General features: G+C 55.8%; 51 protein-coding genes and 1 tRNA gene (2 of these 52 only partly in view). 31 read left to right on the top strand and 21 right to left on the bottom strand.

What is annotated here, in order from left to right:
* Positions 1-1,567, bottom strand: the 5' portion of a protein-coding gene (locus tag IEX74_RS23425; protein ID WP_188811601.1) for an OmpA family protein. Its footprint begins 107 nt before the window's first position; 1,567 of the gene's 1,674 nt are visible here — the first part of the coding sequence; it begins with the start codon at positions 1,565-1,567; the stop codon falls past the left edge of the window.
* Positions 1,568-2,004: 437 nt separating this feature from the next.
* On the opposite strand from IEX74_RS23425, the gene IEX74_RS04865 reads away from it, so the two are divergent.
* Both IEX74_RS04865 and IEX74_RS04860 read left to right on the top strand, forming a co-directional pair.
* The gene (locus tag IEX74_RS04865; protein WP_188811600.1) at positions 2,005-2,730 is read left to right on the top strand and encodes a tetratricopeptide repeat protein; all 726 of its coding nucleotides are present in this window, start codon (positions 2,005-2,007) and stop codon (positions 2,728-2,730) included.
* Between the two features lie 87 nt (positions 2,731-2,817).
* Complete coding sequence (locus tag IEX74_RS04860; protein WP_188811598.1) at positions 2,818-3,552, top strand: hypothetical protein; 735 nt, start codon at positions 2,818-2,820, stop codon at positions 3,550-3,552.
* 327 nt (positions 3,553-3,879) lie between these two features.
* Here the strand turns inward: IEX74_RS04860 and IEX74_RS04855 are convergent, their stop codons facing one another.
* On the bottom strand, positions 3,880-6,351 hold the full coding sequence (locus tag IEX74_RS04855; RefSeq protein ID WP_188811596.1) for a M4 family metallopeptidase: 2,472 nt from the start codon (positions 6,349-6,351) through the stop codon (positions 3,880-3,882).
* Positions 6,352-6,624: 273 nt separating this feature from the next.
* On the opposite strand from IEX74_RS04855, the gene IEX74_RS04850 reads away from it, so the two are divergent.
* Complete coding sequence (locus IEX74_RS04850) at positions 6,625-7,416, top strand: SDR family oxidoreductase (RefSeq protein ID WP_188811594.1); 792 nt, start codon at positions 6,625-6,627, stop codon at positions 7,414-7,416.
* A 74-nt stretch (positions 7,417-7,490) separates the two neighbouring features.
* Here IEX74_RS04850 and IEX74_RS04845 read toward each other — a convergent pair whose 3' ends face one another.
* Both IEX74_RS04845 and IEX74_RS04840 read right to left on the bottom strand, forming a co-directional pair.
* Positions 7,491-8,369, bottom strand: a complete 879-nt coding sequence (locus tag IEX74_RS04845; RefSeq protein ID WP_188811592.1) for an ATP-grasp domain-containing protein — start codon at positions 8,367-8,369, stop codon at positions 7,491-7,493.
* 146 nt (positions 8,370-8,515) lie between these two features.
* Positions 8,516-9,832, bottom strand: a complete 1,317-nt coding sequence (locus IEX74_RS04840; protein ID WP_188811590.1) for an amidohydrolase — start codon at positions 9,830-9,832, stop codon at positions 8,516-8,518.
* Between the two features lie 129 nt (positions 9,833-9,961).
* Between IEX74_RS04840 and IEX74_RS04835 the strand changes: the two genes are divergently transcribed.
* Positions 9,962-10,630 (top strand): phosphatase PAP2-related protein, encoded by a 669-nt coding sequence (locus tag IEX74_RS04835; RefSeq protein WP_188811588.1) that lies wholly within the window; start codon positions 9,962-9,964, stop codon positions 10,628-10,630.
* Positions 10,631-10,674: 44 nt separating this feature from the next.
* On the opposite strand, the gene IEX74_RS04830 is transcribed toward IEX74_RS04835, so the two are convergent.
* Positions 10,675-11,460, bottom strand: coding sequence for an SDR family NAD(P)-dependent oxidoreductase (locus IEX74_RS04830; RefSeq protein ID WP_188811586.1), 786 nt, complete (start codon positions 11,458-11,460; stop codon positions 10,675-10,677).
* Positions 11,461-11,617: 157 nt separating this feature from the next.
* Positions 11,618-12,433, bottom strand: a complete 816-nt coding sequence (locus tag IEX74_RS04825) for a phytanoyl-CoA dioxygenase family protein (protein ID WP_188811584.1) — start codon at positions 12,431-12,433, stop codon at positions 11,618-11,620.
* A gap of 225 nt (positions 12,434-12,658) precedes the next feature.
* Here IEX74_RS04825 and IEX74_RS04820 point away from each other — a divergent pair, with 225 nt between their 5' ends.
* The 3 genes from IEX74_RS04820 (at position 12,659) to IEX74_RS04810 (ending at position 14,698) form a co-directional block, all read left to right on the top strand.
* Positions 12,659-13,429: a WG repeat-containing protein gene (locus IEX74_RS04820; RefSeq protein WP_188811582.1), complete on the top strand. Its 771-nt coding sequence runs from the start codon at positions 12,659-12,661 to the stop codon at positions 13,427-13,429.
* Between the two features lie 81 nt (positions 13,430-13,510).
* Positions 13,511-13,828: a hypothetical protein gene (locus tag IEX74_RS04815; protein WP_188811580.1), complete on the top strand. Its 318-nt coding sequence runs from the start codon at positions 13,511-13,513 to the stop codon at positions 13,826-13,828.
* Between the two features lie 180 nt (positions 13,829-14,008).
* Positions 14,009-14,698, top strand: a complete 690-nt coding sequence (locus tag IEX74_RS04810) for an energy transducer TonB (protein WP_188811578.1) — start codon at positions 14,009-14,011, stop codon at positions 14,696-14,698.
* A gap of 3 nt (positions 14,699-14,701) precedes the next feature.
* Here the strand turns inward: IEX74_RS04810 and argH are convergent, their stop codons facing one another.
* From argH to argB, 3 genes are all read right to left on the bottom strand, one after another.
* Positions 14,702-16,006, bottom strand: coding sequence for an argininosuccinate lyase (argH, locus tag IEX74_RS04805; protein WP_188811576.1), 1,305 nt, complete (start codon positions 16,004-16,006; stop codon positions 14,702-14,704).
* Between the two features lie 215 nt (positions 16,007-16,221).
* Entirely contained in the window at positions 16,222-17,289 is a 1,068-nt protein-coding gene (locus IEX74_RS04800) for a M20 family metallo-hydrolase (RefSeq protein WP_188811574.1), read from the bottom strand.
* A complete protein-coding gene (gene argB, locus IEX74_RS04795) occupies positions 17,277-18,059 on the bottom strand; it encodes an acetylglutamate kinase (protein WP_188811572.1) in 783 nt (260 codons plus the stop codon). The genes IEX74_RS04800 and argB overlap by 13 nt, the downstream gene beginning before the upstream one ends.
* An 829-nt stretch (positions 18,060-18,888) precedes the next feature.
* On the opposite strand from argB, the gene IEX74_RS04790 reads away from it, so the two are divergent.
* The 11 genes from IEX74_RS04790 to IEX74_RS04740 all read left to right on the top strand — a co-directional run bounded on the left by IEX74_RS04790 (position 18,889) and on the right by IEX74_RS04740 (position 30,823).
* The gene (locus IEX74_RS04790; protein ID WP_188811570.1) at positions 18,889-19,473 is read left to right on the top strand and encodes a GNAT family N-acetyltransferase; all 585 of its coding nucleotides are present in this window, start codon (positions 18,889-18,891) and stop codon (positions 19,471-19,473) included.
* Positions 19,473-20,660 carry an argininosuccinate synthase gene (gene argG, locus IEX74_RS04785; RefSeq protein ID WP_086592223.1) on the top strand — a complete coding sequence of 396 codons (1,188 nt, stop codon included), beginning with the start codon at positions 19,473-19,475 and terminating at the stop codon, positions 20,658-20,660. The genes IEX74_RS04790 and argG overlap by 1 nt, the downstream gene beginning before the upstream one ends.
* Positions 20,647-21,630 (top strand): N-acetyl-gamma-glutamyl-phosphate reductase, encoded by a 984-nt coding sequence (gene argC / locus IEX74_RS04780; protein ID WP_188811568.1) that lies wholly within the window; start codon positions 20,647-20,649, stop codon positions 21,628-21,630. The genes argG and argC overlap by 14 nt, the downstream gene beginning before the upstream one ends.
* 54 nt (positions 21,631-21,684) lie before the next feature.
* Positions 21,685-22,089 (top strand): Imm50 family immunity protein, encoded by a 405-nt coding sequence (locus IEX74_RS04775; RefSeq protein ID WP_188811566.1) that lies wholly within the window; start codon positions 21,685-21,687, stop codon positions 22,087-22,089.
* A gap of 88 nt (positions 22,090-22,177) precedes the next feature.
* A complete protein-coding gene (locus tag IEX74_RS04770; protein WP_188811564.1) occupies positions 22,178-23,326 on the top strand; it encodes an aspartate aminotransferase family protein in 1,149 nt (382 codons plus the stop codon).
* Between the two features lie 116 nt (positions 23,327-23,442).
* On the top strand, positions 23,443-24,528 hold the full coding sequence (carA, locus tag IEX74_RS04765) for a glutamine-hydrolyzing carbamoyl-phosphate synthase small subunit (protein ID WP_229755123.1): 1,086 nt from the start codon (positions 23,443-23,445) through the stop codon (positions 24,526-24,528).
* A 447-nt stretch (positions 24,529-24,975) separates the two neighbouring features.
* Positions 24,976-25,344: a hypothetical protein gene (locus IEX74_RS04760; protein WP_188811562.1), complete on the top strand. Its 369-nt coding sequence runs from the start codon at positions 24,976-24,978 to the stop codon at positions 25,342-25,344.
* 97 nt (positions 25,345-25,441) lie between these two features.
* Positions 25,442-28,693, top strand: coding sequence for a carbamoyl-phosphate synthase (glutamine-hydrolyzing) large subunit (gene carB, locus IEX74_RS04755; RefSeq protein ID WP_188811560.1), 3,252 nt, complete (start codon positions 25,442-25,444; stop codon positions 28,691-28,693).
* Between the two features lie 89 nt (positions 28,694-28,782).
* On the top strand, positions 28,783-29,151 hold the full coding sequence (locus IEX74_RS04750) for a hypothetical protein (RefSeq protein WP_188811558.1): 369 nt from the start codon (positions 28,783-28,785) through the stop codon (positions 29,149-29,151).
* On the top strand, positions 29,148-29,492 hold the full coding sequence (locus tag IEX74_RS04745; protein ID WP_188811556.1) for a hypothetical protein: 345 nt from the start codon (positions 29,148-29,150) through the stop codon (positions 29,490-29,492). The genes IEX74_RS04750 and IEX74_RS04745 overlap by 4 nt, the downstream gene beginning before the upstream one ends.
* Before the next feature lie 371 nt (positions 29,493-29,863).
* Complete coding sequence (locus tag IEX74_RS04740) at positions 29,864-30,823, top strand: N-acetylornithine carbamoyltransferase (protein ID WP_188811554.1); 960 nt, start codon at positions 29,864-29,866, stop codon at positions 30,821-30,823.
* A gap of 93 nt (positions 30,824-30,916) precedes the next feature.
* Here IEX74_RS04740 and IEX74_RS04735 read toward each other — a convergent pair whose 3' ends face one another.
* Entirely contained in the window at positions 30,917-31,441 is a 525-nt protein-coding gene (locus IEX74_RS04735) for a hypothetical protein (protein WP_188811552.1), read from the bottom strand.
* A gap of 149 nt (positions 31,442-31,590) precedes the next feature.
* Positions 31,591-32,799 (bottom strand): homogentisate 1,2-dioxygenase, encoded by a 1,209-nt coding sequence (locus IEX74_RS04730; protein WP_188811551.1) that lies wholly within the window; start codon positions 32,797-32,799, stop codon positions 31,591-31,593.
* Positions 32,800-33,043: 244 nt separating this feature from the next.
* Here IEX74_RS04730 and IEX74_RS04725 point away from each other — a divergent pair, with 244 nt between their 5' ends.
* Complete coding sequence (locus tag IEX74_RS04725) at positions 33,044-34,108, top strand: transglutaminase-like domain-containing protein (RefSeq protein WP_188811549.1); 1,065 nt, start codon at positions 33,044-33,046, stop codon at positions 34,106-34,108.
* Positions 34,109-34,406: 298 nt separating this feature from the next.
* Here IEX74_RS04725 and IEX74_RS04720 read toward each other — a convergent pair whose 3' ends face one another.
* Positions 34,407-36,095 carry a S41 family peptidase gene (locus IEX74_RS04720; protein WP_188811547.1) on the bottom strand — a complete coding sequence of 563 codons (1,689 nt, stop codon included), beginning with the start codon at positions 36,093-36,095 and terminating at the stop codon, positions 34,407-34,409.
* Positions 36,096-36,512: 417 nt separating this feature from the next.
* Between IEX74_RS04720 and ruvX the strand changes: the two genes are divergently transcribed.
* From ruvX to IEX74_RS04705, 3 genes are all read left to right on the top strand, one after another.
* On the top strand, positions 36,513-36,923 hold the full coding sequence (gene ruvX, locus IEX74_RS04715; RefSeq protein WP_188811545.1) for a Holliday junction resolvase RuvX: 411 nt from the start codon (positions 36,513-36,515) through the stop codon (positions 36,921-36,923).
* Positions 36,920-37,528 carry a peptide deformylase gene (gene def, locus IEX74_RS04710; protein WP_188811543.1) on the top strand — a complete coding sequence of 203 codons (609 nt, stop codon included), beginning with the start codon at positions 36,920-36,922 and terminating at the stop codon, positions 37,526-37,528. The genes ruvX and def overlap by 4 nt, the downstream gene beginning before the upstream one ends.
* Before the next feature lie 201 nt (positions 37,529-37,729).
* On the top strand, positions 37,730-38,662 hold the full coding sequence (locus IEX74_RS04705) for a zinc dependent phospholipase C family protein (RefSeq protein ID WP_229755122.1): 933 nt from the start codon (positions 37,730-37,732) through the stop codon (positions 38,660-38,662).
* 134 nt (positions 38,663-38,796) lie between these two features.
* Here the strand turns inward: IEX74_RS04705 and IEX74_RS04700 are convergent, their stop codons facing one another.
* Positions 38,797-39,804, bottom strand: coding sequence for an NAD-dependent epimerase/dehydratase family protein (locus IEX74_RS04700; protein ID WP_188811539.1), 1,008 nt, complete (start codon positions 39,802-39,804; stop codon positions 38,797-38,799).
* 153 nt (positions 39,805-39,957) lie between these two features.
* Between IEX74_RS04700 and IEX74_RS04695 the strand changes: the two genes are divergently transcribed.
* Together IEX74_RS04695 and kbl are read left to right on the top strand one after the other, a co-directional pair.
* Positions 39,958-41,034 carry a patatin-like phospholipase family protein gene (locus IEX74_RS04695; RefSeq protein WP_188811537.1) on the top strand — a complete coding sequence of 359 codons (1,077 nt, stop codon included), beginning with the start codon at positions 39,958-39,960 and terminating at the stop codon, positions 41,032-41,034.
* Between the two features lie 46 nt (positions 41,035-41,080).
* Positions 41,081-42,328, top strand: a complete 1,248-nt coding sequence (gene kbl / locus IEX74_RS04690) for a glycine C-acetyltransferase (protein WP_188811535.1) — start codon at positions 41,081-41,083, stop codon at positions 42,326-42,328.
* A 150-nt stretch (positions 42,329-42,478) separates the two neighbouring features.
* On the opposite strand, the gene IEX74_RS04685 is transcribed toward kbl, so the two are convergent.
* From IEX74_RS04685 to folP, 3 genes are all read right to left on the bottom strand, one after another.
* Positions 42,479-43,945 carry a patatin-like phospholipase family protein gene (locus IEX74_RS04685; RefSeq protein ID WP_188811533.1) on the bottom strand — a complete coding sequence of 489 codons (1,467 nt, stop codon included), beginning with the start codon at positions 43,943-43,945 and terminating at the stop codon, positions 42,479-42,481.
* A gap of 529 nt (positions 43,946-44,474) precedes the next feature.
* Positions 44,475-45,317, bottom strand: a complete 843-nt coding sequence (gene cdaA, locus IEX74_RS04680) for a diadenylate cyclase CdaA (RefSeq protein WP_188811531.1) — start codon at positions 45,315-45,317, stop codon at positions 44,475-44,477.
* Complete coding sequence (gene folP, locus IEX74_RS04675; protein ID WP_188811529.1) at positions 45,314-46,207, bottom strand: dihydropteroate synthase; 894 nt, start codon at positions 46,205-46,207, stop codon at positions 45,314-45,316. The genes cdaA and folP overlap by 4 nt, the downstream gene beginning before the upstream one ends.
* Before the next feature lie 202 nt (positions 46,208-46,409).
* Here folP and IEX74_RS04670 point away from each other — a divergent pair, with 202 nt between their 5' ends.
* The 6 genes from IEX74_RS04670 (at position 46,410) to IEX74_RS04645 (ending at position 53,528) form a co-directional block, all read left to right on the top strand.
* Positions 46,410-46,964 carry a DUF1599 domain-containing protein gene (locus IEX74_RS04670; RefSeq protein WP_188811527.1) on the top strand — a complete coding sequence of 185 codons (555 nt, stop codon included), beginning with the start codon at positions 46,410-46,412 and terminating at the stop codon, positions 46,962-46,964.
* Between the two features lie 182 nt (positions 46,965-47,146).
* Positions 47,147-48,247: a BT_3928 family protein gene (locus IEX74_RS04665; protein ID WP_188811525.1), complete on the top strand. Its 1,101-nt coding sequence runs from the start codon at positions 47,147-47,149 to the stop codon at positions 48,245-48,247.
* A gap of 89 nt (positions 48,248-48,336) precedes the next feature.
* On the top strand, positions 48,337-49,392 hold the full coding sequence (locus IEX74_RS04660; protein WP_188811523.1) for an ABC transporter permease: 1,056 nt from the start codon (positions 48,337-48,339) through the stop codon (positions 49,390-49,392).
* Positions 49,393-49,511: 119 nt separating this feature from the next.
* Positions 49,512-50,033 (top strand): shikimate kinase, encoded by a 522-nt coding sequence (locus IEX74_RS04655; protein ID WP_188811520.1) that lies wholly within the window; start codon positions 49,512-49,514, stop codon positions 50,031-50,033.
* 82 nt (positions 50,034-50,115) lie between these two features.
* A complete protein-coding gene (locus tag IEX74_RS04650) occupies positions 50,116-50,790 on the top strand; it encodes a sterol desaturase family protein (RefSeq protein ID WP_188811518.1) in 675 nt (224 codons plus the stop codon).
* A gap of 467 nt (positions 50,791-51,257) precedes the next feature.
* Positions 51,258-53,528 (top strand): T9SS type A sorting domain-containing protein, encoded by a 2,271-nt coding sequence (locus IEX74_RS04645; protein WP_188811509.1) that lies wholly within the window; start codon positions 51,258-51,260, stop codon positions 53,526-53,528.
* Positions 53,529-53,601: 73 nt separating this feature from the next.
* Here the strand turns inward: IEX74_RS04645 and IEX74_RS04640 are convergent, their stop codons facing one another.
* Positions 53,602-53,772, bottom strand: coding sequence for a hypothetical protein (locus IEX74_RS04640; RefSeq protein ID WP_188811507.1), 171 nt, complete (start codon positions 53,770-53,772; stop codon positions 53,602-53,604).
* A 328-nt stretch (positions 53,773-54,100) separates the two neighbouring features.
* Here IEX74_RS04640 and IEX74_RS04635 point away from each other — a divergent pair, with 328 nt between their 5' ends.
* Positions 54,101-54,610: a hypothetical protein gene (locus tag IEX74_RS04635; RefSeq protein WP_188811505.1), complete on the top strand. Its 510-nt coding sequence runs from the start codon at positions 54,101-54,103 to the stop codon at positions 54,608-54,610.
* Positions 54,611-54,741: 131 nt separating this feature from the next.
* Here the strand turns inward: IEX74_RS04635 and IEX74_RS04630 are convergent, their stop codons facing one another.
* From IEX74_RS04630 to pheS, 4 genes are all read right to left on the bottom strand, one after another.
* On the bottom strand, positions 54,742-55,572 hold the full coding sequence (locus IEX74_RS04630; RefSeq protein WP_229755121.1) for an EamA family transporter: 831 nt from the start codon (positions 55,570-55,572) through the stop codon (positions 54,742-54,744).
* A gap of 296 nt (positions 55,573-55,868) precedes the next feature.
* A tRNA-Asn gene (locus IEX74_RS04625) sits at positions 55,869-55,945 on the bottom strand.
* Positions 55,946-56,041: 96 nt separating this feature from the next.
* Complete coding sequence (locus tag IEX74_RS04620; protein WP_229755120.1) at positions 56,042-56,482, bottom strand: Rieske (2Fe-2S) protein; 441 nt, start codon at positions 56,480-56,482, stop codon at positions 56,042-56,044.
* A gap of 99 nt (positions 56,483-56,581) precedes the next feature.
* Positions 56,582-56,848, bottom strand: partial view of a phenylalanine--tRNA ligase subunit alpha gene (gene pheS, locus IEX74_RS04615; protein WP_188811503.1) — the end only. Its footprint extends 846 nt past the window's final position; only the last 267 of its 1,113 coding nucleotides appear in the window; the start codon falls outside the window, past its right edge; it ends in the stop codon at positions 56,582-56,584.

The raw sequence follows: 56,848 nt of genomic DNA, 5'->3' as shown, positions 1-56,848 counted from the left end.
GCTTGGCCGGTAGGGGCTTCTTGGTAGTAGGAGTGGTTGGCTCAGCGCCGTACTTCACCTGAGCTGCGTTGGGGTCGCCGGTCAGGAACAGGTCGAACTCCACGCGGCGGTTGCGGGCGCGGCCAGCCTCGGTGTTGTTGGTAGCCAGCGGATGATTGATGCCGTAGCCGCGCCACTCCACGCGCGTGTCGGCGAGGCCTTTGGCGAGCAGATAGCGGCGGGCCGAGGCAGCCCGGTCGCGGGAGAGGCGTAGGTTATACGCGGCCGGTCCTTGGCTATCGGTATGCCCGGCAATGCTCAGCGAGTAGTCGGGGTACTGCTGAAGAATCTGGGCGATGGTATCCAGGGTGGCATAAGACGAGGGCAGCAGCGTGGCGTTGTTGCGCTCGAAGCCGATGAGCTTCGTCGCTTCCTTCAACCGCTGACGCACAGTGGCTTGGATTTCCGGGCAGCCGTGGTTTGAGGCCGGTCCGGCCCGCTCCGGGCAGCGGTCATCTGCGTTCAGGATGCCGTCCCCATCCGTATCGTCGGCGTTGACAGCAGCCTTGGTAGCAGGCTCCGTCGGAGCGGCCGACGGCAGAGGGCAGCCATTGGCGTCTACTTCGGTGCCGGCGGGCGTGTTCGGGCACTGGTCTTCGGTGTCGCTTACGCCATCCTGGTCGGTGTCGGGGCAGCCGTGCAGCTCCGGCGAGCCGGGCGTGTCGGGGCAGGCATCGTCTACGTCGTCTACGCCGTCGTTGTCGGCATCGGGGCAGCCGTGCAGCTCGGCTTTGCCCGGCTGCGAAGGACACTGGTCCTGGTAGTTAGGCACGCCGTCCTGATCGTCGTCGAGGGGGCAGCCGTGGTCGTCGACCTCGATATCGGCGGGCGTTTTGGGGCATTGATCCAGCCGATCCGGCACGCCATCCTCGTCGGCATCGGGTGCCTGACCTAGGTTGAACGTCAGCCCGACCGTGTGCTGAAGGAAGCGGTCGGCCCAGCGGGGCGTAGGTGCTTCCCGCATGCCGTCCAGGTTGGCGTGCATGGGCAAGTGCTGGCTGCTCTGCACAAAAAGGCTCACGCCGCCACCCAGGCGCAGGTTGATGCCGGCGCCGGCCATTACATCGATGTAGCCTTTTTCCTCATTGATGCGGCTGCTATCGGTCAGGCCCGCACGGCTGGCAAACGTCCAGCCCGAGGCGGCTACGAGGTACGGCTGAATCCGGGCGTTTTCCTTTAGCGCCCAGCCATTGTTGAGCTTGAGCTTGAAACCTAGGTTGCTGTTAACCAAGGTAGTGGTGAAGTACGAGGTGGCACTGTGTCGTCCGGTGAGCTGCCCGTAAAAAATTTGGGCGTTAAGGTCCAGGCCCTTCCCCAGGTACTGATTAATGGCCAGACCCGGCGCGTAGCGGCTATCGTCAAATTTCCAATAATCGGAACCGAAGTTCCCGCGATATTGCAGGACGCTGACATTCAAACCAATGCTGGTGCGGCGCTCAGCCGTCTGGGCGACGGCACCAAAAGGCCGGCTGGCCAGAAAGGCCAATGCGAAAACCAGGACCGGAAAGTTGAATAAAGAGTGCTTCATCAGGGAATATGGATCGAGCGGAGCCCTGCCGGCGGCGGCTGTCATCACCCGCTTCAACAGAACACAAAGCTTGACAAAACGCATTTCCTCCCGCTTCGCGCTCCGCGCCGACGTTCGGACAAACAGCTTGTCGCTTAGTTGGGCGGCTAGGGCAAAAGCTATGCCTTTCCGGGCGGCGCGTTCTACGAATCTTTGTAATCCGTACCCGTTTTTTACAACCGCAAAGAAATAAAATGGCCCTAACCAGCGTTGAAAGTCCTTTCGTGAGGAGTATGCCAAGGGCAAAATCCAATAGTACGACCGCCAGCCAGCCGGTACACCGTGTGCGGAGCGGTAGTACCTAGGTTGTGAGCAGGGCCAAGTGCTGTATCTTTGTTGACTGCTCGGCTGGTAGTATTTTGCCGGGAAATTATTATTGCTTTTCTACGCCAATCATCATGAAAAATTCTCTGTGGCTGCCTGCGCTGCTCTTGCTGCTGGCCGCTGCTCCTACGCAGGCCCAACGCAAGGTTAAAGTAAAAACCAAGCCCGGCAACGCGGTTGCCCCCGACAAAAGCAGCCGTTTGCTGCCGCTCTTTGGAGGGGCGTCGGTGGCCCAGGCCGAGCAGGTCGTGGGGCCGGCTTTCCTGGCCGATGTGGAGCGCAGCTTTGCCTCACGGACCGAAGCCAGCAAGTTCTTCTCCGATAAAGGGTATGAGTATCTGACAGAAAACCAGCCGGATACAGCCGTATATCGCTTCAACCTGGCCTGGCTGCTCAATCAGAAGAACGCGGAAGCTTACCGGGGGCTGGGCGTAATCGCCAGCCAGCGCTCCAACAACGATGAGGCCATCAGTCTGCTGGCGCAGGGCCTGGCCGTGGAGCCCAACAGCACCTTGCTGCTGAGCGACCTAGGTGCCAGCTACGTGATCCGCTACGAAAAAGACAAGAAGAAAAAAGACCTGACGCAAGGCATGGAGTACCTGCAAAAAGCCGTAGCCGCCGATCCGCAGAACGCGGAAGCCTGGCAGCAGCTCGCGCGGGGCTATTACTTCCAGGAAAACTACGCGAAAGCCTGGGAAGCCGTGCACACGGGGCAGAAGCTGAGCGTAGCCGCCCTTGATTTTCAGTTCATTGGCGATCTGGTGAGCAAGATGCCCGATCCGCAGGGTACGTTCAAATAAATTATTTCCGCACGCGTTGTTTTAATCCGCGAGCCGGGCGGCCTCGTATGTCCGGCTCATTCCGTTCCACACCTAGCTAGCTTTTTCGTGAACTACCGCCCGTTGCTGCTCAGCGCGCTTTTGCTTACTTCTTTGCTGCCGCGCACCGGCGCCGCGCAAGATGGCCCCGAACGGCGTCGTCGCTACTACAACAGCCAGGGGCGGCCGTATCACCGCGGGCCGGTGCGCCTCACGGCAGGCCTAGGGGCCGGCTTCTACAATGGCGACCTGACGAGTAGCCTGGGGAATAATTTTCCGGGGCTGAGCGGTAGTTTGGGGGTGTTGTATCTGCTACGGCCGCACCTGCTGGTTGGCACCGAGCTTTCTGCCTTTCAGATCGGCGCCAAAGATGACCTTCCCGACCGCAACCTGGCTTTTCGGGCCCGCAATGGTTCCGGCGAAGTGTTCTTCCGCTACGAGCCGTTCCGCGATGAAGCCGAGTTTGCCGCGCCGCGTGGTCCGGTTGCGTTCGTAAAGCCTTACCTGAAAGCGGGTGTCGGTTTGCTACTCTACAACCCCAAGAGCTACAATGGCACTGCGCGCCCCGAGGAATTTACGTCCTTTCTGCCGCCCGAGCGCAACGACTACCCGGCTATGGCCATCGTGGCGCCGGTGGGGCTAGGCCTCACGTTTCGCCTGAGCCGCACCCTGAATGCTACCGCCGAAGCGGCGTACTACTTCACCACCACCGACTACCTCGACGACGTGAGCAAGCGGGCCAACTCCGGCGCCAAAGATGGCTACGGCCGCGCCGAGCTGAAGGTGGAATATGCGTTTTGGTAGGATGTAGCGCGAAGCGGGAGCTTCGCGCATCGTTGAACGACTCGCACCTAGGTTGTGCTAAGAGGCTGTTTGAGTTAGCTATAAACGCCGTAGAGACGCAATATTTTGCGTCTCGTCGTTGAACGACTTGGCAGTATCAGCAACGATTAGACGCAAAATGTTGCGTCTCTACACACCGTTCCGCCGTCGCAAAAAAATCAAACGCCTTCTGACACAATCGTTCAACGATACACGAAGCGGGAGCTTCGCGCTACATGCATGCTTAAAACAAGAAAGGCTCGTCACACGACGAGCCTTTCTTGTTGGTTGTGGCAGGAGCGGAGCAGCTTATTGTTTCACGAAGCGCTGGTGGAACTCCTTCTGTCCGTCGCTGACGGTGAGCGTGTAGAGGCCACTGGCTAAGCCCGCTACGTTCAGCTGACCGTTGCCGTCGTAGGTGGCGCCTTTCACGGCCGCACCACGCACGTCGAAGAGCTTCACTGATTTCACTTCCGCGTTGTCGGGCAGGGCCAGGCGCAGCACGTCGGTAGCCGGGTTGGGATACACTTCAAACTGACGACCAGGAAGTTGGCTGAGCGATTCGCCGCCGGCGCTGATGCCTGCTACGCCGGTGTTGGCGAAGGTGCCGCCGCTCACGTTGATGGCATAGTCCTCGGTTTCGCCGTAGCTGTAGGTGCCGCAGCTGGTCGCGCCAGACTGGTAGCTCATCACGACGCGCAGACGGGTTTTGCCGGTTTTGGCGGTGGTGGGCACCGTGAAGCTGGCCGACAGCGTGCCCGCGCTGGCCGAGGAGCCGGAAACGATGGTTTCGCCCGAGTCGGTGAAGTCGCCGTCCTGGTTCCAGTCGATGTAGATTCTCCAGTACTCCGTGTAAGCCGAGGTAGCAAAGGCCGCGCTGAAGCTGATCGTCTGCGAAGAGCCGGCCGCTACGCTCGTTGTGGTGGCCGTGCCGTCGTAGTAGCCGCCATCGGCCCCCGACGCGCGGTTGATAGAACCTAGGTTTACCAAGTCAATCCACTCATAAGAAGTGCTGCCCTTCGACGTGCAATACGTTGTGCCGGTGGTAGGCGGAGGCGTGGTGGTGCCGCCACCGTTGTAAACGGCGCCCACGCCCACGGCATACCAGGCGTTGGTCGTCGCAATTACCTGGGCCGAACCCGCGCCATACAGGTCGGTAGCGGCCTGAATAGCAGCCGTGCGAGCATTAGCGTAGTTGGAGGAAGCCGTGAGGTACACATCTTCCGCCCGGAAGGCGATTTTCGCGGCGGCGTCGATGCCGATACCGGTTACGGAGTAGCTGCTGCCAATGTCGTTGGTGCCGCTGCCGCCTTGGCTGAGCAGGTAAAACCAGTAGTTGAGCACGCCCGAGTTGGTGTGCACGCCGCCATTGTCGGCCGAGCCGGTGGCCCAGTAGGTTCCTTTATAGGTATCAGGCTGGCCGTAGGCGTTGGGGTTGCTCATAGAGCGCAGGGCGCCGCCGGCTTTCATGATTTGCTCGCCGATAAGCCAGGTGCTCTTACCGGTCAGGCCGTAGGTGCCCACGGCGCGGGCTTCCACTGCGGCGCCCCAAATGTCGGAGAAGCCTTCGTTCATGGCGCCCGACTCGTAGGAATACGTCAGGTTCGCCGTGTTTTCGCACACGGCGTGGCCGATTTCGTGGCCGCACACGTCCAGCGCCGTCAGGGGCTTGAAGGTGCTGGCGCCATCGCCGTAAGTCATGCGGGCGCCGTCCCAGAACGCATTTTCGTAGCCGGCACCGCCGGGCACATCGTCGAAGTGCACGTAGCTCTTGATCTTGGCGCCGGCATTATCGAACGAGTTGCGGCCGTGCACGGCTTTCCAGTAGTCGTACGTGGCCTGGGCACCGAAGTGGGCATCGCCGGCCACGTTGTCGTAGTTGGCATTGTTGTACTCGGTCCAGCTGTTGTCGGCGTCGATGAAGTCGGTGGCGGCCGTGTAGCTGCTGCCTTTCTTGCAGTTATACGTTTCGATACCTAGGCCCCGCGTGTACTCGCGCAGACGGTACCCGCCGGTGGTGGTTTCGTCGGCGATGGAGCGGGTGCCGCTATAGGCCGTAGCATACGTGCCGGTGGCCGCCGCGTGCTTGATGATGTCATCTTTTAACACTACTTGCCCCGATTGCGCATCCACGTAGATGTAGGCGCGGCTCAGCGGCTGCTGGGCGTAGATGTTGAACTTCCAGGCCAGCACGGGCTTCACCATGCCCGCTTCCACACCTAGGGCTTCGGCCTGGGGCGTCACGATAACCAACTCAGCCTTTGGCTTATAGGTTGCACCTAGGTCGTTCTGCTCCTGCTTCAGGTCGGCTTCGGCAGCCGCGCTCTGCCACATATACTGCCTGGCGCCTACATAGTCGAGGGCGCGTTGCAGGGCCGCCTGCGCCGACAGGGAAGGCGTCACGTTCAGGCCGCGCACCTTCGCGAAGTGGCCGCTGATGCTCTCAATAGCGCCCCGGCGGGCGTGCACCGTGTAGGCCGAATGCTCTACCTTGATGCCGCGGTAATATTGCTCAAACTTCTGGTGCACGAAACCGAGCTGGTCGGCTTCCGCTTTGGTTTGCAGCACCTGATCGTCTTTAGTTAGCTGGAGCTGATCGGTAAGCGCTTTGGTGGCTTCACTCTGGCCATAGGCTTTGCTGCCCGGCTTGAAATGAACGAAGGCGGGCGAGCCGTCTTCGGCAACTACTTTCTGCTGCACCCGCGATAGGTCCTGGGCGTGCGTGCTGAAGTGGGCCAGGCCGCCGAGTAATAGAAGGACGGCTGAGTACTTGTGGGACATAGGATGGTTTTAAATCGTGGAGAAATAATAGATCGAGTTGTACTGGCAAATAGGTTGAGCACAAGTTAATCGGAATTTAATCCGGTTAACTTAGCATGTCACAACTAGGTGGCTATTGTCCAAATATGGCCTATATTATGTTTAATAAGAACCTGTAAATCAAGTGGAAACCTAGGTTATTGCTTCTTGAAGCTCGCTTTTCAGCCGGTCGTTTTTGATGCAAGACGTCCTTGACAATCAAGTCACTCCAACCTTTTTATTTTACGATAACCCATGACTTCTCCAACCTCTGCTTCGCTCCCAAACCGCTGGAACCTAGCTGGCCGCGTGGCCCTCGTGACGGGAGCTTCCAAAGGCATCGGCGCGGCTGTGGCGGCTGAGCTGCTTCAGTTTGGCGCTACTGTGCTGGCCGTGGCCCGCCAAGCGGAAACGCTGACCGCGCAAGTAGCCGAGTGGCGCGCCCAAGGCCTCGACGCGCACGCCCTGGCCGCCGACGTAAGCAGCCCTGAAGGCCGCGCCGCGCTGCTCCAAGCCGTGCAGCAGCGCACGCCCAAACTGGACATTCTGGTAAACAACGTAGGCACCAACATCCGCAAGAAGACGCCCGACTACAGCCCCGAAGAATATCAGCACATTATGGCGACCAACCTGGGTTCGACGTTTGAGCTGTGCCGCCTGGCATATCCGCTGCTGCAAGCGGCTAGTGGGGGCAGTATCGTGAACATTGCCTCGGTGGCCGGGCTGCTGCACATTCGCACGGGCGCCGTCTATGGCATGACCAAAGCGGCCATGATTCAGCTGACCCGCAACCTGGCCGTGGAGTGGGCTGCCGACCAAATTCGCGTGAACGTCGTGGCGCCCTGGTACATCCAGACGCCGCTGGCCGCCGGCGTGCTCAGCAACGACGATTACCGCAACGAAGTACTAAGCCGCACGCCCATGCGGCGCATCGGCGAGCCGGAAGAAGTGGCCGCCGCCGTGGCTTTCCTGTGCCTGCCCGCCGCCAGCTACATCACCGGCCAGGTGCTGAGCGTGGATGGCGGCTTCACGGTGAATGGTTTCTAAACGCGAACCTAGGTTAACAAAAAAGCCCCGCTGACCAACGGGGCTTTTTTGTTAACCTAGGTTCGCGTAAGCATTTAAGCTTGAACCATTTGGCGTAACGCCGCTTCGTACTGGGCAAATGCCTCCTGACCAGAAGCTAGGTACAGGAATGGCTCGATCAGCTCCAGCTCCATGAGCAGTAGCTCGCCTTCCACGGCCACACCATCAACGCGGGCGTAGAGGCAATCGGTGGCGAAGCGGGCCACGATGGCATCGGCGGCGGGGCGCAGGTGAGCCGGCGCTTCGCGGGGCTCGATGCCACCACCTAGGTAGTGCTGCACCCGGAAATCGCCCGACTTTGGGGTTTTGAGCACGCAGTGGCTGAATTGACCACCCAGGTAAATAAACGACCATTCGCCCTCCGTCTGGATCTGTGGCAGGAAAGGCTGCGCCAGAAAGTCTTCCGTAGCTAGCAGGCTGGTTAGCCGCTCAGCATGGGCCTGCGCTTCGGTGCGGTTCAACGAAAACGTGTTCTTGGCGCCACCGCTCACGGCCGGCTTCACGATTAGCTGGTCCGTAGCTAGGCTTTCGAGCAAGGTGGCAGGCTCAAACGTAGCGCCGCGCGTGAGTCGCCGCGTCGGAATCACCCGAACACCGGCCATGGCTAGGTCGTCGAGGTAGCGCTTGTCGGCGTTCCAGCGCACCGTCTTGATCGGGTTCAGCACCCGCACACCTAGGTTTTCCAGCTGGTCGAGCCACTGGTAAAACTCGTTGATGCGGTCGAAGTAGTCCCACGGCGACTTAAGCAGCACCACGTCGTAGCGGGTCCAGTCAATGCCGGGCTCGGTCCAGCGCTCCATCGTTACGTGGTGCCCGCACTGACCTAGGTAGTTGGCGAGCAGCACATCTTCATTTTCGACACCAGCAGCGCTGTAATCAATAACAGGTTCGTACGTGACGAGAACAATTTTCATTTAACAGGTACCATTTATCAGTTAACACTGCTGACTCCGACCAGACGAGCCACAGCGCACAGTTTAGGTTAGTGAAGAGCACTACATCAAAAAACAGCCACGAAATCCGCGTAATCCGAAAAAATCGTTGAATTCATGGGTTCAGATTACTTGCTCTTCAAAGCTAGGTAGTCGGCCGCCAGCGTGGCCAACGTCTTGACTCCTAGGGTGAAGCCGCTCTCATCGAGCATAAAGCCGGCCGTATGGTGCGGCGCCGTGGTGGCCGGATCGGTGCCCTTGCTCATGCCGCCTACGAAGACGAACAAGCCGGGGACTTTCTCCTGGAAGAAGGCAAAATCTTCGGCGCCCGTTACGGCTTTTTGCATGCTTACCTTATCCGCGTTGCCCGCGGCGGTGCGCAACGACGGCAGCATGAGTTCAGTGAGCTGCGGGTTGTTGTACGTCACCGGCGCGTAGTTCTGAATCGATACGTCGGCGGTGGCGCCGGCACTTTCGGCAATGTTGGTGGCCGTGCGGCGGATGGCGGCCCAGATCTTCTGCTGCATGTCTTTGTCGAGCGTGCGGATGGTGCCGGTTAGCTCCACTTGCTCGGGGATGATGTTGTTGCGCACGCCGCCGTGCACCATGCCCACCGTAATAACGGCCGCGTCGGAAGTCAGCTCCGTTTGCCTGCTCACGATGGTTTGTAGGCCCATAATAATCTGCGCGGCCGTCACGACTGGGTCGACGGCCAACCACGGATACGCGCCGTGCGCCGATTTTCCCTTCACCACAATATTGAACACGTCGGAGCTAGCCATTTCGCCGCCAGAGCGATAGGAGAGCTTCCCGACTTCCGTCTGGGCTTGAATGTGCACCCCGAAAATGGCATCGACCTTCGGGTTTTCCAGCGCGCCTTCTTTCACCATGAGCTTGGCGCCGCCTTCTTCGCCGGGCAGCGAGCCTTCTTCGGCGGGCTGGAAGATAAACTTCACGGTGCCCGGCAAGTCTTTCTTCACCTGACTCAGCACCTCAGCCGCGCCCATGAGCATGGCCACGTGCGAATCGTGGCCGCAGGCGTGCATCACACCCACTTCCTGACCGTTGTACGTCGCCCTGGCTTTCGAGACAAACGGCAGGCTGTTGCTTTCCGTGACGGGCAGTCCGTCCATATCAGCGCGCAAGGCCACTACCGGGCCCGGCTTGCCGCCCCGCAGAATACCTACCACACCCGTGCGGGCCACGCCGGTTTGCACTTCAATACCTAGGCTCTTGAGGTGCGCCGCCACAATGCCAGCCGTGCGCGTTTCGTGGTTGCCTAGCTCCGGGTGCTCGTGAATGTCGCGGCGCCAGGCAATAACCTTGGCTTCTTCCTGCGCGGCCAGCTTGGCAATGCGCGCATCAAGGGCAGCATTCGGCGAAGGAGGCGCCACGGTGGCACTGGTCAGCAGGGTTGTGGTAAGAAGAGCGTAAGCAATTTTCATAACGAGCACGGCATGAGGCTGGAAAACGGGGCGTAAGGTACAATGCAGCCGGCATTCAGCTGTAACCGGTTTGCGCTGGTTATTTTTGCAGATTCAACGGCCTGTATGGCCGCTGCTGGATTGCACTACATGTTTAGTTTAGGAAATCGGGAGCCCCTGGTAACGGCTCCTTTTGCGGAGAAAGGGACCAGAGGCTGGATGCGGGCATGGGAGCAGCCTCGGTTTCGGTGGCAGCTAGGTTTGGGCCTCACCCTAGGTATTATCCTCGCCTTCGGAATGCCGCACTACTTCGCCTTCATCGAGGCGCGTGTCGGAAAGGTATTGGCCGATCCGCTGCTGCCGCACTTGCCGGCCCGCGACATGTCCTGGACGACGTTTACCATCATTTACCTGTGTATTCTGCTGGCGCTCATTCATTTGGGCCGTCGGCCGGGCGCCTTTGTGCGGGTGCTGTGGGCCTATTGCATCATGCACCTGATCCGCATCGGTACGCTTTGGTTTGCGCCGCTGGACCCACCCACGGGCCTGGTTCTCCTGCACGACCCCATCGTGGATACGCTGTTTTACCCCACCAATCCCATCACCAAGGACCTGTTTTTCTCCGGCCACACCGCCACGATCATGCTGCTCGCCCTGGGTGTGCGGAGCCAGTGGCTGCAGCGCCTGCTGCTGCTGGCTACGGTAGCAATAGGGTTTCTGGTGCTGGTGCAGCACGCACACTATACCTATGATGTAGTGGCAGCGCCGTTTTTCGCCGCCCTGAGCTTCTGGCTGGCCGGTAAGGTGGTGAGAAAGTGAAGTGGTGAGCCGGTGAGGAAAATTGTAAAAACACTCAACACTTCTTACTTCAGGTGCTTTTCGTAGAGCCCGGCGGCAATTTTTTCCGTCACGGCTTTTGGGACGAAGCTCGTCAGGGCGGCGGAAATCTTGTTTAGGGCGCCCGGAATAACTTCCGCTTCGCCGGCTAGCATGGCCGTGGTGCCAATTTGGGCAACCTCTTCCGGCGTCATTCCAAATTTATTGGCTGTTGCCTGCAAATCGGCGTTCATGCCGGCGCGATTCGGGAAATCAGTGTTCGTTGCACCCGGACTCAGGCACGTCACCGACACAGATGTGCCGCGCAGCTCATAGCGCAGCCCGCGGCTAAAGGTGAGCAGGAACGCCTTGCTGGCCGCGTATAACGACAGCGTCGGAACCGCCTGATAAGCGGCAGTGCTCGACACATTCAGGATGTGTGCCTTGGGCTGCTGCCGCAGCAGCGGCAGCAAGTGGTGCGTCAGCTCCACGGGCACCATCATGTTGAGCTGAAGCATGTTCTGCTGATCGGTCAGCGGCAGCTCCTCGAAGCGTCCCCACAAGCCATAGCCCGCATTATTGACCAGAATACCTAGGTCCGGAGCCTGAGCGCTTGCCCACTCCGCCACGCGTCCTGCCGCACCCGGCGCAGCCAGGTCGGCGGCCAGCACCTTCGCCTGCACCCTGTGCGCCTGGCCTAGCTCGGTAGCCAGCTGCGCCAGCACATCCGCCGAGCGGGCTACCAGCAGCAGGTTGTAGCCGCGGCGAGCTAGGTCAGTAGCTATAGCCCGACCAATTCCGCGGGAAGCGCCAGTAACGAGGGCGTAGGGCATGAGGTGAGATGGTGAAGTGGTGAAATAGTGAGATGGTGAAATAGTGAGGTGGTGAGGTGGTGAGATGGAGACGCGGTGAGTTTCTCATTGCTCCTGCACAAGTAGGACAGGGGATAGGAAACTTCCCACCTCATCACTTCACCATCTCACCACCTCACTATTTCACCAAGTGTAAAAACCGCAGGTAAAAGGGCGTCGCGCTGTTGGCGTGCTTGGGCTCGTATTTGCCCGCGATGATGGGAATATACATCACGCGGCGGCGCGAAACTTCGCCGATGAGGGGCGACTGCGCAACGCGGTGCCACATGCGGCCGTCGTGCACGGTGAGGTCGCCGGGTTCGGTTTCCACGGCTATTTCGTTGTCGTCGGCACTTACGTCTTTGTAGTACTTCTTGCGAAAGAGCATGTCTTTCAAACCTTGGCGGTGCGTGCCGGCGAGCAGGCGCAGACCGCCGTTGGTGGCGGGCGTGCCATCGAGGTGTACGCCCACGTTCAGCATTGGCCCGATGCGCTTGCCGTAGAACACGTCGCGTAGCGAATCGGTGTGCCAGCCCATCTGCGAAAACTCGCTGCCGGTCACGTTCACATAGTGGTTAATCACGAGGCCGTCCTTCTCGTTTTCACCCACCCGGCCACCGGGCGTTTCGAGCAGCGGAAACAGCGCCTTGAAGCGTGCGTCCTGCAAAAACTCGTGCAGCACGGGACTATAGTGTGAAGCAAAAGCGAAGCGCTGCACGATACGCGAGCCATCGACATCTTTGCCGTATTTGATGGGTACGCCATTTACTTTTTGGATGCCTTCCTCCAGCCATTGCTGCTGCACCTGCTGCGAGGCTTGCAGCAATTCCTGCACTCTATCGCGCGAAATGAAAGGCCGAAAATGGAGGAAGCCATATTCCTTAAAAAACGCCAACTGCTCTGCGGTGAGGCTATTACCTAGCACAAAGCGGGGATAGTCTTGTATTGTTGACATAAGAAAGCGGCGGCAAAACGGCGCCTGATAACTGCAAAGATACAACACGCGCGGCCGTCCGGAATAGGTTGAGCTAAATCTGCCGTAGCAAAAGGCCACGTGTCGGAAACCGCGAAAGTTGACTTAGGCTTGTGAAGAAAACGTGAATCAACCACTAAAACTGCTTTTCTGTTTCGGCGCGCTCTGCTATCTTACTGCTGTTCCTGTCCTTCTCACACCTAAATAATGAAAATTCTTCTTTCCCTACTTCTTCTTACGGGCAGCGCAATTGCCGAAAATCAACTTGCTTCTCCGTCGTTAGTACCATTTCGGCAAGGCACTAAATGGGGCTACGCCGACCAGCGCCAGCATCTGGTGCTGCCCCTGCAATACGACGAAGCGGGCCCGTTTGCCGATGGCCTAGCCTGGGTGCGCCAAGGACAATTTTTTGGCTACATCAACACCAGCGGCAACCTCATTACGCCCCTGCATTATACACAAGCCGGTAACTTCCAGCGTGGCCGCGCCACGGTAGGCCTAGGTTCCGAAACCTTCGATATCGACGCCGGTGGCCGGCGCCTGAGCACGCCACCCACTCCCGCGCCCGAAACAGATGTGCTGAGCCTGGGCCACATCACGCACCAAAGTGGCAAGCTAGGTTACCGCTTCACCGTCGGCGACGCCGTGGTGCCCGCCGCTTACGATGAGATTCGGGAACTGGCCAGCGGCGTGCTACTGGTGCGCCAGGGGCAAAAGTGGGGTGCCATCAACGGCAAAGGCAAGCTGGTGCTGCCGCTGGCCTACGACGCCATTCGGGCCAGTGCCGACAACGAGTCGGCTTTTCCCATCATCGAGCAGCAGGGCCACTTCGGCTACCTGGGTGCCGACGGACGCCTGCTGGTGAAGCCCAAGTACCGCGCCGCGGCGCCATTTCAGGAAGGGGTGGCGCGGGTCGTCACGGAAGCCGGCCAGCCCGGCTACATTGATGCCAGGGGCGAGGAATATTTCAAGGATTGAAGCAGGCGTTGAGAAAACCGGAGCCGAGCTTGCAGGCATAAAGCGTTCAATCCTTGTGTTTAACCCTTAAAGCAGATGATTATGAGCTATTTAGTTTCAGTGATTCCGGCGTCTCTCTTAAGCTGTCTGCGCACAGTTCTGTTGGTTGGCTGGGGGCTGGGTATTTTCGGCAACAATGCCTGGGCCCAAACCCAAACGCCACAAGAGGGCAACTCGCCTTTCCGCCTGCTGCCAAATTATGATCAGGAGTACACGCGCGTCGACAAAATGCCGGTTTTCAAAAAAGGCGGGAATGCCGGCCTGCTGACTTTTATCAAAAAGAACCGTCCAACGCTGCCTGCTGGTGCTAAGGAACTTTTTATGTCGTTTGTCGTGGATAAAAGCGGCAAGCCAACGTAGGCAAAGCTGATTCCGGTACCGAATAACGTAAGCATTCCTGCCAGCACGTACCAGGAAGTGGCGCATTTGTTAAAGCGCATGGACTTCGTGCCCGGTCAGCAGAATGGCAAGCCGGTAAGCGTGGCATTCACGGTTCCGCTTACGTCTTCACGCAGATAAGTGCTTCAGCCACATCGCCTAATGCTCGCGCTGCCCATCCTCAACGTGCATCTCCAGCCCTGCGACGCCGATTGGCAGCAGATGACGCTCACCGCCCAAGGCCGTCACTGCGCCCACTGCAACCGGGTGGTACACGATTTCACCAACGCCTCCGCCGCCGACCTAGCCCAAGCCCGCGCCGCTTCGCCCGATGGCCGCCTGTGCGGCCGCTTCCGCCGCGAGCAACTAGCTCCTAGGCTGCAGTTGCGCCCGAAGCTGCGGCGGTTTCTGGTGGCGCTGGTGCTGGTGTGCGGGCTAGGTTTGACGAGTGGCGAAGCGTGGGCGCAGGTGAAAGCCGCTCCATTGAGGAAGGCTACTGAGAAAACTAGTTCAGAAGATGTAGGGAAGATTATTGATTACGTCGAACAAATGCCATTCTATAAGGATGGAGGAAATGATGGGGTTCTCCGCTGCATTAATACAAACTTGCGCTACCCCAAAGGCCAGACTAAAAGGGGTAAAGTATTCGTCAACTTTACCGTTACCAAAACCGGAGATGTGAGTAACGCGAAAATTTTAAAAGGCTTGGGTGAGCCATTTGATGCAGAAGCTTTACGCGTAACCCGCTTGCTTGGTAAATGGATACCAGGAGCACAGAAAAACAAACCTGTAGATGTTAGCTTCACAGTGCCTATCACCTTTTCTCCGCCCGATTTAAAGCAGAAAAAGTAGGCCTTACTTTCCCAGCACCTTGCTCCCTTCCCGCACCTTCGCCACTTTCGCCCGAATTTCCTCTGAGCCTAGGTTGTGTACGCTACCTAGGTGCGTGGTGTGGAAGTCTTTGTGCGGCACGTAGCTGCCATCGTTCACGGCCCGCCCTACCTGCTGATACGCTTCGCGGAACGGCGTACCCGATTGGATCAGCTGGTTGATGTTCTCCACCGAGAAAATGCCGTCGTACTTGTCTTGGTCTACCAAGTTTGGCTTGATCTTCAGCTCCGGCAGCGCGAAAAGCAGCATATCCAGAATGTCGCGGAACTGCATCATCGGCTCGAAGAGTATTTCCTTGAGCAGCTGAAAGTCGCGATGGTAGCCGCTGGGTAAGTTGTTGGTAGCAAGGATGATGGTGTTCGGCAGCGCTTGGAGCGTGTTGCAGCGGCCCCGGATCAGCTCGAACACATCCGGGTTCTTCTTGTGGGGCATGATGCTGGAGCCTGTCGTGAAGGCGGCCGGCAACTCCACGAAAGCTAGGTCCTGGCTGTTGTAGAGCACGAGGTCGTAGGCTAGCTTCGAGAGGGTGCCGGCAATGCCGGCAATGGCAAAGGCCACCGTTTTCTCCGTCTTGCCGCGCAACATCTGTGCACCGACGGAGCTCACGGCTAGGTTGCCGAAGTGCATTTCTTGGGTCGTCAGCTTGCGGTCGATGGGGAAGCTGCTGCCGAAGCCGGCCCCCGAACCTAGGGGGTTTTGGTCGGCTACGGTGTGGGCGGCTTCAAACAGGGCAATATCCAGTAGCAAGTGCTCGGCGTAAGCCGAAAACCACAAGCCGAAGCTGCTCGGCATAGCGGCCTGAAAGTGCGTGTAGCCGGGCATCAAATCGGCTTTGTGGGCTTCTGCTTTTTGCAGCAGTACCTCCACCAGCGCCACAATCTGAGCAGCAGTTTGCTTGGTGTAGTCTTTCAGAAACAGCTGAATAGCCGTCAGCACCTGGTCGTTGCGGGAGCGGGCGGTGTGGATCTTCTTGCCGGCGTCGCCAAACTTCTCGGTCAGGTAGTACTCAATCTTGGAGTGCACGTCCTCGAAGCTAGGTTCGATGGTGAAGCTGCCGTCGGCTAGCTGCGCTTCCAGCTCACCCAAGCCTTGCTGAAGCTGCTGGTTTTCCTCCTCAGAAAGCAGGCCTACTTTCGCCAGCATCTTGGCCTGTGCCTTCGAGGCCAGCACGTCGAACTTAGCCAAGTATAGGTCTAGCTCCCGGTCTTTGCCAACGGTGAACTGTTCAATCTTCTCATCGACGGCAATGCCTTTCTCCCAGATTTTCATGCGTATAGAATAGCGCGCGAAGCTTGGATGTCGCGCATCGTTGAACAAATGTAGCGCGAACCACAAGAACGACTGTAGCGCAAACAACAGAACGTCGTAGCGCGAAGCTCCCGCTTCGCGCGTCGTTGAACGAAAATCGTCAGAACGAACCAGCACCCATCGTTCAACGCGGCGCGAAGCGGGAGCTTCGCGCTACGACGTTCCTGTGGTTCGCGCTACAGAGCTAGCCCATCCAGCAAACGGATATAGTCGTTGATCCCGCCACGAATCTCGCTCAGGTAGATATACTCATCTGGCGTGTGTGAGCGGGCTGAGTCTCCGGGGCCAATTTTTACCGTCGGGAAGCTCATCATGGATTGATCCGAAAGGGTGGCCGAGCCGAAGGTGTTTTTCCCTAGCTGTATGCCTTTCTGCACAAACGGATGCTCCAGCGCGATGCGCGACGAGTTCAGGTGCGTCGAGCGCGGCGTCACGTCCGACTGCACGTTTTCGCGCACGAGCTGCACTACTTCTTCATTCGAGTAGAACTCGTTGGTGCGCACGTCCACCACAAACTGGCAACGGTCGGGCACCACGTTGTGCTGGGTGCCAGCCTGAATTTGGGTCACCGTCATCTTCACCGGACCTAGCATCGGTGAGACTTCCGGAAACTGATGGTTTTGAATCCACTGAATATCGGCAACGGCTTTATACAAAGCATTTTCGCCTTCGTTGCGAGCAGCGTGGCCGGTTTTGCCGTGGGCCACGCAGTCGAGCACGACTAGGCCTTTTTCGGCAATAGCTAGGTCCATCTGGGTCGGCTCGCCTACGATACCTAGGTCAATTTCCGGCAGTAGCGGTAGCAAGCGCCGAATGCCATTCGCCCCCGAAACTTCCTCCTCCGCCGTGATGGCGCAGATCAGGTTGAAGGCTTGTAGGTGTTGCTCAAAGTACAGGAACGTCGCGAGCAAACTTACCGCCGAAGCGCCTGCATCGTTGCTACCTAGGCCGGTGAGCTTATCATCTTCCACGGTAGCGCCGAACGGGTCGTAGGTCCAGCTAGCGCCGGGCTTTACTGTGTCGTGGTGGGAGTTGAGCAAGATGGTCGGGCGGCCTTCCACCCAGTTTTGCGATACAGCCCACACGTTGTTGGCGTCGCGGAAGACGTTGGCTTGGTGGCTTTGCAGAAAGTCGTAGAGTAGCGCCGCCGTTTGATTTTCCTCTCGAGAAAAAGATTGCGTCTTAATTAGCTGAATCAGAAGCTGAATAGCTTCTTCCGAAAGCTGCGAAGCTAGCTCCGACATAGCACCGTTTTGATAGGCTCGTTGATCTTCATGGCGTGCTCTATTACCACGCGCTCCACGCCGGCTTCTAGCGCGGCAAAAGCATTTTCCATCTTCGGCAACATACCGGCAGCAATGACGCCGTTGGCCTTTAACTCTTGGTACTGCGTGGGCGTAATCTGCGGAATTACCGATTGATCATCCTGCACATCGGCTAGCACGCCGTTTTTTTCAAAGCAGAAATGCAGCTCCACTTCATATTGCGAAGCTAGGGCCTTCGCCACGGAGCTAGCTATGGTATCCGCGTTGGTGTTGAGTAACTGGCCTTGGCCGTCGTGGGTGATGGCGCAGAAGACGGGTGTGAGGTCTTGTTGCAGCAGTTGGTGAATCAAATTGGCGTCGACGCTTTGGTCGTTCAAGTCGCCGACGAAGCCGTAGTCTACTTCCCGCACCGGGCGCTTGGAAGCCCGAATCACGTTGCCATCGGCACCCGACAAACCTAAGGCATTGACCTGCTGCTGTTGCAGCAACGCCACAATCTGCTTGTTGGTCTTGCCGGCGTAGAACATCGTCACGATGTCGAGGGTCGCGGCGTCGGTGATGCGGCGGCCGTTGATCATACGGGGCTCGATGCCAAGGGCTTGCAGCATGTCGCTGGCGCCTTTGCCGCCGCCGTGCACCAGGATCTTTTTGCCCGTTATTTTCGAAAGCTCCGTTACAAACTGACCTAGCTGCGCGCTGTCGTCAATGATGCCGCCGCCAATCTTGAATACTTTCAGAAGTTCTCTCATTGACTGTTTATAAATATCGCCGTGTAGAGACGCAACATTTTGCGTCTCGTCGTTGCTGATGCTGTTTTTTATGCTGCTACCGTTTTGTTCAGCGCCAAGTTGTTCAACGACGAGACGCAAAATTTTGCGTCTCTACAAGTCAAAACCTAGGTCACAAATGAACTGTGATTTCAGAAATGTGTTTGGATAGTGCAAAGGTCTTATACCTATAATAAGATCAAACCCCGAATAATGTAAGCACCCGCACAAAGACGCTCGTACGACAGTTTGGACAGTGATTTGCACGTAATCGAGATGTGTAAAACCTAGATACACCAGGCTGATTGTCAGCGGCGGAAGCAACACTGCATCATACGCCACGTAAAGCCAAGGGGTAGCGACGTTTCTCCACCCGACGCAAGCGGTGCCGCAGTTACCAAATCGTGACGAATAACACTTTTTCAATCAGCCAACCCGTTTATAATCAGTTGGTTGAATAGTGTCGGCGCGTAACTTGCCCCTCACGGAAGCTTGCAATATCCCCCAAGGTTTCTATGTTTGCAAAAAATATCCGCATGTGGACTGCCCGTATTGGTCAGTCGCTGCGCAAAAGATCCAAACGGACAATGACTCGACGACGGGTGTAGACGCTGTAAATCTGCTGGTAATGGCACTGGTGCCTAGCCGGCCCGGCCATGTTTTAGCCGGATTTAAGCCTCTGCCGGACCCTAGGCCACTCGCCTCGCCCCGGCTGCCACACATGCTTCGAGAGAAGCGGCTCACCGTTCCCGCAATTCCTTTGCTTTTCGAGACAACTGCCTACCCGGTAGGTACTTCTATTGCCGTCCCCATGACTTTACGTGTCGCCACTTTCGCCGACATTCAATATGTCGACACCTTGTGCCAATGGTATGTGGAATCAGCCAAAGCACGTGGTACGGGTATCGCCAAGCGCGACCCCAACTATCTAATCAAGAAGATTCAGAATAGCGACGCCATCATTGCATTCGTCGATGATGAGCTAGCGGGCTTTTGCTACATTGAGACGTTCGAGGACAACAAGTTCGTTGTGAACTCGGGCCTCATCGTGAGCACCGAAGTGCGCAAGGAAGGCCTAGGCCGCGCCATCAAAAACGAAGTCTTCAAGCTTTCCCGCACCAAATACCCCGCCGCCAAGATTTTCGGTATCACGACCAGCGCCGCCGTGATGAAAATCAACTCGGAGCTAGGATACCGCCCTGTAACCTTCCCGGAGCTGACGCAGAGCGACGACTTTTGGAAAGGCTGCATGAGCTGTAAAAACTATCACATTCTGCAAGAAAACGACCGCAAAATGTGCCTGTGCACCGGCATGGTGTACGACAACCTGAACGACAAGTACGCGCAGAAACCCCAAGCAACCATCAATTTCATCGAAGAACCCCAAAAGCACTAATGAAAAAGGTAGTTCTCGCCTACAGTGGCGGATTGGATACATCCTATTGTGTCGTGTATCTGACGAAAGAACTGGGCCTGGAAGTCCATACGGTTATCGTCAACTCGGGCGGCTTTTCGGAAGAAGAGCTAGCCGCTATTGAAAAACGTGCGTACGAGCTCGGCTCGGCACGACATGAAGTAATCGACGTTACCGAGCGCTTCTATCAAGAGTGCTTACGCTACTTGCTGGCGGGGAATATTCTGAAGAACGATACATACCCGCTGAGCGTCAGCGCCGAACGCATGTTCCAATCGTTGGCGCTGGCTGAGTACGCCCGCGAAAACAACGCCGACTACATCGCCCACGGCAGCACCGGCGCTGGCAACGACCAAGTGCGTTTCGACGTGGCTTTCTCCGTGATTTCGCCCAACACCGAAATCATCACGCCCATCCGCGACCTAGGTCTGTCACGCCAAGCTGAGATTGAGTACCTGCAAAAGAACGGCGTGGAGATGAGCTGGGAAAAAGCTAAGTACTCCATCAACAAGGGTATCTGGGGCACCAGTGTAGGCGGCGTCGAAACGCTGACTTCCAACAAAGGTCTGCCCGAAACGGCGTGGCCCACCCAGCTGAGTGAGTCTGAGCCGCAGGACATCGAAATCACCTTTGAGAAAGGTGAGCCGGTGGCCTTGAACGGCGAGCAGATGAACCCGGTAGCCTTGATCCAAGCGCTGAATGACCTAGCGGGCAAGTACGCCATCGGCCGCGACACGCACGTGGGCGACACCATCCTAGGTATCAAAGGCCGCGTAGGCTTCGAAGCGCCCGCGCCGTTGATCCTGATCAAAGGTCACCACTTGCTGGAGAAGCACACATCGTCGCGCTGGCAGCTGCTGCACAAAGACTACATCGCCAACTGGTACGGCACGTTGCTACATGAGGCCCAGTACCTCGACCCCGTGATGCGCGACATGGAAGCTTTCCTTGCGTCGTCGCAGGAGCGTGTGTCGGGCACGGTGTACGTGACCTTGAAACCCTATCGTTTTGAGCTGCAAGGTATTTCGTCGCCTTACGACATGATGCAGTCGAAAGTGGCTACCTACGGCGAGGAGAACAACGCTTGGGATTCGCGCGACGCCAAAGGCTTCATCAAGATTTTCAGCAACCAACTTCGGATTCACGGCAGCTTCGATGGACAAAATTAAGGTCGGTATTGTCGGCGGCGCGGGCTACACAGCCGGCGAGCTGATCCGCATCTTGCTGCACCATCCGAGCGCTGAAATCATCTCTATCGTTAGCTCCTCGAACGCCGGCAACCCGGTGTTCCAGGTGCACGACGACTTGGTGGGCGAAACTGACCTAGCTTTTAGCTCGGAGCTCAGCGGCGCGGAAGATGTAGTGTTTCTCTGCCTAGGGCATGGCAACTCGAAGGCTTTTCTGGAGAAAACCAACTTGCCGGAGTCGACGAAAGTCATTGACTTGAGCAACGACTTCCGCCTGAATGCCGATAAACAGTTCGGCGGCCGTGCCTTCGTGTACGGCTTGCCGGAGCTGAACAAAGCGGAAATCCAGCAGGCGCAGAACATTGCTAACCCTGGTTGCTTCGCTTCGGCCATTCAGCTAGCCTTGCTGCCCCTCGCAGCCGCTGGCAAGCTCACGAACGACGTGCACATCTCGGCCATCACCGGCTCGACTGGCGCTGGTCGGGAGCTGACGGAAACGACTGGCTTTACCTGGCGCACGAATAACATCTCCATCTATAAGCCCTTCAAGCACCAGCACTTGGGCGAAATAGGAGAGAGCCTTGAACAGCTACACCCTAGCTCCGATATTGAGGTAAACTTCATCCCGTACCGCGGAAATTTCACGCGTGGTATTTTCGCCTCGGTGTACACCAAAGCCGACCTGACCCAGGACGAAGCCCGGCAGTTATACAAAGACTACTACGCCACGGCGCCGTTCACGACGGTGTCGGACAAGGAGATACACTTAAAGCAGGTGGTGAACACCAATAAGTGCCTGCTGCACGTGCAAAAGTTTGGTTCGCAAGTGCTTATCACGTCGGCCATTGATAACTTGGTAAAGGGAGCCTCGGGCCAAGCCATTCAGAACATGAATCTGCTGTTCGGCCGACCCGAGCAGGAGGGATTGGGATTGAAAGCTAGCCTTTGGTAATTATCTAGGCGGTCATGCTGAGCTTGTCGAAGCATCTCTCCCGAACAGTACTACATGGAAGCAAATGAAAAGCTCGGAATTAATAGAATAATTAATTCCGAGCTTGTAGTTCAGCATTTTGGTTATTGGCCAAGATTTCATGATGCAACGCTCGAAAGAATAACCTTTGAGGTTCATTCACACAAAACCAGCGTCACATTTTCAATAGCAACAGCCGAGTTTACACACGAAGTTGATGAGCAAGGTCATTACAAGTTGTTTAAACCTTGCACCATTGAACTACAGTTCGATAATGTGAGAAACACAGCTTTAGTGTTTGACCATGTTCTTGTTTTCTTCGACGTTGTTTTTGAAGAAAGGGATGATGCAATAGATTGTTCTTTTTCTTCTTCTGCTGGTTCGCATACGATAGTTGCAGAACAGGTAACAGTTTTAAGCCTAATTCCAACGGCACGGTAGAGATGCTTCGGCAAGCTCAGCATGACGTTCTTTTGAGTAAGTATTTCCTTAAGATGCTACTAGCCTAGTAGCTAACAGCTAAGAGAAAATGGAGCTTTTCAACGTTTATCCGCTCAACGACATCACTCCGGTGCGGGCCCTAGGTGCGCAGCTGTGGGATGATAAGGGTCAGCAGTACCTGGACTTCTACGGCGGCCACGCGGTGATTTCCATCGGGCACAGCCACCCGCACTACGTGCAGCGCCTTACGGAGCAGGTGCAGAAAATCGGCTTCTACTCCAACTCGGTGCATATCCCAATTCAGCGCGAACTGGCGCAGAAGCTAGGGGAGGTGGCGGGCTACCCCGACTACACGTTGTTTCTGTGCAACTCGGGCGCGGAGGCCAATGAGAATGCGCTGAAGCTAGCTTCGTTCCACACCGGCAAGAGCCACGTTATTGCGTTCAAAGGTTCTTTCCACGGCCGTACCTCCGGCGCGGTAGCCGCTACCGACAATCCGAAAATTGTAGCGCCGTTCAACGCAAATCACTCCATTTCCTTCCTGCCGTACGATTTGGAGGAAGTGGAGCGCTTGATACAGGAGAAGCCGACGTGCGCCGTTATCATCGAGCCGATTCAAGGCGTAGGCGGCATCATCATGCCGTCGGATGAGTTCTTGCAAGGGCTGGATGAGCTGTGCCGCGCCAATGGCGTGGTGCTGATTGCCGATGAAGTGCAGTGCGGCTACGGCCGTAGCGGCAAGTTCTTCGCGCACCAACATGCGGGTATCAAGCCAGGCATCATCTCGGTGGCGAAGGGCATGGGCAATGGCTTCCCCATCGGCGGCATCCTAATTTCGCCGGAGTTCAAGGCGTCGTACGGCTTGCTCGGTACTACCTTCGGTGGCAACCACCTAGCTTGCGCGGCTGCGGTGGCAGTGCTGGAAGTTATTGAGCAAGAAAACCTTTTGGAGCACGCCAGCCAAATGGGCGAGTACTTGAAGCAAGAACTGCTAGCCAACGGCGACGCGCAGGAAGTACGCGGCCGTGGCCTGATGGTCGGCTTGAAGTACGACTTCCCCATCAAGAACGTGCGCGACCAACTGCTGACGGAGCACCACATTTTCGTGGGTAATGCTTCTGACCCGACGGTACTGCGTTTGCTGCCGCCACTCAACATCAAGAAGGAAGAAATCGACCAGTTTTTGCAGGCGCTGTACACCTTAGTTGCCGCAGAAGCAGAAGCCAAAACGGCGTAGAACGATAACTCCCTTCCTCAGATGAGGAGGGGAGTTATCGTTTTAGCCCTAGCTTTGTGGCGCTAATTTTTGCAAGCAACGACCACGGGGACCTCCCCAATTCAGCCAATATAACATTGACTAAGCAAGTGAAGCTAGTGCTGGAAGACGGCACCGAAATCCAGGGTAAATCCTTTGGGGCTTTCACCTCGGCCGCGGGCGAAGTGGTATTTAGCACGGCCATGACCGGCTACCCCGAAAACCTCACGGATCCTTCCTTTAAAGGCCAGATCCTAGTGCTGACCTACCCCATGGTAGGCAACTACGGCGTGCCCGGCGAGGAGCTCTACGAGTACGTGTCGAAGGTGTTTGAATCGGATAAGATTCACATCAGCGGCCTGGTAATCAATTACTACTCCGAGGAGCATAGCCACTGGAACTCTGCCAAAAGCCTAGGTGACTGGCTGGCTGAGTACAACATCCCCGGTATCTACGACATCGACACGCGCCTGCTGACCAAGAAGCTGCGCGAGAAGGGCGCTATGCTCGGCAAAATTGTAGCCGCCGATGACATCGAGATGCACGACCCCAACCAAGACAACTTGGTAGACGCCGTGAGCATCCCGGAAGTGCAGCGCTACGGCACGGGCAAGCACAAAATCGTGCTCGTGGACTGCGGCACCAAGTCGAACATCATCCGTTGCCTGCTCCAGCGCGACGTGGAGCTTATCCGCGTGCCGTGGGACTACGACTTCAACAGCATTGACTACGACGGCCTGTTCCTGAGCAATGGCCCTGGCGACCCGAAAACCTGCGAGCCCACCATCAGCCACCTGAAAACGGCGTATGGTACGGAGAAGCCTATTTTCGGCATTTGCCTAGGTAACCAGCTCATGGGCCTAGCAGCCGGCGGCGATACTTTCAAGCTGAAGTACGGTCACCGCAGCCACAACCAGCCGGTGTTGCTCTCGGGCACGAAGCAGTGCTACATCACCTCCCAAAACCACGGCTTCGCGCTGGACACCAAAGGCTTGCCAGAAGAGTGGGAGATGTTATTCGAGAATCTGAACGACGGCACCTGCGAAGGCATCAAGCATAAGTCGAAGCCGTTCTTCTCAGTACAGTTCCACCCCGAAGCCGCCGGCGGCCCCGAGGACACGGAGTTTCTGTTCGACCAATTCTTAGACTTGGTAGAGAAGCACAAGGCTGAGCAAGGCAGCTAGGTTTTAGCACACCAGCGCTCCTGAACGTCATGCTGAGCTTGCTGAAGTATCTCTACCGCTTCGTTGTCAAAATAAAGCTGCCCGGTTGATTAATAACCTCTGATAATGGGGCCTTTACTCGAAGATTTACATGATGCCACATTGGTACATGTCAATTTCACTTGGGAAACTGGAGTGGTAGATTTTCACTTGCGAACCTACTTGAACCCAAGCTTTCTGTTGAGGATAACCAAGGTAACTTCATTCCACGCAACTAGAGACTTTGAATGGGGCCCAAGCAGCCAGGTAAATACCGTTATAACTTCTGAAAAAACGGTAGTTATTGAGATGCAGAGTGGCGACATTATTAGAATCATAGGACATGTCGTTGTGCTGCCGGAGCAGTAAATATGCTTCAGCAAGCTCAGCATGACGTGCTAACTTTGGCCACTCCAACGCAACGCTCTTATGCCCGCAAAAAGTAGAAGTTTGCAAAACTGGTGGGTGCTACTATTCGGCGCTCTGGCTTTTGCGACGTTCTACTTTGTCAAGAACATGGGCCAGCGGACGCTCATGAAAGCGGTGCTAGGTGAGCCAGCTGATTTGGTTACCGCCGCCATGAGTTCGGCTAGAGTTTCTCCTCGGATAACCAACCGCACCGGTAGAATAACCGCGAAAAACTTCAAGGTGGAGAATCTTAGCGCCAAAAAAGACTCTCTCGTCTTCCGATTTCTTCTGGAAGGCGAGCGGTCTACCGCAAACATCAAACTCTGGATGTCCATGCAGCCGTCTGGCGAATGGAAAATAGTAAAAAGCGACACTCTCTTTACCAAGTAAAAACTTCACCTGCCCACGTAAGCAATAGGCTGTAGCCAACCCGGCGCGGCTGCTTTTTAACACGACTACCCTGCTAGTCTGTTACTTAACCACAAGAATGAACAAACCCAACAAAGTTCTGGTCCTCGGCTCGGGCGCCCTCAAAATCGGCGAAGCCGGCGAGTTCGATTATTCTGGTTCGCAGGCGCTAAAGGCGCTGAAGGAAGAAGGCATCCGCACCATCCTGATCAACCCGAACATTGCCACCGTGCAAACGTCGGACGACATCGCCGACGACGTGTACTTCCTTCCGGTGACGCCTTACTTCGTGGAGCGCGTCATTCAGAAGGAAAAGCCCGATGGCATCTTCGTTGCGTTTGGTGGCCAAACGGCCCTGAACTGCGCTGTGGCCCTGTACCGCGACGGCATCTTCGAAAAGTACGGCGTGAAGGTGCTCGGAACACCTGTGCAGTCCATCATCGACACTGAGGACCGCGACATCTTCAAGGCAAAGCTCGACCAGATCGGTGTACTCACCGCCCGTAGCGAAGCCGTAAACTCAGTAGAAGATGCGCTGGCAGCCGGCAACCGTATCGGCTTCCCGCTGATTATCCGCTCGGCCTTTGCGCTTGGTGGCCTAGGTAGCGGCTTTGCCTACAACGAGGATGAGCTACGCGTGCTAGCCGCGAAAGCTTTCTCGACTTCCGACCAGATCTTGGTGGAAGAGTCATTGAAGGGTTGGAAGGAAGTGGAGTACGAAGTAGTGCGTGATGCGTTTGATAACTGCATCACCGTCTGCAACATGGAGAACTTCGACCCCATCGGTATTCACACCGGGGAGAGCATCGTGGTGGCGCCGTCGCAGACGTTGAGCAACCGTGAGTATCATAAGCTGCGCAGCATCGGCATCAAGACCATTCGCCACCTAGGTATTGTGGGCGAGTGCAACATTCAGTACGCCCTCGACCCGCACTCCGAGGAGTACCGCGTGATTGAGGTGAATGCGCGTTTGTCGCGCTCTTCGGCACTGGCGTCGAAGGCAACGGGTTACCCGCTGGCTTTCGTAGCCGCCAAGCTGAGCCTAGGGTACTCACTGGCTGAGCTGAAAAATAGCGTGACCCAGACGACCTCGGCCTACTTCGAGCCGGCCCTCGACTACCTCGTGGTGAAACTGCCGCGCTGGGACCTAGGTAAGTTCTCGGGCGTGCAGCGGCAGATTGGCTCGGCTATGAAGAGCGTGGGTGAGGTGATGGCCATTGGTAAGTCGTTCGAGGAAGCCATTCAGAAAGGCTTGCGCATGCTGGACACCGGCAAGCGCGGCTTTGTAGGCAACGAAACGGAGCAACTCGACAACGATACCATCGACCATCTGCTGAGCGAACCGAACGAGGAGCGCATCTTCGCCATTAACCTAGCTTTCGAGGCCGGCTATGACATCGAGCGGGTGCACGAGCTGACGCGCATCGACCGGTGGTTCTTGCAGCGCCTCTATGGCATCTTTGAACTAGGCAACCAGCTAGGAGGGAAGCGCAACAACGGCGGCCTAGATGCCCTCGATACTGAGACGCTACGCGAAGCCAAGAAAATGGGCTTCTCCGACCAACAGCTAGCCGTAAAGTTGCTCGGCCAGGGCGACGTAAAAACCAATGAGCTAACGGTGCGCGCCCGCCGTAAGGCCCTAGGTGTGCTGCCCGTAGTAAAGCAAATTGACACGCTTGCCGCCGAATTCCCGGCCCAGACCAACTATCTGTATACCACCTACCACGGCACCGAAAACGACCTAGAGCCGGAAACCGACAAGTCGGTGGTGGTGCTAGGTTCGGGCGTGTACCGTATTGGTTCGTCGGTTGAGTTCGACTGGTGCGGCGTGAATGCCGTGCAAACCGTGGCAGAAGAAGGCTACAAGTCCATCATTATCAACTACAACCCCGAAACCGTTTCGACGGACTACGACGTGAGCGACCGTCTCTACTTCGAGGAGCTGTCGTACGAGCGGGTGATGGACATCCTGGAGTTTGAGGACCCGACCGGCGTTATTCTCTCCACCGGCGGCCAAATTCCAAACAACCTCGCCACGCGCCTGGAACAAGCAAATGTGCCCATCCTAGGTACCGCCGCCGCCCAGATCGACGAGGCCGAAAACCGCCATAAGTTCTCCAGCATCATGGACGAGCTAGGTATTGCGCAGCCGCGTTGGAACGAGCTGACCACGATGGAGGCCATCTACGACTTCGTAAAAGAAGTCAACTTTCCGGTCCTGATCCGTCCCTCGTACGTGCTGTCGGGTGCGGCCATGAACGTGGTGTCGAATCCGCAGGAGTTGGAGGAATACCTAAAGCTAGCCGTGGCTGTTAGCGCCGAGTACCCGGTAGTGGTGTCGGAGTTTATCCAGGAAGCCAAGGAAATCGAGCTGGATGCCGTAGCCGACAAGGGCGACATCGTGTCGTACGCCATTTCTGAGCACGTGGAGTTTGCCGGCGTGCACTCCGGCGACGCTACCATGTACTACCCGCCGCAGCGCGTATACGTGGGCACGGTGCGCAAGCTCAAGGTCATTGCCGAGAAGATTGCCAGGCGCTTCCAGATCAGCGGGCCGTTCAACATTCAGTTCCTGGAGAAAAACGGCGAAATTCGCGTTATTGAGTGTAACCTGCGCGCCTCGCGTAGCTTCCCGTTCGTATCCAAAGTGTCGGGCAACAACCTAATCAAGAAAGCCACGAAAGTGCTGCTTGGCATTCATGTGGAGCGCGACGCGAGCGAGCTGGTGTATGACCTGCCCTTTGTGGGCGTGAAGGCCTCGCAGTTCTCCTTTACCCGCCTGCAAGGCGCTGACCCGGTGCTGCGCGTGGATATGACCTCTACCGGCGAAGTGGGCTGCCTAGGCGACACGGCCGAGGAGGCGCTACTCAAGTCGTTGCTGTCGGTGGGCTACCGCATCCCGAAGAAGTCGGTGCTGATTTCTAGCGGCCCCATCATCTCCAAGGTCGCCTTGCTCGGCGCTGCCCGGTTGCTGGTGCAGAATGATTACACCCTCTACGCCACCCATGGCACGCACCTCTTCTTCACCGAAAATGGTGTGCCTAGTACCCTGGTCTACTGGCCCGACGAACTCCAGGAGCCCAATGCCCTGACCTACCTGCGCGAGAAGAAGATTGACCTGGTCATCAACATCCCGAAGAACCTGACCAAGGGCGAGCTGGACAACGACTACAAAATCCGCCGCACCGCCGTCGACTTCAACATCCCGCTCATCACCAACGCCCGCCTAGCCAAAGCCTTCATTAAGGCCTTCTGTACGCTGAAGATGGAAGACCTGAGCATCAAAAGCTGGAAGGAGTTCAAGGCGCAAGCGGTAAGTGTAGAAGCGTAGTAGAACGCTCGCAGGCTAGAACATCTTAATAAGAACGTCATGTTGAGCGAGAGCTTGGCATGACGTTCTTTCTTTAGAGCCTTCGTTTTATGACTCTGTATCTTTCCAGCTTAGAACTTACAGCACGTGCACACCTAGGTAAGGAAGTCGAACAATGGCTTTCGTACTACCGTGAAGCAGACTATACAGTAATAAGATGGCTAGTTATTTACAAATATGAAGGCCAGTTCACAGTAGCCTATCATGAATCGTTCGATGAGGGCGACGAAGGTTTCCATGATGTATATGAGTTCTACGCGCTGAACCCTGATAATGATACTACTCACTCGTTTGACTCAGTAGAAGAAGCTGTGGCTTTTGCTATTGAAAACTATGGCGCTGCTGCGGATAGGTTTGTCGCAGGGGGTATGATTCAGGAGGAATATGCTAAGTATGTGAGAGCTAGTAGACAGTCATGAGAACTTATAAAGAACCCGAGCCGAGAAGTCACGCAAGTTGGTGTAACGACCTAGGTCTTGTTTGTAAGGGGAAAGGCTGCTACACTAATCAGGTGCTCACCTATGATGAGTTTTGCTTTCTGCCTGATACAATACTGGTTAAAGCGAAGGAAGCTCCTCTCTATGGTTTCTGGCGGAAATATGGAGACGTTTATGGTGAACCACGAACAGTAAAAGAATGGCTTGAAGATTTGACCTTGCAAATTGTTGAGCCCTTAACGGAACAAGACAAGCAGGACTGCCATCTCTTTCTAGGCTATGATGAGTTTTGGATATGGAGCAGCGGTAAAATTGCACTCTGATCTTGGCCGCGTACTTTTGCCCTACCGCACGGTTATTCCACCTCACCACACGGCTACCTCCTGAAAAGGTGAAGCCCTAACTGGTGGAACAGCTAGGGCTTCGAGAAGTAGGTGGAAGAAGCACCTAACTTCTTGTCGCAATGAGAAGAAAACGTGCGTCGAAGGTAAAACGAAAAGTTAACCTTCACAAACCTATACCACTAGCGCCTGAAAATGGTTTCCGCTGGTGGTGGCTGGTTCAGGAACTGGTACGGGCGGTGCTTACCGCCGCGGCCCGGCACTGGATAGGCTAGGGTTGCAAGGGGCTGGGCCAAGCGGCTCAGCCCCTTGTTTTTCGTTTATACCGTACTTGCGCGTAAATACATTCTCTCATGAAAAAATTCACCTCGTTCGCCGACGTTCCCGACTACAAAGCTCTGCTAAGCAAGGCGCTAGAGATTAAGCAGAACCCTTACAGCTATCAGCATCTGGGCAAGAACAAGACCGTCGGGCTGATCTTCTTCAATCCTAGCTTGCGTACGCGCCTGAGCTCCATCAAGGCTGCCTACAACCTAGGTGCCCAAGCCTGGGTGCTCAACGCCGGCGCTGACTCCTGGACGCTGGAAATGAACGATGGCGCCGTGATGAACGGCTCCACGCAGGAGCATATCAAGGAAGCCATTGCCGTGATGAGTCAGTACTGCGATGTGCTAGGCGTGCGCACCTTCCCCGGCCTAAAAGACCGCGACGAAGACTACAATGAGGTGACGTTCAACAAGATTCTGAAGTACGCCACGGTGCCCGTTATCAGCTTGGAAAGCGCGACGCTGCACCCGCTACAGTCGTTCGCTGACCTAATTACGGTGGCCGAAACCAAAAAAACCGAGCGCGTGAAAGTGGTCCTGACTTGGGCTCCGCACGTGCGCGCCTTGCCCCAGTGCGTGCCCAACTCCTTCGCTGACTGGTTCTCAGAAGTCGATTGGGTCGATTTCGTTATCACCCACCCCGAGGGCTACGAGCTAGCCGAGCAGTTCACCAAAGGCGCCCGCATCGAGTACGACCAGAAGAAAGCCCTAGAAGGCGCTGACTACGTGTACGCCAAGAACTGGAGCAGCTACCGCGACTATGGCCAAGTAATCAGCCAAGACCCTAGCTGGATGGTAGACGCGCAGCATATGTCGTTGACCAACAACGGCAAGTTCATTCACTGCCTCCCCGTGCGCCGCAACGTAGAAGTCGGTGATGCTGTGCTGGATTCACCTAACTCACTGGTGATACAGGAAGCCGGCAACCGCGTCTTCTCTATGCAGACCGTGCTGCACGAGATGCTCGGCGGTGAGATGGTGAAATAGTGGAATGGTGAGTTAGTGAGCTTTCTGTTTTACTTGCACAGGTAGTATAAGTAGAACGACAAACTCACTAACTCACCATTCCACCATCTCACCTTACAGCGGATCGGCAGTTACTTTAAAACGGGAATCCGAACGGATCGTGATGTCTTTGCTGATGAGCTTGGCAACGCTTGCTTTCGTGGTGAGTGTGTAGCTGCTAGCTTTGATGTAGCTATCGAGCTTAGCGCCGGTGGGCTTCAGAGTGATAGTTTGCGCACCCTTAGGGATGTCGCTCAAGGAGGCTAGCAGAATCTGGTCGTTCGAGCTCGTGCTGATGTAGATTTCGATATTGCTTAAGAAATCGAAGTTCTCCGTGTTGGGGTCCGCAATGGTGAGCGTGAGCTTGCTGAGACTCACATCTTTTACCAAATCGGCGCTGGTGTTATTGTTCGCAAACTTTTGGCTCGACTGCGTTGGTACCGCTACAGGCGAAAGCATGTTGAGACCAAGCGGGGAACTAGCGGCCACCTTAATGTTTTCTGTGTCGTCGATGTAGAAGGTGAGCAGTTGATCGATTTTCTTGCAGCTTACCGCAAGTAATAAGGCGAAAACGGAAGTGAGTAACAGGATTTTTCTCATGTGAGTGGATTTTGCAGACGTACGAAGCTCGATAACCAAATAGTTTGCCGAGTTATATAGTCCGTTCAAAATCCTTATTTATGCGCTGATTATGAGGATTCAAGTAAACGCAACAAGCACATAAGCTGACGTAAAAAGCTAGGTCTTGCTCAATCCATCAGGTCGGCGGAGCGTGGTGGATCTGGTACGAAGTCAGGGTTCCAACTCATTGCGTACCGCTCATCAAGGTAAGGCAGCGCCGCTTCCGTGAGGTACAAAGGCCGAAATGTATCGACCATCACGGCTAGCTCGTGCGTTTCCTTTTTGCCGAGGCTAGCTTCTACGGTGCCGGGGTGCGGCCCGTGTGGAATGCCGCTTGGGTGTACCGTGAACGAAGCTAGGTCCACGCCGCGCCGCGACATGAAGTTGCCGGCCACGTAGTACAGCACCTCGTCGGAATCAACGTTGGAGTGATTGTACGGCGCTGGAATGCTCAGCGGATGGTAGTCAAATAACCGCGGCACGAAGGAGCAGATGACGAAGTTATGACCCTCAAACGTCTGATGCACGGGTGGCGGCTGGTGCAGGCGACCCGTAATCGGCTCGAAATCATGGATGCTGAAGGCATACGGATAGAAGTAGCCGTCCCAACCCACCACGTCGAACGGCGAGTGGCCGTAGGTGAGCTGGTGCAGGTAGCCTTCCTTCTTGACCTGAAGTAAGTATTCGCCCGAGGCTTGTTCATCGTCGGATACTAGTTCATACGGCGGCCGCAAATCTCGTTCGCAATACGGCGAATGTTCCAGCAGCTGCCCAAAATGGTTGCGGTAGCGCCGGCACGTTTCCACGGGGCTGAACGACTCAATGATCAGCAGGCGCACTGGTCCTTCCTCGAAGTGTAGCTGGTGGATGATCGTGCGCGGAATCACGACATAGTCGCCTGGCTCGAAGCTGACTTTACCGAGCTGACTCCAGAGCTGGCCCCGGCCTTCGTGCACGAAAATGACTTCGTCAGCTAAGGCGTTCTTGTAGTAATACGTCATCTGCTTTTCCGACGGATTGCAGATGCTCATCGTCACGTCGGCGTTGGCAATCAAGGTCTGGCGCGCCTGGAGGTAGTCGCCGCCGGTGGTGGTCTGGTCCAGGGTACGCAGGTGGCTAGGTTGCAGCGGCCGGTCGCGCAGCAGCTTCGGGCCGTACGGGATTGGTTGGCCTACAGACTTAATCTGAGTTGGTGGGTGCCGGTGGTATAGCAGCGACGATACGCCGTGAAAACCTAGGGTTCCCACGAGTTGCTCCGAGTACAAGGAGCCGTCGGGTTGGCGGAACTGGGTGTGCCGCTTGCGCGGAATCTGGCCGAGGCGGTGATAGTACGACATGGGTGGGTGGGGTGAGGATGGTAAGCAAAGATTATAATTTCTCAAACGAATAGCGCGACTTACGTAAGCCAGCCCGCTATTCGGCAAAGCTTTGTGTCGCTGAGGGGTAGAAGATAAATCTTTGTGAACCACCCGCCGTACCTTTGAGGGTCGCTTAGAATTCCTCTAGTGGAACGGGCCTGTTGGCGATATCGGGTGCAGACGGTCTCCCTGATTGAGACAGGCGAAACCAAACCTCGCGCTCATGCAAACACCCTTTTGGTTTTTACGCCGCGCCCCCCGCCGGGCAGTGGCTGGCTTGTGTCTTATCGGCAGCCTGCTAGGTCTCGGCACGGTTGCGCAAGCCCAACGTCCTGCGCTGGCCGCACCCGCTACCCGAGCCTTCTCCTTCGAATACACCGCAACGGTGCACGACGTGCCAGCTGGTGCGAAAGAGGCAAACTTGTGGCTGCCGGTGCCGCATTCCGATAAGTCGCAGGATATTAAAGATCTGAAAATCACGTCCTCTTACCCGTACGAGGTGGTGAAAGGAGAATACGGGAATCAGATTCTGCATCTCAAAGTCAGCAATCCGCCGCAAACGCCGATTGCCGTGACGATGCGTTTTGACGCCGTGCGCCGCGAGCACAAGAACCCCCTGCTCAGCGGTGCCAAGAATCAGAAGCTAGCTTCGGAGGAGCAGGACCCCAACATGCAGCGCTGGCTCACCGACGACCGCCTCGTGCCGCTCGACGCTAAAGTGAAGCAATGGGCCACGGAAGTAGTAACCAAAGCCAACGCTAAAACTGACCTGGAAAAAGCGCAAGCTATTTACAACCACGTCGTTTCGACGGTGAAATACGACAAAACCGGCCAAGGCTGGGGCCGTGGTGATATCTACTACGCCTGCGATGCCCGTCGCGGTAACTGCACCGATTTCCACGCCATTTTCATCGGCTACTGCCGGAGCCTAGGTATTCCGGCCCGCTTCAGTATCGGCTTTCCGCTGCCGCCTGAGCGTGGTGCCGGCGAAATCAAAGGCTATCATTGCTGGGCCGAGTTTTACACGAAAGAAACCGGCTGGGTGCCTATCGATGCATCAGAAGCGGCCAAAAACCCGGATAAGCGTAAGTACTTCTTCGGCGCCCACGATGAGAACCGCGTCGAGTTCACCCGCGGCCGCGATTTAGTGCTCAGCCCACCGCAGAAAGGCGAACCGCTGAACTACTTCATCTACCCTTATGCCGAAGTGGATGGGCAGCCCTTCACGAATGTTGATAAGAAGTTTACTTATAAGGATGCGGATAAACAGGCAGTAGGGCTGCGCTAAACCTAGGTATTTCAATGGCTTAATAACTTAAGTTGCGGCGTTGGTAAGCTAGCCCCGGCGGGGCGGCATATCGGTAGAACCTAGCTTGTAAGAAATGATCAAGCCCCAGCGGGGCGACACCAACGCTCCAACGAGGGGTGCCGCCCCGTTGGGGCTTGGTTCTGTTATGTCGTTGTTTTCTACCGATATGCCGCCCCGCTGGGGCTAACCCACCAACGCCGCAACTTATAGTTAGTGAACAGCAGAAAGGCGGACTACGTGTAGTCCGCCTTTCTGCTGTTGGTATTTAGAGTAGTCTCTATTTCTGACCTAGGGCTAGCAAACTGCTGGTGTTCGACAAGGCCTGTAGGGCCTGCTGCATTTCGCGGTCCTGGTCGTTGAGAACTGTGTAGTACCCTGCTTTACCGTACGTGCTGCGCGCAATGTAGGCTTTCAGCTGCGTGCGCAGCAGCGGCGCCGCCCGGCGCATACCGGCCGCATCCAGCTTCACCCCATCATTCACGGCGCGGGCGCTTAGTGCCTGAAGCTGAGCATCAGAGATGCGGAAGGTTGCGTTAAACTGCTCGAAGCGCAGGCCTTCCAGCTCTGCTTTATGCTCTTGGTAGAATTTCAATGCAAACTCCCGAACCAGATTGTGGCTCTGCAAGCGCGTGAAGTAAGCCGAATACGCCGACGTATCGCGGGCAACAAAAAGGTCGGGCATGATGCCGCCGCCGCCGTACACCGTGCGGCCGTGGTCGGTGCGGAAGCGGAGTGAATCGGCGAAGTGGATGCTGTCGGCGTGAAAGAATTCGCCGTGTCGCTGGCGGTTACTGAGTTCGTGCTCGTAAGCTTCCCGGCCACCCTTGTACGACTTCTGAATGCAGCGGCCCGAAGGCGTGTAGTAGCGCGCAATGGTCAGGCGCAGCTCCGAGCCATCATTCAGGGTGATAGGCTGTTGTACAAGTCCTTTGCCAAAGGTGCGGCGCCCGACTACCAGCGCCCGGTCGTGGTCTTGTAGCGCGCCGGCAATTACCTCAGACGCCGAAGCGCTGCCTTCATCAACCATCACTACTAAGGGACCTTCTTCAAACTCGCCGGCCACCCGCGAGAACGTTTGGGTGTCGTATTGGTCGCCTTTGCCATCGGTGTACACGATCTTGCGCGTGCCACCGATAAACTCATCAGCAATTCGGGTCGCGCGGTCGAGGTAGCCGCCGGGGTTGCCGCGCAGATCCAGCACCAACCGGCTCATGCCTTGGCGGCGCAGGTCGCCAAGGGCGCTCTTGAACTCATCGTAAGTACCCGTAGCAAAGCGGCTTATTTTCAAATAACCTGTTTGGTTATCAACCATGTAGGCCACGTCCACCGAGTTATTGGGAATGCGGTTGCGCGTTACGGCTACGTTCAAAGGCTTGTTCTGGCCTCGGCGACGAACCGCGAACTGCACGCTGCTCCCACGCGGGCCGCGCATCTTGGCGCTCATCTGCTCCACGGTGAGCTGCACGCCCGAAACCCGCTCGCCATTCAGGCGCAAAATCTGGTCGCCGGGCTGCAAGCCGGCTAGCTCGCCGGGGCCGCCGCTCAGCGGTGCTACTACCGTTACGGTGTCGTGAAACAGGTTGAATTCTACCCCAACCCCGTCGAAGTCGCTTTGCAGAAAAGCCGATGCCTGTTGCTGCTGCTTGGCCGGAATAAATGTCGAGTGCGGATCTAGGCGCTCCAGCATCCGGCTGATAGCGTAATCAGAAAGCGCCTCGGCATCAACCGTATCCACGTAGTCGCGGTCGACGTAGCTCAGGATTTCTTTGAATTTCAAGTAGCCCCGCGCCGTACCATCGGGATTTTGGTCGGAGGGCCGGAATGGGTTGGCGCCCAGCAAAACGCCACACGCTAAAGCAAACGCCAGCAGCAGCGGCTGCCGCACCTGTGCCCTATTGTTGCGCAACCTAGGTTGCGATGTAGCAGCCGGTGGAGGCGTCGGAGCGGTAGTTGGCTCGCCATTCATAGGCTCTTGGGAGAGTAGCGGTTTAAGCAATAGAAAAGCGTACTTCTAAGAGGATAAGATCAAATATATTAAAACTTTTCCAAGAAAATGCCCAATTATGTGTTAGTTGAATATGATTCTGGTTAAAGTGTAAAATATTATCTATTTAGGGCAAAAAAGGGGTCATTTATAAGGAATAATCCTAGGTGCAGCTCATTGCATGAAGTTGTATGATCGTTGTTTGTAATGTGATTTAATCTAGATTAAAATTTATCCTGTGCTTCGAAATCCCTTAGTGAAAAAAGGCGTTAGGTTAGCTGGTTTGCCACAGCAGACGTCCGCTTTCAACCTAGGTCCCGTATCTTTGCGTTGTGGTATAGCACGCTCTTGAGCAGGGGCGCTTGCTGTTTATTTAGTTTTCTTTAGTAGCAAAAAGTAATGGGCCGCATTCTCGCCATCGATTACGGCAATAAACGCGTAGGGCTAGCCATTACCGATCCGCTACAGCTCATCGCCACGCCGCTCGAAACTATTCACAGTCAAGATGTTTTGACATACGTGAAGGCCTATCACCAACGGGAGCCGTTGGACGCCGTAGTGGTCGGTATGCCGCGCACGCTGCTCAACGAGCCAACCGATGTGACCAGCGCCGTAGTGGGCTTGGTGCGCCGCCTGCGCCGGGAATTGCCCGACCTGTCGGTGCACGAAATCGATGAGCGCTACACTTCCCGCATGGCCCATCAGGCGATGCTGGCTGGTGGCCTTTCCAAAAAAGACCGTCGCGACAAAGCCACCGTCGACCGTGTGAGTGCCACCCTGATCTTGCAATCTTTTCTTAATTCCCGATGATTTACCCCATTGTTGCTTTCGGCGACCCGGTGCTGAAAACGCCCGCCAAAGATATTCCCGCTGATTACCCGGCCGACGAACTGCGTCAGCTGGTGGCCGATATGTTTGAAACCATGTACTCGGCGCATGGTGTGGGCCTGGCGGCACCGCAGGTTGCCAAAGGTGTCCGGCTGTTCGTAATCGACTCGGCGCCTATGATAGATGATGAGGACGAAGAAACCGGCGAGAAAGTCGAGCCAGCTCCGACGGCCGCGCCAGTCAAACGGGCTTTCATTAATCCCGAAATCGTGGAGGAAACCGGCGAAGAATGGGGCTTTGAAGAAGGCTGCCTGAGCATTCCCGGTGTGCGCGAGATGGTGTATCGGCCTGAAACCGTGGTGCTACGCTACGAAGACGAGAACCGCGAGCAGCACGAAGAAACCTTCTCGGGCATGACGGCCCGCGTTATTCAGCACGAGTACGACCACCTGGAAGGCATCCTGTTCACCGACCACCTGTCCGGATTTAAGAAGCAGCTCATCAAAGGCAAGCTGGCCCGCATCAGCAAAGGCGACGTGAATGCGGATTACCGGATGAAATTCCCCGTGTCGGCCGGTCGGCGCTAACTGCCAAACCTAGGTCAACTTTCTACTCGTCTGTTTTGCCGGTTCAGCCAGGCAAAGCAGGCGAGTTTTTTATTGTATAGTTCTTGCATTAAGGCGAAAAGCGGAGACAACCTAGGTCTGTGGCTGCTATCCGTTATCTATTTTTATTGCTTGCAATCGTTGAAGAAGCTATTCGGGTTTTTATTATTAATCAGCTTGCTGATGGTGCCTCGCCAGCCGCGGGCCTGGGGTTTCTTCGGGCACCGGCTGATCAACCGATTGGCGGTGTTTACGCTACCACCGGAGATGATCGGGTTTTATAAAGCCAACATCAACTACCTCACTGACAATGCCACCCGCCCCGATCAGCGCCGCAGCGTAGTGGCCGGCGAGGCGGCTCGGCACTTTCTGGATGCCGATGTGTACGGCCCTAATGCCATTGCCCAGCTGCCGCACAACTACGCCGATGCCGTGGCCCAGATCGGGGAAGATTCGTTGCAGCGGCACGGCATTGTGCCGTGGCAGGTGGCGCGCATGAAGTACCAGCTTACTGAGGCGTTTCGCACGCACGATACTGACCGCATCCTGCACCTGTCGGCCGACCTAGGTCATTACGTGGCGGATGCCTGCGTGCCGCTGCACACCACCCGCAACTACAATGGGCAGCTCAGCGGACAGCGCGGCATTCACGGGCTGTGGGAAAGCCGGCTGCCGGAGCTGCTGAGCGCCAACTACGATTTCTTCACCGGACCCGCGCCTTACCTGGACAACCCGACGAAGACCATCTGGCAAGCCGTGGGGCGTGCCCATGCGGCAGTCGATTCCGTTTTGTGCTTCGAGGAGGAGCTGACCGCCAGCTTTCCCGAAGACCGCAAGTTTGGCTTTGAGGAGCGCGGCAACCAGACCGTGCGCACCTACAGCCGCGATTTTAGTCGGGCCTACCACGAGCGTTTGCATGGGCAAGTGGAGCGGCAGATGCGCCGGGCCATGCAGCTGGTCGGGGCTATGTGGTACACCTGCTGGGTTGATGCTGGTCAGCCCGATTTAGATACGCTGCCCAAGAGCTTGTCAGCGGAAGAAAAACAACGGCTGATGGCAGAAGAAAAGGAGCTACAAAACGCGCCGCACAGCAGCATTGCCGGGCACGATGAGTAAGCGAAAGAACAGAACGTCATGCTGAGCTTGCCGAAGCATCTCTACCGCTTCGTCCTCCTATCAGGAGTTAATATTGCGGTAGAGATGCTTCGACAAGCTCAGCATGACGTTCTTTCGTTGACGATAATACTTTCCTAATGATGCGCTAACGCGGCGGATTGCAGCTCCGCCTGAGCTAGGTGTAAGTGCGCCAACATATCGTCGGTCATCTTATCTAAGTCGTAGTGCGGCTGCCAGTTCCAATCCTGCCGGGCCTGCGAATCGTCGATGCTGGCGGGCCACGAGTCGGCAATCTGCTGGCGCGAATCGGGCTTGTAGCTAACTGCAAAATCAGGTAGGTGGCGCTGGATGCTAGCCGTGATTTCAGCGGGCGAGAAGCTCATGCCGCTGACGTTGTAGGACGAGCGCACGGTAATCTGGTCGGCGGGCGCGTGCATGAGGTCCAGGGTGGCCTTCAGCGCGTCCGGCATGTACATCATCGGCAGGTAGGTGTCTTCGCGCAGGAAGCACTCGTAGGCATTGCCCGCCAGCGCCTGGTGGTAGATGTCGACGGCGTAGTCGGTGGTGCCGCCGCCGGGCAAGGATTTGTAGCCAATAAGGCCCGGGTAGCGCAACGAGCGAACATCGAGGCCGTGTTTCTGGTGATACCACTCGCACCACTGCTCGCCGGCTAGCTTACTGATGCCATACACCGTGTTCGGGTTCATCACGGTGAGCTGGGGCGTCTGGTGGCGCGGCGTGGCCGGCCCGAAAACGGCAATGGAGCTAGGCCAGTATACCTGCGCTACCTGGTAGGCCACGGCTGCGTCGAGCACGTTGAGTAAGCCTTCCATGTTCAGGCGCCAGCCAAACTGAGGGTTCTTTTCGGCCGTAGCCGACAGCAGTGCGGCTAGGTGGTAAATCTGGCGCGGGCGGTATTGCTGAATAATTGTTTCTAAACGTGGGCGGTCGAGTACATCGAGCAGCTCGAACGGGCCGGCTTCGCGCAGCTCGGCTTGTTGGGGCGGGCGTACATCGGCGGCCACAACGCGGCTAGGGCCATACTGCCGGCGCAGCTCATAGGTAAGCTCGACGCCAAGCTGACCGCAGGCGCCAATGACGAGGATGGTGTCGCTGGGGGCGGCACTAGGGTTAGTTTGCATACAATTCTACAACAGGCGGGTGGACTGCAAAGATACCGGGTTGGGCTGACTTGCATCGGTCAACAGTCGTGCCCGAACGAAGCGCCGGTAGGAGAGAAGCGCCCGAAAATCGGCTGGGTTTGCTTATGTTTGAACATGTGCTATTCCGGCTTTGTGCAACGTTTTTTACCCATTGCAGCCGCTTTTCTGCTGAGCGTGGCAGCGCAGGCACAACACCCATCCGACGCACCTAGCCCTTACCGCAATCTGGTGATGGAAGGCGGCGGCATTCGGGGCATAGCCTACGGCGGCGCCTTGCAGGAGCTGGAAAAACGCGGCGTGCTGGCCGGTATTCAGCGGGTGGGCGGCACGTCGGCTGGGGCTATTCAGGCGGCACTGTTAGCAGTGGGCTACTCGCCCGCGGAGATTATCGAGGTGGTAAATCACACCCCGGTGCAGCGGCTCAACGATGGGCGACTCATCTTTTTCGGTGGCAGCACGCGCCTGCTGAAGCAATACGGCTGGTACCGCGGCGACCAGTTTGCCAGGTACCTGAGCGAGCTGGTCGGGCGCAAAACCGGCAACCCCGATCTGAACCTAGGCCAGCTGCACCAGCTCGCCCAAGCTGGCCGCGCCCGCGACCTGTACGTGACGGGCACCAACCTCACGGCTCAGCGCGTTGAGGTTTTCAGCTACGAAACGCATCCGCAGCTACGCGTAGCCGATGCTGTACGCATTTCGATGAGTATTCCGCTGTACTTCCGGGCAGTGCTGCTAGATGAGCAAGGTAATGTGGTCGTGAAACCAATGAAAGGCCAGAAGATTAATGTATTAGTGGATGGTGGCCTGCTAGCCAATTATCCGATAGACTTGTTTGATAAACCTAGGTATTTGCCCAATCAAACTTCCTCTGCGCAGCCCAGCAACAACCGCATCATCAACCCCGAAACCCTGGGTCTGCGCCTCGACCGCGCCGAGCAGATTGCGTATGATACCGCGCGCACCGGTCGGCAGCAGCTCGCTCCTTACACAATCAGTAACTTTGGTAGCTACATCGGCGCTTTGTACACGCTGGCTATCGAAAACCTAAACCCGGCCCAGCCCGAAGACTGGAAGCGCACCGTGAGCATCAGCACCCTAGGTTTCAACCCGAAAATCAAGCGCATTTCGGAAGCGCAAAAGCAGCAATTAGTAGAAAGTGGGCGACAGGGCGTGCAGGTGTTTTTTGACAAATCACACGTCAAAAATTGAGCGGCGCCACCCATTCAACACTCAACGTTCAACACTCAAAATTTCCATGTATACCACCCTCCAACCCGACCTCGAAAAACAGCTCCAGGATATAAAAGATGCAGGTCTTTACAAGAAGGAGCGCATCATTACCTCGCCGCAAGGCGCCGAAATCGAAACCAATGAGGCCGGTGAGGTGCTGAACTTCTGCGCCAACAACTACCTAGGTTTGTCGTCGCACCCGGAAGTGATTAAGGCCGCTAAAGAAACCATTGATACTCACGGCTACGGCATGTCATCGGTGCGCTTTATCTGCGGCACCCAGGATATTCACAAACAGCTAGAACAGAAGCTCGCTGAGTTCCTGGGCACCGAAGACACCATCCTCTACGCCGCCGCTTTCGACGCCAATGGCGGGGTGTTTGAGCCATTGTTCAACGAGCAGGACGCCATCATCTCCGACGCCCTGAACCACGCCAGCATCATCGACGGCGTGCGCCTGTGCAAAGCCCAGCGCTACCGCTACACCCACAACGACATGGCCGATTTGGAGAAGCAGCTCCAGGACGCCCAGGCAAAAGGCACGCGCCACCGTATCATCGTCACCGATGGCTCGTTCTCGATGGACGGCACCATTGCCCAGCTCGATAAAATCTGCGACCTGGCCGATAAGTACCAGGCCTTGGTGATGATTGACGAGTGCCACTCGATGGGCTTTCTGGGCAAAACCGGCCGCGGCACCCACGAATACCGCAACGTGATGGGCCGCGTCGATATTATCACGGGTACGCTCGGCAAGGCCCTAGGTGGGGCCATGGGCGGCTTCACGTCGGGCCGCAAAGAAGTTATTGAAATGCTGCGGCAGCGTAGCCGACCATATTTGTTTTCTAACACCCTAGCTCCGACCATTGTCGGCGCGAGCCTGCGCGTTTTGGAGCTGCTCACCGAGAGCACCGAGTTGCGTGACCGGCTGGAAGAAAATACCAAGTACTTCCGCACGAAGATGACCGAAGCGGGTTTCGACATCAAGCCCGGCGAGCACCCCATCGTGCCCGTCATGCTCTACGACGCCAAGCTGAGCCAGGAATTTGCCGCCAAGATGCTGGAAAAGGGCATCTACGTGGTAGGCTTCTATTACCCCGTGGTGCCACAAGGGCAGGCGCGCATTCGGGTGCAACTCTCGGCCGCCCACACGCGGGAACATCTGGATAAGGCCATTCAGGCGTTCGTCGAAGTAGGGCAGGAGCTAGGTACGCTGAAAGACCGGGCCGCGCAACGGCCCGAGGCGGGCCAAGTGGTGACGAACACGCCGTAATACACTTGTCATTCCGAGCTACGCGAGGAATCTGGATCAGATACCTAGGTTCATAGCACAGATTTCTCGTGTTGCCCGGAATGACAGGATATGCAAAAAGCCCCATTGTCAAGTGCAATGGGGCTTTTGCGTTCGCTAACGAGAAAAACGTTACTGTTGCGCTACCAGACCTAGGTCCATTTTCATATACCCCGGCCGGATGCCGCCCGGCCACTCCAGCTCAACTGCGGGCGCAGCTTGCAACCTAGCTTTTTCGGCATCCAGTTGCTTGGATTGCTGCACGACCGGCACCTTCGCGGCGCGCAGCTTTTTGTAGCCGGACCAGTCGAAATTCAGCAGAAACTCGACGGCGCCGCGCACGCCCACGGCAAACAGCTCCAGCTTATCGGCGTCGGCCATCTGGAAGTCGAGCCAGTTGAAACCGTCCACGTTCAGGCAATGCACCAGGTGGCGATAGTCGGAGTTGCGGTGGATAAAGTCAAAATCGTATTGGGTGCGGGCCGCGTCGAAAATGGCACCTAGGTACTGCGGCAGCGAATCGGTGGTGCGAATGGCGGCGCGGTCGACCCCGAGCTTAATGCCGAAGGTGGGCGCGGCTGGCACCTGCGTGTTGTCGTGAAATAAGTCGATGGGGAAGTTGGACATGATGCCGCCATCCACAAAAAACACCGTTTCAGGAATTTCGCCGGTGTAGCCCAGCGCGTTCCAGGCGGTTTGGTAAAGCTCGCTATCTGGCGCGCCGTCGCGGCCGGGCAAATCTGATACGGTACTTGGCTGGAAAAACAGCGGCACCGACATAGAAGCGCGCACCATGTCTGCTGGGGGCACGGTTTTCCAATCTTTCCAGTACAGCGGCGCCATTTCAGGAAACACGACCTTGGTTTGCGTAGTAATGTCGGCAGTCACCAGCGCTATGCGCGACAAGTCGGCGGGCGTGTAGGTTTCTGGCGTCGCACGGTTGTATTCGGGGGAAGCGCGGCGCTGTAAGCCCTGCGCGGGCACCTGCCGGCGCAACTCCAGCAGTTGCTCAATCGACTTAATGCCTTTCTGTTTGAGCAGGCGTTGGAGCCACTGCCGAAAGGCGTCGCCGGGGTGCAAGCCTTTGTCTTCTCGTATGTTATCAATCACTTGCAGCGCATCGTTGACGAGTCTGGCCTTGCTCGTGAGTCCGTGCAGGAAGCCGCCTAGGCCGTGGTGTTCCTCTTCCGGCCGCAGCAAATCAGCCGTAAAAGCGCGGGCATCCTTGTCGCCGTCTACAAAGTCGTAGAAGTTCTGGTTGGCAAGCTGCTCGATAATCCACTGTGTAGAAGCCTCCTGGCGCGGACCACTAGCAGCCATGAGCAAGGCATTTATGGAACCCGCCGAGGTGCCACCCAGGCGCAAAAAGCGGATACCGGCCTGCTCCAGCGCATACACGTAGCCCACCAGCGCAATGCCCAGCATCCCGCCGCCTTCCATTACCAGGTCAACGTACTGGTGCTGTGGTTTTCCGTCAGCCCCCATATCTACTACATCCGACACTGTCCAGTCGGGGTGCTTTGTCAGATATTCCTGCATCCGGGAAAGGGCGCTGCGCACGCTAGGGTACTCGGTGAAATCAGCGGAGGAGAGTGCCATGATTGCGGTGAGTAAGGGTGAGCAATAATCAAGACGAGCACCGAGCGGTCATCTAACCTAGGTGTCACCAGAAAAAGCATGCAAAGCTTTGCCAACCTAGGTTTTAGCTAGTTGCAGGCAAGGGCGAGCGAGTGCGCCAAGCGCAAAAAATAGAAGGCAAGGGGTGTGCGCCTCACCTGAAGCATAGGAAAAAGATAGCCTTTCGCCCGTGTGCTATAATAGCTGGATATCCAGCAGGGCTTAGCGTAATGATTGTAGTTGAATGTACGAAAAGTTATCTAGAATATTAATATAGTTAAAGGAATTTTGCTTGAGGGAAATACTCCTTACAGCTTGTTCCGATAGAACTTAGCAGTAAAGAGAACGTCATTTCGACCAGCGGGAGAAATCTCGCGTGCAGGGCTAACTCCAATCATCTGGTTTACTATCACAACGGCTGCACGCGAGATTTCTCCCGCTGGTCGAAATGACGTTCTCTTTAGGAGAGGTCACGCGAAACCTAGGTTGCTTAAATAAATAGTGCTAGAAGCTAGGCTGCTACGGTCTTCCCGGAGCCGGTAGCGCTGGAAGACGCCGACTTCGGCGGCACCCCGAACAGCATCTCGTTCAGCCGAGCGCGCAAGTCAGCGGGGGCTAGGTTGCGGAACACCTCCCCGCCCCGGACCAGCGAAATCTGGCCGGTTTCTTCGCTTACCACCAATACCACGCTGTCCGTCACTTCCGTCAGGCCGATGGCGGCGCGGTGCCGCAGGCCCATGGAGGCCGGCACATCCGGGTTTTCGCTCACCGGCAGGATGCAGCGGGCCGCCTGAATGCGGTTGTTTGTAATGATAACAGCGCCATCGTGCAGCGGGCTAGTTTTATTGAAGATGCTCATCAGCAAACGCTTACTCACTACCGCGTCGATGTTGTCGCCGGAGTTGGCATAAAACTTCAAGTCCGACACCATTGTGAAGGCAATCAGCGCCCCAATGTTCTTGCCTGCTAGGCTTTTGGCGGCTTCTACGAAAGGCGTCACGCTCATGCGGGTCGCTGGCTCGTCGCGCCGCCACGGAAACACCCGCACGCGGTCCAGGGCCGTGGCTTTGCCCACCGTGAGCAAAAAGCGACGAATTTCCTGCTGAAACAGAATGATACCCGCCAGCACGCCCACGCTCATAAACTGACCTAGGATCGTGGTAAGCAGCTCCATACCAGCGGCTTTCACCACCAGATAGAACAGGTACACCGACATAAAGCCCAGAAAAATCTTTAGGGCCACGCTGCCGGTCAGCAGCTTGTAGAGCTGGTAGAACAGGACGGTGACCAGCAGCACGTCCACGATGTCGATCCAGCCGATGCGCAGGAAACCGATAGCGAAGGTGCCAATCACGGAGCCAGAGAAGGATAAGTTTGGGAAACGAGGCGTACAGCCTGTACTGCCTCCGCTACATCATGTACGCGCAACAGCCGGGCGCCGTTAAGCAGCGCTACCGTATTGAGGGCCACAGTACCCGGCAGCGCTTCCGCGGCAGTCAAACCTAGGGGCTTGTACACCATGCCCTTGCGCGATAAAGCTGCCAGCACGGGCAACCCCAGCACTTGCAGTTCCTGCAGGCGCCGCAGCAGTTCGTGGCTTTGGGCAGGCGTTTTGGCAAAGCCAAAGCCCGGATCGAGCACCACATCCACCACGCCCAGCGCCCGGAGCGCCACGAGCTTGTCGCGGAAGTAGCGTACTAGCTCCAGTACGATGTCATGGGCGTACTCGGTGTGCTGGGTCATGGTCTGCGGCGTTCCGCGTATGTGCATCAGCACGTAAGGCACCCGCAGGCGCCCAACTGTGGCAAACATCTCCGCGTCGAGAGTGCCGCCGCTGATGTCGTTGATGATATCGGCGCCGGCTGCTACAGCTTCGGCCACCACAGCGGCGCGAAAAGTATCAACCGAAATAAGCGCCTCCGGAAACGCTTCGCGTACGGCTGCCAGCGCGGGCAGCAAGCGGCGTTGCTCTTCGGTCGCGCTGATATCCTCGGCGCCGGGCCGCGAAGAGTAAGCACCTAGGTCGAGGACAGCGGCGCCAGCCTTGAGCATGGCTTCAGCGCGGCGGAGCACATCTGTGTGGTTGGCTTGGTCAGCTACCCGACTATCGGCAAAGAAGGAATCGGGCGTCAGGTTCAGGATGCCCATTACTTGTGGGCGGCGCAGATCCAGGAGGCGGCCACCGGGGCAAAGCAGGGTTTGCCTCGGGGAAAAACACGTATCTTTCGCAGCGGTCTGGATCATGGGAATTTGGAAGCGCAAGGACTTACTGGGTGGACAAAAGTCGCTTTGATTCCGGGCACTGGCAAGCGCGCCAGCACCAGCATCGGATGGGGGAGCTGCTACCGCATGGCGCGGTAAAACCAATGCACAATTCCTTGTACGCTGCCCGAAAACAAACCCTAGTTTCCAAGCCCCCCAAGTTCCTAAATCTAGCTTTAATATCTTGCAAACCCAAACGCAGCACGAGTACGACCAGGTAATTGGCCACTGTCGGGCGCTGTTTTTAGCCAAAGCGCACGACTACGGCACGGCGTGGCGCATCATGCGCCTGCCCTCCGTTACGGACCAGATTTACATCAAAGCGCAGCGCATCCGCTCCATTCAGGAGAAGGGCAAACAGCTGGTAGCCGATGGCATCGAGGAGGAGTTCGTGGCCATCGTCAACTACTGCGTGATTGCGCTCATGCAGCTGCAGCTGCCCACCGACGCGTCCCTGGACCTGGACCCCGAAAAGGTGGCCGATGCCTACGACGAGGAAGTCGGCATCAACCGGCAGCTGCTGTTCGCCAAAAACCACGACTACGGCGAGGCCTGGCGCCAGATGCGTGTGGAAAGCATCACTGACATCATCCTGATGAAGCTGCACCGCACCAAGCAGATCGAGGACCTAGGTGGTCACACCTACGTGTCGGAAGGGGTGGAAGCCAACTACCGGGACATGCTGAATTATGCGGTATTTGCGCTTATTAAGTTGGGTCTTGGGGACTTGGGAGCTTAGGGTCTTGGATATGCGGCCGTATCTTGCAGCAGCTAAGCAAACGGGTACTTTCAACTAACCATGTAGTTGGCAACAAGCGGCATAAGCCGTGCTAACTAGCGGGCACTGGTTGCCATTTCCGTAGTGTTTTCCACCAGAACAAAAACCAAGATCCTAAGCTCCTAAGTCCCCAAGACCCTAAAATGAAACTCATTACGCGTATTTGTTGGGCGCTGCTTGGCGGCCTGTTCATCTTTTCTGGCCTGATTAAACTCAACGACCCCATTGGCACGGCGTTGAAGCTGGAAGAGTATTTCGAAGTATTTGCCCAGGACTTTGGCTCATTTTTTCTGAGCTTCCGCAGCATTGCCCGCACGCTTTCTCTTGTGCTGAGCTCGGTGGAAGTGGTGCTCGGCGTAGCGCTGCTGCTGCGCTGGCAAATGCGCCAGATCATGTGGGCGCTGCTCGGGCTGCTGGTGTTTTTTGCCTTTCTCACCTTCTACTCGGCGGCCTTTAATAAGGTAACCGACTGTGGCTGCTTCGGGGACTTCATCAAGCTCACGCCTTGGGCGTCCTTCATCAAAGATTTGTTCCTGTTGGGGTTATGGGCGGTGGTGCACTTCAACCAGCGCTACCTACGCCGCACGTTTGCGCGAGGGCTGCTCGGGATTATGTACATCACCGTGGCCACGGCCGTGGCGGTCGGTATTGGCGTCCGGGCCCTAGGTCACTTGCCGTATTTCGACTTTCTGCCTTATAAAGTTGGTAATGACATTGGCAAACTCATGAAGCCTTCGGCGCAGCTGCGTTACAAGTACATCATGACGCGCAACGGCGAGACGAAGGACTTCACCGATTACCCGACCGATACCACCTGGAAGTTCAAGCAGATGGTGCCGCTGAATCCGGAAGCTGGCCCGAAAATCACCGACTTCAAGGTGTGGAACGATGAAGGCGACTTCACGCAGCAGCTCCTGGAAGGTAACCGCCTCGTGCTCATCGTGCAAAGCACCGCCAATGCCGACCGCGACCGGTTTGAGCAGTTTGATGCGCTGTTTGATGAAGTAAAAAAATCGCGCAAGAACATTTCTACGCTGGTTATTACCAGCAGCAGTCCCGCCGAGTTCGACGCCTTCCGCCACGACGTGAACCTGGCCGTGCCGTTCTACTACGCCGACGCTACCGTGCTCAAATCCATGATCCGCTCAAACCCCGGCCTGATGCTGCTCCAAAACGGCGTGGTGAAAGGCAAGTACCACTACCACGATATTCCCGACGCGGCGAAACTGGAGAAGCTGCTGTAGTTTGGTTTGGTGCTTAGTGCTGGGTATATGATGGTTAGCCAGAAAAGCTAGCTACTAAGCACTAGGCACCAAGCACTATGCACTAAATCATGATTCTTTTTATTCTTCGACGGCTGGGGCAAGGTTTTTTGGTGCTGCTGGGCGTAGCACTCACAGTTTTCTTTCTCTTTACCGTGCTGCCCGGCGACCCGGTGGCGCTGCTCGCTGGGCAGCGCTCCGATGCCGCTACGCGCGCCGCCATTGCCGCCGACCTAGGTTTGGACCAGCCCATTCCGGCTCAGCTTGCGGGCTACCTCAACGATGTGTCGCCCCTGGGTTTGCACTCGCGCGACTCGGCGGGCGTGGCGAAATACGGCGGCGTGGCGCTGCTGCCTTTAGGCAACAAGGCGTTTGTGCTCAAAAAGCCGTATCTGCGGCGTTCTTTTCAGAGCAACAAGGAGGTATTAAACATTCTGCTCGACCACTTTACGGGTACGCTTTGGCTGGCGCTGGCGGCCATGCTGCTGGCAGCAGGGCTCGGTATTCTGTTTGGCATATTGGCTGCCCTGAAGCCGCATTCCTGGCTCGACCGCTCTCTGGTAACTGTATCAGTCCTAGGTATTTCAGTGCCGTCGTTTGTGGCCGGCATCCTCATTGCCATGACGTTTGGCTTTTACTGGAGCCGCTGGACGGGTCTCAACCTAACGGGACAGCTCTATGAAACCGACCCATTTACCGGCACGCACCTCGTGCTGCGCAACTTGCTGCTGCCGGCCGTGGCCCTCGGTATCCGTCCGTTGGCGGTCATCACGCAGCTCACGCGCAGCTCCATGCTCGATGTGCTGAGCCAGGACTACATTCGTACGGCGCGTGCCAAGGGCTTATCCGGGTACCATACCGTAATGGGCCACGCGCTGCGCAATGCCCTAAATCCGGTTATCACGGCCGTATCCGGCTGGCTGGCGTCGCTCATGGCTGGCGCTTTTTTTATTGAGTACATTTTCAACTGGAAAGGCCTAGGTACCATCACGTTGCGCGCCGTTGAGAACCTGGATTTTCCCGTTGTAATGGGCGCTACCATCTTCATCGCCTTCTTGTTTGTGGTTATCAACATCGTGGTCGACGTGCTCTATGCCGCCCTGGACCCGCGGGTGAAACTAAGTTAGCAGTGAGCAATGAAGAATGAGCAATGAACAGTAAGGAGAACAGTTTAATAATGACTTAGAAGACACCTTGCTTCATTGCTCATTCTTCATTGCTCATTCTTCATTGTTAATTGAAACTCATGCGTCTTTACCTTATCGGGATGCCGGGGGCGGGCAAAACTACCCTGGGGCGAGCTTTAGCTACTTTCTACGGCGTTCCTTTCATTGATCTGGACGAGGAAATTGTGCGTCGGGAAGGCCGTAGCGTTGCCGCTATTTTCAGCAAGGAGGGCGAGGCGTATTTTCGGGAGCGGGAGGCCGCGGCGCTGCACGCAGTGCTGGCGCAGTACCCGAAGCTTGTGTTGGCGACCGGTGGCGGCACGCCCTGCTTTCACCAAAACCTAGATCTGCTGCTTGCTACCGGCCTGACGCTGTACCTGGCCGTGCCCGTCGAAGAACTGGTACGGCGTCTAGGCCGGGCGGCGGCCGCCCGGCCGCTCTTGGCCAGCCTCCCCGACCAGCAGGCGCTGGAAACACGTTTACGCGAAACCTTAGCCGCTCGCGAACGGTTTTACACCCGCGCACCCTTGCAGTGTGCAGCGGCAGGTTGCTCAGTGGAGAACATTCAGCGGTTAATTCTGCATTACCAAACTACCGCTTGAGCTAGGTGCCCACGGCAAGGGACGGCGTGCAATTTGTGCGTTGCTGCGTACTTTTGCTCCTTACATCAGCTAACTACTTAGTATGAACTCTGCCTCCGCAACTCCTGAGCCCGATGTGAAGCCAACGCCGGTTAAGCTGTCTGGTGCTATTAAGCCCAAGCAGAAAGGCTCGGCTCAATTGTTTAAGAATCCCGTATTGGAGCGGCTGACACATACGCACATTGCAGGGCCACTCACCATCTTTTTCAGTGTAGCGGCTGTTAGCCTCTATTACAGCCTGAGCCGTGGCTTGCTCACGGGCTTATCAGCTTTCGGATTGTTCCTGGCAGGTTGGCTGCTCTTCACCCTGGCCGAGTACTTGGTGCATCGCTACGTGTACCACATTGCAGCTACCACGCCGGGGCGCGCCAAGTTTCAGTACACCATGCACGGCGTACACCACGAGTTTCCAAAAGATAAGACCCGCTTGGCCATGCCGCCTATCCTGACGGTATTCGTGGCGTCGTTGCTGTTTTTTATCTTCCGTTTCACCTTTGGCAACGCGGGCTTTGGCGTTCTGGCTGGCTTCGTGTTTGGCTACGCGCTGTACCTTTTTGTGCACTATGCCATTCACGTATATGCCCCGCCGAAGAACTTCCTGAAGGTGTGGTGGCACCACCATGCTCAGCACCACTATCGGCAAGATGAAGTAGCTTTCGGGGTTTCCAGCACTTTGTGGGACCATATTGTTGGAACCATGCCCGGCAAAGAGAAATAGGAATAACGTAAGTTTGATTTTGGGAAGATGGGGCTACGAGCCCCATTTTTTTTGCCCATTTAACAGCTCTTTCCAAAATTCAGAAAGGAAGATAAGGTGAAAGTAGCAAAATGGGAATGCAATAATTATGTAATTATTGCAAGATTATTGCGTAAACAAATTATGATATTTGAATATATATGGTGCTTAACTAATTTTCTATTATACAAGCATTTGCATATATATACTTGCGCTAGCATATTTGTGTCTCAATAAGGGAAAGTATTCTTGATTCTCTTATTGGGAAAAACTGCTGCTCTATCTTCCTAACCATCTTTGCAATGCTACATCGTTATTTTACTCGGGGTTTAAGCCTTTGGTGCTTATGTCTACTACTGTCTTTCACTGCACGAGCACAATACCAGTTTAAGGCTGCTGCCGACGCCAGCTCTAATGGCCTAGGTCCATACCAGCAAAACTTTGATGGAATGGGTACCGGTACGCCTACCTTTGTTGGGGGTACCAACAGTAGTTTGCCTGGCGTTATAGCAGGTTACGCTTACGGCACTAGTTTCCTTGGTCTTCCTTCTCCTACTGCTAATGACGGCTCCAATTCTACTACGGGCGCTTATAACTTTGGTGCCGTAGGTGACCCAGATCGGGCGTTGGGCGGCATTGCTGGTACGCAAGGAGGGCTAGCTACAGTTGGTAAGGGTTACATTGCTATCCGTTTAAAGAATACATCCGGAGCAATCATCAAAAATCTAGATATCCGCTACGCGATGGAGCAATGGTATAATTCATCCAAGGCGAATGAAGCGTATTTCCGGGCTGATTATCGCGTGTATTCTAATGCAACTACTGTAAGCCCTAATGCCTTCACCAATAACGATCTGGTACAAGCAGAAGGTACTAACAACTGGACTGATCTGTCTCAGTTAGATCTTCAAGCTCCTGGCACAGGTAATTTGATTGGGCAATCGGATGGCAATTCCTCCACCTATCGGCGTGCTGCCCAGCACCGCCTCGTTGGTCTGAACCTAGCAAATAATGCTGAAATAGTAATCCGCTTTACTTACGTGTACAGCGCTGACAACGGTAATGGAATAAGCTTGGACGACATTGCTGTATACCCTGAAACCAATGTTCTCTATTCTAATACGAATGGTAATCTGAACAATGCTTCCGCGTGGTCACAGAGCACCACCAGCGCAATCCGGCCATCATCCATCGACTTTACCGGCAATACCAACTATACGTATTATGTACGGGGTGACGGCAGCCTGACAGACCGGCTAACCGGAATCATTGATCTGAATCCTACCTCACGCATAGTAGTTGGTGCTTCCCCAGCAGAACCAGCCACCCTTTACATGGGAGCAGGAGACCAACTAACAGGTACGGTGGATGTCACCGATAATTCTAAACTACAGTTAGGAGCTACACCTACTAGTCTGAAGATCGGCGACTTAGGCGCGGGAAGCACAGTAGAATATCTGGGAAATAGTGGCACAGCCCAAAACGTGTTGCCCGCTACTTATGCTAAACTGAATTTTAGTGGACAAAGCCCGAAAGCCCTTGTAGGTGCAACTATCGTTAGCGAAGCACTGACTTTGACGAGTAGCACTACAGCACCCCAAGCCGTACAGCTAGGTGATTACAATCTGACTTTGTTGCGTGCAGCAACGCTCACGCGCACAAATGGTGGTCAGATTGTAACGAATGGCCTCGGGGAATATCGGGCTACTCTTACCTCTACCAGTGGCACCGTATTATTCCCAGTTGCTACATCCGGTGCAGCAGCCGATTATCTGCCAGCCTCAATCACGCCAGGTAGCTCTGACAAAGATGAAACATTCCGGGTGCGGGTTATTTCGGAAGTATTTGCAAGCTATTCAAAGCAGGGTGTGGCATCTAATCCCGTTAAGAATTCTGGCAATGTAAATAATACGTGGCTCGTTGGTCGCGAAACCACTACTCCGGTGTCAATTACTCTTAAACTGGCTTGGACGCCTACTACCACTCGGCAGGGGGCAGCCTTTGATAAGACGAAAAGCTTTATTGACCACTTTAGTACAACCAACAATAGCTGGGACCGGATGCCAGCAAACGTAAGTGCATTCACTGACGGCAGTCAGATGGCGGTACAGCGTGTGGGCATAAGCAACTTTTCTCCTTTTGCTGTAACGTCAAACGGTGGTGGTGTGCTACCCGTCGAGCTAACTGCCTTCAATGCTGCACGGACAGGCACAACAGTTTCCTGCACCTGGGCAACCGCTAGCGAGAAGAACAATGAAAAATTTGTGGTAGAGCGTAGCCTCGACGCAAAAACGTTTCAGGCCATCGGTACCGTTGAGGGAGCAGGTACTACCACCAATACAAGCAACTACTCATTCGTAGATCAGCAGCCTACTCTAGGTATTAATTACTACCGTCTGCGGCAAGTAGATACCGACGGGGAGGAATCCTTTTCTCCGGTAGTAGCAGTGAAAGGATGCGCAGACTGCCTAGCTAGCGACGTAACGGTAGCACCTAATCCAGGAACTGGCCGATTTGAATTGTATACCAATTGGTCCGCTACTACCTTGACGGGCACCGTAACTAACACGCTCGGCGCACCCATCATTACACTAGCGCAAACACTGGCCGCTGGCCCGCAACGCACAATGTTTGATCTAAGCCAACAGCCAGTAGGGGTGTACTTTGTTCATTTGCAAACGAGCAGCGGTACTGTTGTGCTGAAGGTGATAAAAGAGTAAACTGTAGTGCTCATATAAAACAAGAAAGGCGCTCACGAGCGCCTTTCTTGTTTTATATGAGCACTAGCTAAAGCTAGCCTCGCATCTTCCGGACCAAGAAGGAAATAAGCAGCACAACCAGGAAAATGCCGATAACGGCGGTCCAGGCGCCAGCTTTGAAAATATCACCGATGGCCTCGCAGCTGCTAAGCGAGAAGGTGAGAAGAATAAGGGAAAAGACGAGTAAAAAACGAGCGTTTTTCATGATAAGTCTGAGGGAAAGTGGGAGAGAAACAAAGCACCAATGGGCGTCTCAGAATGATACTGACCTAGGCAGAAAAAGGTTGAGATATTACAGAATTGCGTGGTAGACAGACGCGCAGCAAGGTTCTGACCAATCAGGGCTGTCGTAGTTGGTAGCTCAACTGTAAACGCGAAGCTAGGTTGAACTAGGTATTGTTCAGGCACTTTTGTGCAAGTTGTTACGTATGAGGAGCAAATCTCAGTTCGCGTTGAATAATTTAATTCTTGTTTATATGTTACGATTTGCCTTTTCGACTCTGTTCGTGGCGGCTTTAAGCAGTCACTCAGTTATGGCACAGCAAGGCGCCGAGCCGGCTACCACTTCCACTAAGCCCGACGGCCCTACCACTCCGGCTTCATCCTGGACTACTTCCACCACTGGAAACGCCACCGATGATGCTACTTCTCGCATGGAGGGCGCACACATTGCGCCTGGCTTCACAGCGGCTCCATCTATGCGGGTGCGGTACGATTACCGTGGTCGGCCGATGGGTGCTCCTACGCACCGGCCTACTTCGCGTTCATCTGCTCCCGCACTCTCGCCGACGCCGCCGGTACAAAGTAATGCCGATGCTGGCGCCACTAATGCTTCGGCTGGCGCAGTGCCTGCCGAAGCCACTCCCACTGCCGCGACTCCAACTTCAACGCCCGCCCCAGTTGCTAAACCAAGTAGCCTAAAATCGTCGGCCACAAGCACGAGTGCTCCAACTCCAAAGGCAGCTCCGGCTAAAAAGCCAGCACCGGCTGCCAAAAAGAAGCAATCAAACGGTTGGGGTGACACCAGCAATAGTGGCTGGTAAAACCTAGCCAATTCCTCCTAGCTAAAAACAGCAACAGAGGACGTATGCCTAGCATGCGTCCCCTGTTGTTTTAAAGTTAAAAACTTGGCTGTATGCTCATAGTAGCTTACAGTCTTTGCCCGGCAGCTTTGTTATTCACCAAGTAACGCTGGTTGAGGCTGAGCGCTGGTGAGTGTAGCTCCTGCGCTGGCCAGTACGATGAAGCTCACGGCCAACCATTGCGCGACTGTAAGCTGCTCACCCAGCAAAAACCAGCCTGATAAGGCTGCTGCTACGGGTTCCAGGCTCATCAAAACACTGAAGGTGCGGGTTGGCATCGTTTTCAGAGCCTGCATTTCCAGGGAGAAGGGTAGCACACTGGAAAATAGGGCTAGCCCTCCACCTAGCAGCAGTAGGTGGGGCGTTAAGTGCAGTAAACTGCCGCTAGCAACCCCGAACGGCAGCACTGGCAGGGCGGCAAACAGCATGCCTACAGTAACGGCCAGCGGCCCAGGTAATACAGCTGCTGTGCGCTGTCCTAGCACGATGTACACGGCCCAACACGCGCCCGCAGCCAACGCAAAGCCCATTCCTAGCGAGTTGATGCCCTCACCAGTCCAGGGAGTAATAAGAGCAATGCCTGCCCCAGCCAACACGACCCATACCACATCGATCCAGCGCCGGGAGCCGGCTAGGGCAAGTACCAAGGGACCAATAAATTCTAGGGTCACCGCTAAACCAAGGGGCACACGAGCTAGCGCGCAGTAAAACAGGAAGTTCATAGCTCCCAACGCTAAACCATAGGGTATCACGGCCCGCCACTGCGCGGGCTCCAATCGGCTGAAGCGGGGGCGCACTACCACCAGAAGTACCAAAGCCGACAAGCCGATGCGTATGCTCGTGGTACCTGCGGCTCCTAGAACTGGAAAAAGGCCTTTAGCAATAGCTGCGCCTCCTTGTACGCTGATGATAGAGAGTAACACAGCCGGTACCGGCGGTAACGAAAAGCGAAAGGCCTTTGCCATCATAAGGGGTAGACGAAGACGTGTAGGTTCAACGGACTTTATTTTGCCAAAATTCGGCTACGTCCGGGTATGAACACAGATACAAATCTGCGGCTAAGAAGTACCGTTGAGGAGTTCACACGCAGCAGCCTTTAGAGATAGAGTAGTTTGCCCTGTTGCCGGTTTGTGCTTTATAAGTGCTATTCCGTGAGCTGTACCACGGATAAAGTGAAAGCCCGATAACAGACTAACTTAAAGTCTATTACCGGGCTTTGTGGCGCTCCCTCCTGGGCTCGAACCAGGGACCCTCTGATTAACAGTCAGATGCTCTAACCGGCTGAGCTAAGGAAGCGGTTATGGCGACGTTTATCTGTCGTTGCGGGTGCAATATTAAAGCACTAATTTACTTTTTGCAAGCAGTTAGCTAGATTTTCTTTTGTAAAATAATTTAATTGCTGATCGTCAACAGGTTGCCGTTAAGCGAAGTGGCGTACTGACGTAATGGGTAACGGGAAGGACCGCCTTGAACTTGCCCTTGGATGCTAAATTGAGAGGTGCAGCAGGTGTCAGCCAGAAACAACCTAGATGGGTCAATGCTGACCAAAGCGCAGGCATCAGTAGGGCGATAGGGGCAAGTACGCTCGAAAGCTAGGTAAGAGCCTGCCTTCTGCCGCACCACAATCAGGCCTTTCAGGCCACCATCTACATATTGCACGCCGTTATCGAAGCGCAGGGCAGTATTCTGCTGGTCGAGCAGGCTGATGGTGGTGGTGAAGGCAATTATTGGTATCTGTGGCTGAACGTCGGAGCCGGAATCACCGCAGGCTACCAGGAAGCTGCCAAGCAACACTACCGTACTGAGTAGACCTAGGTTCTTCGATGTACGCATATCTTCCTACTCTTTTTATTGCTTCTTCTTACGGGCTGGCCGACGTAGTGGGTGGCAATGTCTGCGTGGTGATGAAATTGTCACCCACCCTCAGCTAAGCTAGCCTAGCTGCACGCCCTCAAACTGCCGCAGAAAACGCATGTCATTTTCCGTGAACAAACGCAGATCCTTGATCTGATATTTCAACATAGTGATGCGCTCAATGCCCATGCCCCAGGCGTAGCCGGAGTACTGCTCGGGGTCGATGCCGGATTGCTGGAGTACATTGGGATCGACCATACCGCAGCCGCCAATTTCAACCCAGCCACTTTGCTTGCAGATGTTACAGCCTTTGCCCTTGCAGATCAGGCAGGTAATGTCAATTTC

Source organism: Hymenobacter cavernae (genome assembly GCF_014641455.1).
In the GTDB taxonomy this organism is placed as follows: domain Bacteria; phylum Bacteroidota; class Bacteroidia; order Cytophagales; family Hymenobacteraceae; genus Hymenobacter; species Hymenobacter cavernae.
This window is presented reverse-complemented; position numbering and strand designations above follow the sequence as displayed.

Excerpts from the sequence above, each read along its gene's own strand:
- IEX74_RS04865 (WP_188811600.1), top strand. The coding sequence starts at position 2,005 with ATGAAAAATTCTCTGTGGCTGCCTGCGCTGCTCTTGCTGCTGGCCGCT.
- IEX74_RS04855 (WP_188811596.1), bottom strand. The coding sequence starts at position 6,351 with ATGTCCCACAAGTACTCAGCCGTCCTTCTATTACTCGGCGGCCTGGCC.
- IEX74_RS04850 (WP_188811594.1), top strand. The coding sequence starts at position 6,625 with ATGACTTCTCCAACCTCTGCTTCGCTCCCAAACCGCTGGAACCTAGCT.
- IEX74_RS04845 (WP_188811592.1), bottom strand. The coding sequence starts at position 8,369 with ATGAAAATTGTTCTCGTCACGTACGAACCTGTTATTGATTACAGCGCT.
- IEX74_RS04840 (WP_188811590.1), bottom strand. The coding sequence starts at position 9,832 with ATGAAAATTGCTTACGCTCTTCTTACCACAACCCTGCTGACCAGTGCC.
- IEX74_RS04835 (WP_188811588.1), top strand. The coding sequence starts at position 9,962 with ATGTTTAGTTTAGGAAATCGGGAGCCCCTGGTAACGGCTCCTTTTGCG.
- IEX74_RS04830 (WP_188811586.1), bottom strand. The coding sequence starts at position 11,460 with ATGCCCTACGCCCTCGTTACTGGCGCTTCCCGCGGAATTGGTCGGGCT.
- IEX74_RS04825 (WP_188811584.1), bottom strand. The coding sequence starts at position 12,433 with ATGTCAACAATACAAGACTATCCCCGCTTTGTGCTAGGTAATAGCCTC.
- IEX74_RS04820 (WP_188811582.1), top strand. The coding sequence starts at position 12,659 with ATGAAAATTCTTCTTTCCCTACTTCTTCTTACGGGCAGCGCAATTGCC.
- IEX74_RS04815 (WP_188811580.1), top strand. The coding sequence starts at position 13,511 with ATGAGCTATTTAGTTTCAGTGATTCCGGCGTCTCTCTTAAGCTGTCTG.
- IEX74_RS04810 (WP_188811578.1), top strand. The coding sequence starts at position 14,009 with ATGCTCGCGCTGCCCATCCTCAACGTGCATCTCCAGCCCTGCGACGCC.
- argH (WP_188811576.1), bottom strand. The coding sequence starts at position 16,006 with ATGAAAATCTGGGAGAAAGGCATTGCCGTCGATGAGAAGATTGAACAG.
- IEX74_RS04800 (WP_188811574.1), bottom strand. The coding sequence starts at position 17,289 with ATGTCGGAGCTAGCTTCGCAGCTTTCGGAAGAAGCTATTCAGCTTCTG.
- argB (WP_188811572.1), bottom strand. The coding sequence starts at position 18,059 with ATGAGAGAACTTCTGAAAGTATTCAAGATTGGCGGCGGCATCATTGAC.
- IEX74_RS04790 (WP_188811570.1), top strand. The coding sequence starts at position 18,889 with ATGACTTTACGTGTCGCCACTTTCGCCGACATTCAATATGTCGACACC.
- argG (WP_086592223.1), top strand. The coding sequence starts at position 19,473 with ATGAAAAAGGTAGTTCTCGCCTACAGTGGCGGATTGGATACATCCTAT.
- argC (WP_188811568.1), top strand. The coding sequence starts at position 20,647 with ATGGACAAAATTAAGGTCGGTATTGTCGGCGGCGCGGGCTACACAGCC.
- IEX74_RS04775 (WP_188811566.1), top strand. The coding sequence starts at position 21,685 with ATGGAAGCAAATGAAAAGCTCGGAATTAATAGAATAATTAATTCCGAG.
- IEX74_RS04770 (WP_188811564.1), top strand. The coding sequence starts at position 22,178 with ATGGAGCTTTTCAACGTTTATCCGCTCAACGACATCACTCCGGTGCGG.
- IEX74_RS04760 (WP_188811562.1), top strand. The coding sequence starts at position 24,976 with ATGCCCGCAAAAAGTAGAAGTTTGCAAAACTGGTGGGTGCTACTATTC.
- carB (WP_188811560.1), top strand. The coding sequence starts at position 25,442 with ATGAACAAACCCAACAAAGTTCTGGTCCTCGGCTCGGGCGCCCTCAAA.
- IEX74_RS04750 (WP_188811558.1), top strand. The coding sequence starts at position 28,783 with ATGACTCTGTATCTTTCCAGCTTAGAACTTACAGCACGTGCACACCTA.
- IEX74_RS04745 (WP_188811556.1), top strand. The coding sequence starts at position 29,148 with ATGAGAACTTATAAAGAACCCGAGCCGAGAAGTCACGCAAGTTGGTGT.
- IEX74_RS04740 (WP_188811554.1), top strand. The coding sequence starts at position 29,864 with ATGAAAAAATTCACCTCGTTCGCCGACGTTCCCGACTACAAAGCTCTG.
- IEX74_RS04735 (WP_188811552.1), bottom strand. The coding sequence starts at position 31,441 with ATGAGAAAAATCCTGTTACTCACTTCCGTTTTCGCCTTATTACTTGCG.
- IEX74_RS04730 (WP_188811551.1), bottom strand. The coding sequence starts at position 32,799 with ATGTCGTACTATCACCGCCTCGGCCAGATTCCGCGCAAGCGGCACACC.
- IEX74_RS04725 (WP_188811549.1), top strand. The coding sequence starts at position 33,044 with ATGCAAACACCCTTTTGGTTTTTACGCCGCGCCCCCCGCCGGGCAGTG.
- IEX74_RS04720 (WP_188811547.1), bottom strand. The coding sequence starts at position 36,095 with ATGAATGGCGAGCCAACTACCGCTCCGACGCCTCCACCGGCTGCTACA.
- ruvX (WP_188811545.1), top strand. The coding sequence starts at position 36,513 with ATGGGCCGCATTCTCGCCATCGATTACGGCAATAAACGCGTAGGGCTA.
- def (WP_188811543.1), top strand. The coding sequence starts at position 36,920 with ATGATTTACCCCATTGTTGCTTTCGGCGACCCGGTGCTGAAAACGCCC.
- IEX74_RS04705 (WP_229755122.1), top strand. The coding sequence starts at position 37,730 with ATGGTGCCTCGCCAGCCGCGGGCCTGGGGTTTCTTCGGGCACCGGCTG.
- IEX74_RS04700 (WP_188811539.1), bottom strand. The coding sequence starts at position 39,804 with ATGCAAACTAACCCTAGTGCCGCCCCCAGCGACACCATCCTCGTCATT.
- kbl (WP_188811535.1), top strand. The coding sequence starts at position 41,081 with ATGTATACCACCCTCCAACCCGACCTCGAAAAACAGCTCCAGGATATA.
- IEX74_RS04685 (WP_188811533.1), bottom strand. The coding sequence starts at position 43,945 with ATGGCACTCTCCTCCGCTGATTTCACCGAGTACCCTAGCGTGCGCAGC.
- folP (WP_188811529.1), bottom strand. The coding sequence starts at position 46,207 with ATGATCCAGACCGCTGCGAAAGATACGTGTTTTTCCCCGAGGCAAACC.
- IEX74_RS04665 (WP_188811525.1), top strand. The coding sequence starts at position 47,147 with ATGAAACTCATTACGCGTATTTGTTGGGCGCTGCTTGGCGGCCTGTTC.
- IEX74_RS04660 (WP_188811523.1), top strand. The coding sequence starts at position 48,337 with ATGATTCTTTTTATTCTTCGACGGCTGGGGCAAGGTTTTTTGGTGCTG.
- IEX74_RS04655 (WP_188811520.1), top strand. The coding sequence starts at position 49,512 with ATGCGTCTTTACCTTATCGGGATGCCGGGGGCGGGCAAAACTACCCTG.
- IEX74_RS04650 (WP_188811518.1), top strand. The coding sequence starts at position 50,116 with ATGAACTCTGCCTCCGCAACTCCTGAGCCCGATGTGAAGCCAACGCCG.
- IEX74_RS04645 (WP_188811509.1), top strand. The coding sequence starts at position 51,258 with ATGGGTACCGGTACGCCTACCTTTGTTGGGGGTACCAACAGTAGTTTG.
- IEX74_RS04640 (WP_188811507.1), bottom strand. The coding sequence starts at position 53,772 with ATGAAAAACGCTCGTTTTTTACTCGTCTTTTCCCTTATTCTTCTCACC.
- IEX74_RS04635 (WP_188811505.1), top strand. The coding sequence starts at position 54,101 with ATGGCACAGCAAGGCGCCGAGCCGGCTACCACTTCCACTAAGCCCGAC.
- IEX74_RS04620 (WP_229755120.1), bottom strand. The coding sequence starts at position 56,482 with ATGCGTACATCGAAGAACCTAGGTCTACTCAGTACGGTAGTGTTGCTT.